Genomic DNA, 57,671 nt, shown 5'->3' on the forward strand with positions numbered 1-57,671 from the left:
CGCGGGGGAAGGCAGCGACCAGCGATGCGCGGTCATCGTGGTTGCCGACCAGCGGCAGCACCGGAATGCCGCATTCGGCGACCAGCGCGGCCGCGGTGGCGAAGCTGGCCGCATCGCCATGCTCGGTAATGTCGCCCGAGAGCACCAGCCAGTCGGGCCGGTTCGGCCCCTCGACCAGCCGCTCCAGCGCGGCGCGGAAGCGGACGAGGTTGGGCTCCTCCACTCCGCCGCCCGAGGGACCGAAACCGACGTGGATGTCGGTGATCTGGGCGATCAGCACCGCGCGGCGGGCGGGCAAAGCGGAGTGTGCGACCATGCTCTCACTTCCTCATCTGGGCCACCTTTGCAGGCGGCGGAGTGGCGACGGGGAGAGGAGGCGGACGGTAATGAGGCGCGGGGCCCTTCTGCTGCCACTGCCCTGAGGGGACGTGGTAGGCGTGGCACATCGCGCAATCGGAGGGCACGATCTTCTTGGTCTTCACGGCGCTCGCGCCGAGGTGGCACGTGCGGCAGCTCTTGAGATCGGGCATCAACAGGTCGCTCGCCGCCTTCGATGTGGTGGCGGCGTGGCAATCGGTGCATTCCTGCTTCTTGTGCGCCTCGTGATTGAAATAGCCCGAGGACAGGAAGCGGTCGGGGAAGTTCACCGGCATCAGATCGGCCTGCCCGCTCGGCCCGGTGGTGGGCAGGTGGCACTCGGTGCACACCCCGCCGGTGCTGAGCGCGTTGGAGATGCCGATATAGGCGCGCACCGGACGGCCAAAATCCGCGCGATAGGGCGAGGCGCTGCCAAGCTGCCCGGGCCGCTGGCGTCCCGGCGCGAGCGCCGGGCGCGGGCCGGTGCTGATCTTGGCCAGATCCTCGGCCAGGTGCTTCAGGTCGCCGTGGCGCAGCTTGGTAAAGCCGCCCCCGGCAATCCGCCCCGAGACGAGGCTGTGACACGCTTCGCAGGATTGCTCCATGTTCACCTCCTTGAAGGAGATGCGGTCGGCGGTCAGCACATGGCAATCCGCGCATTCGAGGGGCTTGCCATATTGCTTCAGGCTGACGGCCATGCGCGCCGCGCCGCCGCGCGCGTTCATGTGGACATCGTGCGGGAACTTGAGGCCCGAGCGTTCGACCGGCACCGTCCCTGGCGCCGCACGCACCGGCTTGGCCGCGCCGAAGCTCGCGAAATAGAGCGGGCGGAACTGCGGGTGGGCCTTGCCGAAATCATGCGCATTGGCGAGCTGCGTGTCGGTCAGGCGGGTGTCGAGGCTGTCGTGGCAGTTGGAACAGAAGGCCTCGTTCCCTGAGGCCGTGCGCACCGGGCCTTCGTGCTCCGAATGGCAGGATACGCAGCCGAGCGGCCCTTCCTTGCCGAGGCTCTCGCCGATCTTCCACTGGATCGCATCCCCCGCCGACAGCGCAGGCATCCCCTTGGCGAGGCGGCCCATCGGCGCGTGATCGCCGGTGTCCTTGTGGCACGACAGGCAGGTCTCGTCCTGCACGCTTTCGAAGGCGTTGACGTGGCAGCTTTCGCAATTGTTCTCGAGGCTGTGGTGCTTCAGCGACAGCTCGCCCGAGGTCCACGCGCTGTCCATCAGCACCACGCCGGGTGTCTTGCCGGTGGGATCGGGCTTGGCGGGGGTGCGGAGCAGGTGGCTGGCGACCGGAACCATCAGCAGCATCAGCAGGATCGCGCCCGCCAGCGCCCAGCTCATCGCGCGCTTGGAGGGCAGCACGCTCGCGAGCGCGAAGCCGCGCAGGGCATCGTGCTTGCCCTCGTCCTCGGCGACCTGGCGGATGGTGACGGCGATCTGCTCGCCCTCACGCGTGACCACCAGCCTTGCGCTGCCCAGCGCGATCTCGCCGCCGGTGCGCGGGTCGATCGTGCCCTCGGTGACCACGGCTCCATCGAGCCCGAAGCCGAGCGTGCCGAGCGCGGTGACGCTCACCATGCCATCGGGCAGGGCATCGATCAGGATGTGGTGCTGCTCGACCGCGAGGTCAGCCAGGTGGATGTCGTTCTCTGCCGCGCGGCCGACGGTGAGCGTGGGCGCGGGGCTCGGCCGCTCGCGCCGGATCTCGCGGCCGCTGGCGGTGATGTCGAGCGTGCGGATCAGGAAGGTCATCGCCGCGCGCTCACCAGTAGTAGAACACGCTGATGACATGCGCGGTCAGCGCCGCGATCAATGCCATGGTGAGGGGCACGTGGAGGAACAGCCACACTTCCAGCGCCGCACGGATGCGCAGCGCCTCGCGCAGCTGGCCGAGCTGGGCAAGGCGCTTCTCGAGCAGGGCACGCACGCGCTGTTCGGCCTCGCTGTCACCCGCCATACCCTTGCGCGCGCGGGCGGTGGCGCAGCCGGGGTAACGCCCCGTGAGCCGCGCGAGGAGGCCGCCGGCAAAGGGGCTCTGCTTCAGCGCGGCGAGCACCAGATCGGCCTCGTCGCGGGCGAGCGGCTGGGCGGCGCTTTCAAGCTGACGGTCGAGCGCGGTCAGCGCGTCGAGCATCTGCGCGCGGGTCATCTCGCGGCGGTTGTCGGACATGCGCGCGGGGAGGACGGCATAGACCACCACGCCGTAGATGCCCGTCGCGATCACCAGCAGCATCAGCACATAGGCGAGCGTGTGGACGTTCCAGCCGATCTGGAAGCCGGTGTGGAGCGTGCCCACCACCACCAGCGACAGGCCGAGATAGACGTGCGCGCTCGTCCATGCCTTGAGGCTCCATGCGCCCGGATTGATGCGGCGCTTCCGGACGCCGAGCATCGTCAGCCACAGGATCAACCCGAGGCCGATGGTCCCCAGCGTATAGCCGTACCACGTGCCGCCATTGGGGCGCGGTTGCTGGTCGATCAGGGCATAGCCCAGCGCCGATGCGCCGCTCAGCAGCAGCGCGATCCACAGCCAGCGGAAGCCCTTGTGCCGGAGGAAGCTGACGTGATCGGAATCGCGGCGCTTTTCCGCCTCGCGGAAACGGCTGCGGCTGGCGGGCGCGTTCATTCCGCGTCCTCGGCAAGCTTGGTGTAGGTCAGGAACTTCTCGGGGCTGACGCGGATCGCGGCGCCGGTGGGGCAGGCGCGCACGCAGGCCGGGCCGCCGTCGATCCTGGCGCACATGTCGCACTTCACCGCCAGCTTGGCTTCGGGCAGGGCCTGCTTCTTCGCTTCCGACTTGCGCCAGCCATAGGGCGCTTCGCCCGGGCCGGGGCCCTTGCCGAACAGCATCCACTGGAGGAGCGAAGGCTTCTTCGGCGGCTTCGCATCCATCCGGATCACGCCGTAGGGGCAGTTGCGCTGGCAATTGCCGCATCCGATGCAGGTCTCGTCGATGAAGACCTCGCCGTCCGGCCCGCGCTTGATCGCGTTGGGCGGGCAATCGGCCATGCAGTGCGGGTGTTCGCAGTGGCGGCAGGAGGTGGGCACGTGGAGGTGGGCGTAGGTCCGCCCCGCCTCGCGGTCGAGCCGCGAGAGGCCGTCATGGCTATCGGCGCAGGCCTTCTCGCAATTGTCGCAGCCGATGCACAGCTTCTCGTCGATCAGCAGCACGTCGGTCGCCTCGCCGATGCCGTTGTCGACGAGGAACTGCGCGGTCTGCGAATACATGTCGACCACGCCCGAGAAGCTGCCCTTCTGCCCCTCGATGAAGGCATTGGTGGCGCGCCGCGCGGTCATTTCGCTCAGAGCCTTGTCGCGCAGGACGGGGTTCGCCGCGAGGAAGGCGAGGAAGGCTTCGCCCGGCAGGCGGATCACCTCGGACTTGATCGCCGCCTTGACCGTGGCGACGCGCTGCGAGCCGTCGATCACCGCCATCTCGCCAAAATAGCTTCCGGCGGGCAGGTAGGAGAGGAACACCGGCCGCTCGCCGATCTGCTTCTCGACGATCATCGAGCCCGAGCGGACGATGTAGACGTCCTTGTCCTCGGCCCCCTCGGTCACGATCACCTGTCCCGCGCGGGCCTGCACCAGCTCGGCGCTGGCGACGAGCGGGGCGACATCGGACTTGGTGATGCCCGGGCCGAACATCTGGAGCAGCTGGCGCTCGATCGCGATGGCATTGACCGCGCGCGCCGCCCCGGGCGAGGTCGCGAGCAGCTTCAGCGCCGCCATGCGCGGCAGTTCGAGCGCGACGACCGGCTCGGCCGCGCGGATCGTCGCGCCTCGCCGGCGGCCCGAGATCAGGCCGACCTCGCCGAAGATCGAGCCCTGTTCGATGCCGACGGTGATCGAGGGATCGGCCGGGTTCACCTCGACCGCGACCGAGCCCTCGGCAATCGCGAACATCGAGGAGCCGGGGTCGTTGCGGCGGAAGATCACCTGGCCGGGCTCGTAGGCGTGACAGGTCGAATCGAGCATCAGCTCGCGCAGCTGGAGCACCGACAGGTCGGCCAGCACGCCGACATTGCCGCCGAACACCGCCAGCCACTCCTCGACGCTGCGCTTGCCCGGAAGCGCGGCGAACTTGGCGGCGAGCAGCGGCTCGTCGGCGGGCTTCAGGTCACGGTTCCCGGCGAGGAACTCGATCACGTCATAGCCCTGGTTCATGCAGTGCTTGATCAGCGGATAGCCCGCGAGCGCGCCGATCACGTGGATGCCGGGGGTGGTGGTCTCGAACTCGGGCGAGAGCTTGGGGAAGCTGCCCGGCTCGGGGCTGGAGAACTCGATCCCCATAGCTTCCACAAAGCCGCGCGGGGGCTGCGATCCGGTGCGCGCGATGATGCGGTCGCAGCGGATCGCTTCCTGCCCGTCACGGGTGTTGAGGAGGAGCTCACCGTCACGCACTTCCGCAGGCTCGGTCTCGCGGCGGACGATCACCCGCCCCTCGCGCTCGGCCTCTTCCAGCAGCGCGACGTTGGCCGCCTTGGCGCGGGCGAAATCGGCCGAGCGGTTGAGGATCGTCACCACGTTGCGCTGCGCCGGATCGGCGGCGAGGCCCAGAGCGTTCTCGATCCCCGCATCGCCCGATCCGATGACGGTGATGTGCTCGTCGAAATACTCGCCCGGATCATCCAGCTGGTACTGGATCAGCGGCGAATCCGCGCCCGGGCAGCGCAGGCGGTTGGGGTTGCCCTGCGTGCCGATGGCGAGCACGATATTGGCCGCCTCCACCACCTCGCCCCCGCGCAGGTGGATGCGGAACGCGCCCTTCGCGCCTTCGACCTTCACCACCTCGGCATTGAGCTTCACGTTGACCTTGTGCCCGGCGATCTGCTCGTCCCACCGGCCGAGGATCGTCTCGCGCTTGCCCGCCTCGAAATCGATGTCAGAGCGCAGCACCAGATTGGAGGGCGTCGCCATGACGTGCTTGCCCTTCTGGTACTTGAAGATCGTGTCCGAGAGGTGGTCGGTCTTCTCGATCAGCACATGGCTCATGCCAAGCGCCGCCGCTCGCGCGGCCGCGCTGAGGCCCGCTGGCCCTGAACCGACGATGGCGACCTGGAATACCCCCGTCACCTATCCAAACCCCTCTTGCGGATAGAATGTGCCCGCCGCACCTTAGCCAAAAGCAGCCCCGATGCCAGAGCGAATTGCCCGCAAATCCGGAGGATGCTAGCGCTTGGTGCATGGCAACCGAACAAACGCAAAAGCCCGCCGGATCATCGCGCGCGGGGCTGGTCCTGCTGGGCGCGGCGCTGCTGCTGGCGGCAGGCTCGATCGGCTACAACGTGATGGGCGGCGGCGGCGATGACGCGCCCGAAGCGGCGGCGGACGGCGCGCCCACCATCGAGCAACTGCGCGCCAAGGCCGAGGCTTCGACCACCGATGCCGGCCCGTGGGGCGACCTTGCCTTCGCCTATTTCGGGCAGGGGCAATACAAGGAGGCAGCCGAGGCCTATCGCCGCGCGGTCCAGATCGCGCCGGGCGAGGCGGTGTTATGGTCGGCGCTGGGGGAATCGCTGGTGCTCTCGAGCCAGCGCGACCCGCTGCCGCCCGAGGCGCTGGCAGCCTTCGAGAAGGCGGTCTCGCTCGATCCGGACGATCCGCGCGCGCGCTATTTCCTCGCCGCAAAGAAGGACCTCGACAAGGATCACGAGGGCGCGATTGCCGCATGGCTCGACCTGCTCGCCGACAGCCCGCAGGGCGCGCCGTGGGAAGCGGACCTCGTGCGCACGATCGAGCAGGTCGGCAAGATGAACAGCATCGATGTCGCTGCGCGCATCGCCAAGGCACAGAGCGCGCGCAAGCCCGCGCTGGTCGCCCCGGGATCGGGCGCGGTGGCGGGCGATCAGGCCTCCGCAAACCTGCGCGGCCCGAGCGCGGCCGATGTTGCCGCGGCGAGCGCGATGAAACCCAGCGAACAGCGCCAGATGGCCGAAGGCATGGTCGCACAGCTCGAGGAGCGGCTGAAGAAGGAACCCAAGAACCTCGACGGCTGGGCGATGCTGATCCGCAGCCGCATGACGCTGGGCGAACCGGCCAAGGCCAAGGCTGCGCTCGAAGCGGCGGTCAAGGCCAACCCCGGCAGCGCAGCGCAGCTGCGCGAACAGGCGGCGGCGCTGGGGGTCAACTAGTTGGCGTCGGCGAATATCGCCATCGATGCCTTCGCTCGGCAGTTCCAGCCGGTCGAGGGCGGCTACCTTTACTACCCCTCGAAGCACGCGGGCGGAAAGCTGGTCACGGCCGGAGAATATGCCGCGCTGCTGGAGGGCTGGCGCAGCAGGTGCGGGCTGGCCGGGCAGATCAAGATTGTCGGCATGGTCATGGCCGTGGTCTTTCTCCATACGCTGCTGAAGCTCGTCCTGAACCTGCCGGACTGGTCGGATCATGCCGTATCGGCGCTCTGCCTTGTCATGGTGATCGGCTGGATCCTGCCGGCCTCCGCCGCGCCGCGCCGCCTCGTCAAAGACCGGCCCGATGTCACGCCCCCGCGCACGACGTCCGATGTGAAGCGCGATGCCCGCAGGCTGATCGGCTGGCCGGTGATCGGGGGCACGCTGGCCTTGTCCGGACTGGGCTTCGCCAGTGCCCTGACGGCGCCCGAGCAGACCGTGACGTGGTGGCTGTGGACCCTCGGCAGCGGCGCGTTGTTCAGTGCCTACCTGTGGATCGCCGTCCGCAAATGGCAGGACGGCTGAGGGGCGGGCGAGACGCCGCGCGCGCAAGCAAAAAGGGCCGCACCCTGCGGCGCGGCCCTTCCTTCTAGTCTTGCGGCATCAGCCTCAGAACTTGCCGAGCAGGGTAACGACGCCCTGATGACGGCTGACGTTGAAGTCCGTACCGAGCAGATCCCCGAGGCCGAGGCTGCCATAGTCGGAGTAGCGATACTCGAGACGGATGCCGTAGTTCTTGCCGAGGTCGATTTCACCGCCCGCGCCGAGGCGGAAGCCATCGAAGGACTCCTCGGCCGAGACTTGACCCGTGCCGTCGTCATATTCGAGCTCGATCGAGGCGTTGGTGTAGCCGCCCTTCACGTAGAGCAGGCCGTTCTTGCCCGGACGAAAGCCGAGGCGGCCACCGACATAGAGATCGCGGCCCGCATTGACCGACGCGCTTTCGGCGCCGTCCTGGACGCTCACGCCGAGGCTCGAATCGGTGTATTCGGCCTCGATCCCGAACACGAGGCCCTTCTCGGTCTCGTAGTCATAACCGGCGGTGATGCCGAACACCGCGTCTTCATCGCGGCTGGTGAATCCGTCGACCTCGAACTCGACGCGGTCGACACCGATGATCGCGCCCGCGACGAACTTGCCGCCTGCGGTGCTTTCTTCCTGCGCGAATGCGGGGGTGGCAACGGCAAGTGCGCTCGCTGCCAGAGCGATCGAAATAACCTTCATAATCAGAGCCTTTCTAAGCCAGAATTGGCGGAAGGGCCCGCTAGGCGGTTATCAAACCCAGACATTAATCCAGGTTAGGTTATCACATAAAGTTTGGTGGCCTGTGACATGGCGGACTCACCCGCCGCGCGACTGCAGGGCAGGCCCGTTTTCCTACACGCCTGCCAGCCGCTACGCTGCGCCCGGCTCTTTCCCATTGTCCCGTCCGGCCTGCGAGGCCGTTTGCCACCAGAGGCGCGCTTTTCGCCCGCGCCCCCGTGTCTGTCCGTTTGACGGAAGCCGATCCAGATCGCTGAAATATCGAAGAAACGCGCGAAATTCCGAAGCGGACACGGTGTCCGCTTTGTCCGCCTCGCGGCGTCGCCCTAGACCACCCCGAAGGCGAGCATCGCGTCGGCGACCTTCTTGAAGCCGGCGATATTCGCGCCCTTCACGTAGTCGATATAGCCGCCCCCCTGATCGCCGTAGCGGATGCAGGACTGGTGGATGCCCGACATGATGTCCTTGAGCATCTGCTGGAGCTCCTCCTCCTTCCACGAGCGGCGTTCGGAGTTCTGGCTCATCTCGAGGCCAGAAACCGCGACCCCGCCCGCGTTCGAGGCCTTGCCCGGCGCGTAGAGGATTTTCGCGGCCTTGAAGGCGTGGACCCCGTCGAGGTCGGTCGGCATGTTCGCCCCTTCCGAAACCGCGCGGCAGCCATTGGCGATGAGGGTCTTGGCGTCCTCCCCCAGCAGTTCGTTCTGCGTGGCGCAGGGGAGCGCGACGTCGCAGGGCACGCCCCACGGGGTCTTGCCCGCATGGAAGGTCGCCTTGGGGAAGGCCGCGACATAGTCCTCGATCCGGCCGCGGCGGTGGGTCTTGTGGCTCTTCACCCAGTCGATCTTCTCTTGGGTGATGCCGTCGGGATCATGGATGAACCCGCCGCTGTCCGACAGGGTCAGCACCTTGCCGCCCAGTTGCACGATCTTCTCGGCCGCATGGGTGGCGACATTGCCGCTGCCCGAGATCACCGCGGTCTTGCCCGCCAGATCCTCGCCTTTGGTCGCCAGCATCTCGGCAAGGAAATAGACCGCGCCGTAGCCGGTCGCCTCGGTGCGGATCAGCGAGCCGCCCCATTCGAGGCCCTTGCCGGTCAGCACCCCGGTGAAGTTGTTGGTGATGCGCTTGTACTGGCCGAACATGAAGCCGATCTCGCGCGCGCCCACGCCGATGTCGCCCGCCGGCACGTCGACGTCGGCGCCGATGTGGCGGTAGAGTTCGGTCATGAAGGACTGGCAGAAGCGCATGATCTCGCGCACGCTCTTGCCCTTGGGATTGAAGTTGGAGCCGCCCTTGCCGCCGCCCATCGGCAGGCCGGTGAGGGCGTTCTTGAAGGTCTGCTCGAAGGCGAGGAACTTGAGGACGCTCTCGTTCACGCTCGGGTGGAAGCGGATGCCGCCCTTGTAGGGGCCGATCGCGTTGTTGTTCTGCACCCGCCAGCCGCGCTGGACGCGGATATTGCCGGCATCGTCCTCCCAGCACACGCGGAAGGAGACGACGCGGTCGGGCTCGGCGATGCGGCGGAGGATCTGCTGGGAGTGGTACTCCTCCTTGTCCTCCATGAATTCGAAGATGTCCTCGGCCACTTCCTGCACGGCCTGGACGAATTCGGGCTGATAGGGATTGCGCTTCTTCACGCCCTCCATGAAGCCGTTGAGGTCGACGTGATCGGAAACGGCCATGCAGTTGCCCCCTTGGAAAACGCAGCGGTGCGCTCTGTGATGACCCCGCGCAGGTCTATCCCTGCAAATCGCGAGGCTTGCAAGGCGCAACGTGCGGGGGGTGGTCAGATGGCGGAGCTGAAGGTGCGCGGGGCGGCGGCGCGGTAGGCATCGAACAGCGCGGCGATCACCCGGGCATAGGGCAGGCCGCCGGTGGGGATCGACAGGCGGTTGCCGCGCAGCTCGGCAAGACCCGCGCTGATGAAGGGCGCCAGCCGCGCGGAGGTTTCGGCGAGGAGGTCGTCCGGCAGCATCACCTCGCCCCGGCACAACAGCGACTCGATCACCGCAGCCCGGCGCTGGTCCTCGTCCGAGCGGGCGATGCCGTGGCTGGCGGAAAGCCGGCCCTCGGCCGAGAGCTGCCGGTAGCGCCCGGTGTGCTTCTCGTTCTGGGCGAGGAGCCCGGGAAAGCCGCTGATCGCGCTCGCGCCGAGGCCGATCAGCACTTCGGAGGGGTCGTCGGTGAAGCCCTGGAAGTTGCGGCGCAGTGTGCCCTGCCGCACCGCGCGGGCCATGGGGTCGTGGGGGAGGGCGAAGTGGTCGAAGCCGATCGCGTCGTAGCCGTGCCCGGTGAGGATGCGATGCGCCTCGCTCGCCATGGTGAAACGCGCCGCCGCGCCGGGGAGGGCATCGGCGGGGATCATGGTCTGGCGCGGGACGAGGTGGGGCACGTGGGCATAGCCGAACACGGCGATCCGGTCCGCGCCGAGCTTGCGGGTGTAGTCGAGGCTGTCTTCCAGGTCGGCCTCGCTCTGGTGCGGGAGGCCGTACATGAGGTCGAAATTGAGCGAGGTGACGCCACCGTTGCGGAGCCATTCGGTGCTGCGGCAGATCATCGAGAGCGATTGCTCGCGCCCGATCGCTTTCTGGCAATGGGCGGCGAAGGTCTGCACGCCCATGCTCGCCCGCGTGATGCCGGTCTCGGCGATCACCCCGCTCCATTCGGCGGTGAGGCTGCGCGGATCGAGCTCGATCGACCACTCGGGCCCGGCGAGCGGCAGGTGGGCGTGGAGCGCATCGACCAGCGCGAGGAAATCGGTGGTGTGGACCGCGTTGGGGCTGCCCCCGCCAAAGGCGATGCGGCGCACGCGGGCACCCTGCGGCATGAGGCTGCCGACGGTCGCGATCTCCTGATGGAGTGCCGCCAGATAGGCCTCGACCCGCGCGCGCTTGCCCGAGACCGCGGTGTTGCACCCGCAGTAGAAGCAGATCGCCTCGCAGAAGGGGATGTGGAGGTATAGCGAGACGTCGCCGCTAACCCCGCCGATGGCGCGTTCGAGGGTGCCATCAGGCAGCGGACCGAAGTCGGCCGCGGTCGGGTAGCTGGTGTAGCGCGGCACGGCGGTCGCGAGCAGCTCGGGAATGTATGTCCACATGGGGCGCTTAAAGCGCGCGACGTGTCACGCGTCTTTGCGCGAGATCAAATCCCTCGCTTCGGAGGCTTTGGCTCGTTCTTTTCGCGGCAGGTCCCCGCGTGGCAGCCCTTGGGGTGGCAGTCGCGCTCCTGCGCGGGGCGCTCCTTGCCGAGGGGGATCGTGATCGTGCCACCGTTGCACAGGTGCATGGTGAGCGTGCTCTCCTTGGCGGGAAGCGGGCCGATCATCACCGGCACCAAGGCGGCAAGGGCGAGGGGGAGCAGGTTCATGCCTCGTCCTCCTCATCGATGAGGATGCGGCTGGCCGCGCCCTCCATGTCCTCGTATTGCCCGTCGCGCATCGACCACAGGAAGGCGAGCAGCCCGAGCAGGCCCATGCCGAGCGCGATGGGGATGAGGAAGGCAAGGCCTGTCATGGGCGTGCGGCTCCGGCAAGGCGCAGCGAGTTGGCGACGACGACCAGAGAGCTCACCGACATGGCAATCGCGGCGACCAGCGGCGTCACCTGCCCCGTCAGCGCGAGCGGCACGGCGAGGAGGTTGTAGCCGATCGAGAAGGCGAAGTTCTGGCGCACGATCCGCATCGTCCGCTTGGCCACCCGCACTGCGAGGGCGACGGGCATCAGCCCCTCGCCGATGAACACCGCGTCGGCGGCCTGCTGGCTGGCGTCGGACGCGGTGCCGGGCGCGATCGAGGCGTGGGCGGCGGCGAGGGCGGGGCCATCGTTGAGCCCGTCGCCCACCATCAGCGGGCGGCGGCCTGCGGCCTTCAGGGCTTCGAGCGCGGCAAGCTTGTCCTGCGGGCTGGCCTCTGCCTCGGCGGCGAGGCCGAGGGCAAGGGCCATTGCTGCGACCGGGGCGGCGCGGTCGCCCGAGAGGATGCTGGGGGCGAGGCCCTGCGCCTTCAGCGCGGCAAGCGCCTCGGCGGCATCGGGGCGCAGCGGATCGCTGAAGGGGATGATCTGCCGGGTCTCCCCGATCCTGAGCGTGGTGGCGAGGGTATCGCTCGCGCCTTCGGGTCGTTCGAGCCCCACGGCGAGGCCCTGCCATGTGCCGGTGAGGCCCGACCCGCTGACCTCGGTAATGCCGGTGACCGCGGCAGGGGCAACCCCCTCGCGCAGCAGCGCAGCGGCGAGGCCGCGGCTCAGGGGGTGGCGGCTGGTCTGGGCGAGGGCGAGGGCGATGCCGCGCGCTTCCGGGTCGAGCGCGCCCACCTCCGCGCGCGGTTCGCCCAGCGTCAGCGTGCCCGTCTTGTCGAGCAGCGCCACGTCGCACTCGGCGAGACGTTCGAGCGCGCTCCCGTCCTTCACCAGCAGGCCCCGCCGCAGCAGCGCACCGCTCGCCACGACCTGCGCGGCAGGCACCGCAAGGCCCATCGCGCAGGGGCAGGTGATGATCAGCACGGCGATGGCGATGGTGAGCGAGGCGTGCCAGCCTGCGCCTGCGATCATCCACCCCGCAAAGGCCAGCGCGGCAAGGCTGTGCACCGCGGGGGCATAGAGCCGCGAGGCGCGGTCGGCGATGCGGACATAGCTCGAGCGCGATTGCCCCGCCTCGTCCATCAGCCGCGCGATCTCGGCGAGCGCGGTGTCCTCGCCCACGTGGGTGAGGCGCACCCGCAAGGCGCCGCCCATGTTGATCGCCCCGGCGTGGACGATGCTCCCCGGCCCGACGGGCGCGGGCGCGCTCTCGCCGGTGAGCATGGCATTGTCGAGCGCGCCGCGCCCCTCGACCACCTCGCCATCCGCGGCGAGCGCCTCGCCCGCGGCGACCAGCACCAGCATGCCGGGCTCCAGATCCTTCGCCGCAACCCTGCGCGTGGTGCCATCCGGCGCGATCACGCTCGCGCTCTTACCCATTCGCCCCAGCAGCGCGCCGATGCCTGCGCGCGTGCGGTCGCGCATCGCGGCATCGAGCGCGCGGCCTGCGAGCAGGAAGAACAGCAGCATCACGGCGGAATCGAAGAAGGCGTGCGCCCCGCCGGTCACGGTCTCGTAAAGCGAGAGGCAGGTCGCCAGGATCACGCCGATGCTGATCGGCACATCCATGTTCGTCCGCCGGTGCGACAGCGCCATCCACGCGCTGCGGAAGAACGGCTGGCCGGAGTACGCGATCACCGGCAGCGCGATCAGCGCCGAGAGCCAGTGGAACAGCGCGCGCGTCGCGCCTTCGGCCCCCGACCAGACGCTGACCGAGAGCAGCATCACGTTCATCATGCCGAAGCCCGCGACTCCCAGCGCGCGGGTCAGGCGGGCGCGTTCGGCATCCTCGCGGCCCAGCGGGTTCTCGGCGACCGGCTGCGCCTCGAACCCGAGGCCGAGCAGCGCGGCGGCGAGCGCCTCCTCGCCCAGCGCCGGATCGTGGCGGATCGCGACGCGCTTGGCCGAAAGGTTGGCGCGGGCCTCGGCGATGCCCGCGAGCTTTGGCAACTCGCGCTCGATCTTGCCGATGCACCCGGCGCACTTCATCCCCGGCACGGTGAAGCGCGTGGTGGCGAGCGGCGTTTCCGCGGCTTCAAGGAGAGCGGGGGCGTTCACCGGATTTCGCCCTCGCCCGCCCAGGCCTGATCCCCGGCGCGGATCGCGATGCGTAACTGCCAGCGGCCCGGCGCGACGGTCTCGTTCGAGACCCAGCGGCCGCGGCCCTCGTCGGTGAAGGTGAACGCGGCATCATCGCGCAGGCCGAGCGGGTGTTCGGCCGTGGCGGTCATGCGCGCGCCTGCGGGCACGCCCAGCGCCTCGATCACCACGTGGCCATCGGCGCGCAGATGCGGCACTGCCTGCCAACCGAGCGCCTTGGAGGCCGCCGCCTGCTTGAGCCATCCGTTGTAGTTCTGGCTGGCGACATAGGAGTTATCGACCACCGTGCCGTGGAAGCTCTCCACCGCCATCGTCGCCATGCCGAGATTGACCGCGATCACGATGCCGAACCCGGCAACGAAGATCGCCGCCATGTGCTTGCCGGTGAAGGCTTTGGTGTGGCTCGGCATTAGTCGTCCTCCGGCGTTGTTTTGGCAGGTTGGGCAAAGGTGGTTTGCGCGCTGTCGCTCTCGTCCTGCGCGGTAAGCCGGAAGGTGAAGGCGAGGCCATCGTCATCGGCTTCGGTCCCCGGAGGTAGCATCACGTAGGCGCGCAGCACCTGTGTGGCGTTGGCAGGGACGGTGACCGTCTGCCTTGGCGCCGCGTTCTCGAGGCTGACCGCGTCGGTCCACATCACCGCGCCCTTGGGAAGGCCTTCGAGGGCCACTTCCATCTCGCGCGGGCGGGCCTCCATGTTCCTGAGGCGCAGCGTGTAGGCGTTCCTGACCGAGCCGTCCTTCAGCAGCATGAAGGGCGGATTGCGATCGGGCGCGACGGTGAGATCGGTGTGGCTGCGGGTGCCGAGCGCAAAGAGCAGCGCCGCGCCGATCCCGGCCCAGACGCCGAAATAGACGAACAGGCGCGGGCGCAGCAGGGCCTTCCATGCCGGGGTCGCGGGCGCGCCGGCGGCCTCGGCATCGCATTGTTCGAGCGTCGCATAGTCGATCAGCCCGCGCGGGCGGCCGACCTCCTTCATCACCCGGTCGCAGGCGTCGATGCACAGCCCGCAGGTGATGCAGCCGATCTGCTGGCCTTCGCGGATGTCGACTCCCGTGGGGCACACCGCGACGCACATGGCGCAATCGATGCAGTCGCCATAGGCATCCGGGTTCTTCGCTGCCTTCTTGAGGCTGCCGCGCTGTTCGCCGCGCCAGTCCTTGTAGGTGACGATCAGCGATTTCTCGTCGAGCATCGCGGTCTGGATGCGCGGCCAGGGGCACATGTAGACGCACACCTGCTCGCGCATGAACCCGCCAAGCCAGAAGGTCGTGCCGGTGAGGATCGCCACGGTCGCATAGGCGACGGGGTCGGCGGTGCCGTGCCAGAAATCCCAGGTAAGCGTCGGCGCGTCGGCGAAATACATGATCCATGCGCCACCGGTCCAGAAGGCGATCGCGAGATAGACCGCCCACTTGGCGAGCCGGCGGGTGGTCTTGGCGAGCGTCCACGGGGCCTTGTCGAGCCGCATGCGGGCATTGCGGTCGCCGTCGAAGAAGCGGTCGACGTGCTGGAACAGGTCGGTCCACACCGTCTGCGGGCAGGCATAGCCGCACCACGCGCGGCCCACGGCGCTGGTGACGAGGAACAGGCCGATCCCCGCCATGATCAGGAGGCCCGCGACGAAGTAGAATTCGTGCGGCCAGATCTCGATGTCGAACATGTAGAAGCGGCGGTTGGCCAGATCGACCAGCACCGCCTGGTCGGGGGCATAGGCCCCGCGGTCCCAGCGGATCCACGGGGTGGCGTAGTAGATGACGAGCGTGATCGCCATCACCGCCCACTTGAAGCGGCGGAAGGGCCCGTCGATCCGCTTGTTGTGGACCGTCTTGCCCTTCTCGTAGAGCGCCGAGCCCATGAATCCGACCTCGTCCGACGGAGCGGGCGTGGGCGTGGTGCTCTCCGCGGTCTCGAGCGCCGCCGCCCAGTCGCGCCCAGCGTGGGCTGGCTGCGGCGCGTCTGGTGCCGGGGGGCGTGCGGGGCGCTCGAGTTCGTCGGCCTGGGCCATGTCGGGGTGCCTAGTTGCTGGCGACCTTGGTCGCGTCGGGGGTCGCTTCGGGAGCAGCGGCAGAGGGGGCCGCATCCTGTCCGCCGCCGCGCGAGTGGACGTAGGCGGCGAGCATCTTGATCGTCACCGGATCGAGCCGCCCCTGCCATGCCGGCATGACGCCGTGACGGGGGGCGAGGATCTGGCGCTTCACATCGGCCTGCGTACCGCCATAGAGCCAGATCGCATCGTTCAGCGCAGGCGCGCCCATCGCCGGGAGGCCGCCGCCGGTCGGGCCGTGGCAGGCCGCGCAATTGTCGGCGAAAAGCTGCGCGCCTTGCGGGCTGTCCTTGGCCTTGCCGCTCAGCGCCAGCACGTGGCGCGCCACGGCATCGGCCTCGGCCGGTTGCAGCACGCCTTCGAAGGCGGGCATGAAGTTGGTGCGGGTCTCGGGGCTCGCTTCCCAGCGGATGCCGTGGGCGAGGGTGGTCTGGATGTCGGTGAGGGTGCCGCCCCACAGCCAGTCGTCATCGTTGAGGTTGGGGTAGCCCGGCGATCCTGCCGCGCCCGCGCCGTGGCACTGCACGCAGTTGACCTTGAACGCCGCCGCGCCGCCCGCGATCGCGGCCTGCATCAGCTGCGGATTGCCCGCGAGCGCCTCGATATCGGTCGCCGCGATCTGCGCCCGCACACCCGCGCGGGCGGCATCGGCGGCGCGCATCTCCTGTTCGAGCTGCCCGCGGCTCGACCAGCCCAGCGTGCCGGGCGTCGCGCCCTCGAGCATCGGCCACGCGGGGTAGAGCACCACATAGACCAGAGCGAACAGGATCGTCGCGTAGAAGGTGTAGAGCCACCAGCGCGGCAGGGGGGTGTTGAGTTCCTCGATGCCGTCCCATTCGTGGCCGACGAATTCGGTGCCCGTGGGCTCGTCGATGCGCTTATTGGTCATCGTTCTCGTCCTTGAAAATCAGGTTCTTGGCGTCCGCGACATGGGGCTTGGCGCCCGGGCGGAAGTGCCACAGGCACAGCACCAGATAGAGCACGCAGATCACCGCCAGCGCGTAGCTGTCGGCGAAGTGGCGAAGCGCGGTGTAGAGGCTCATCGGCCGCCCTCCTTGCTCAGCTCTTCCTGCGCGGCGGCGCTGTTCACATCGACCAGCGTGCCGAGCATCTGGAGGTAGGCGACCAGCGCATCCATCTCGGTCACGCGGGCCGGATCCCCGTCGAAGTCGCGGATCTGCGCCTTGGGGTAGCGCGTGGCGAGGTCGCCCGCGTCGGCATTGGGATCGGCCTGCGCGGCGAGATCGGCCTCGGCCTTGGCGAGGTCGGCATCGGTGTAGGGCACGCCCACCGCCCGCAGCGCGCCGAGGTTGGCGGCAACGTCCGGCACCTTCAGCGGGGTTTCCGCCAGGAAGGAATAGTTCGGCATGATGCTCTCGGGCACCACCTCGCGCGGGGCTTTGAGGTGCTGGACATGCCAGGCGTCCGAATACTTGCCCCCTACGCGGGCGAGGTCCGGCCCGGTGCGTTTCGAGCCCCACTGGAAGGGGTGATCGTACATCGATTCCGCGGCCAGCGAGTAATGCCCGTAGCGCTCCACCTCGTCGCGGAAGGGCCGGATCATCTGGCTGTGGCAGACATAGCAGCCCTCGCGGATGTAGATGTCCCGCCCCGCCTGTTCGAGCGGGGTGTAGGGGCGCATCCCGTCGACCGCCTCGATCGTGTTGTCGATCCAGAACATCGGGGCAATCTCGACGACCCCGCCGATGGCGACCACGCCGAGCGTGCAGGCGGCGAGCAGGGTGACGTTCTTCTCGAGCTTCTTGTGGCCCTCGAAGACTTCCGAATGTGCAGCGTTCTTGCTCATGGTTCAGGTTCCCGTTTGCGCGGTCATTCGGCCGGTTCGGCGGCGAAGGTCGGGAGGAGGGGATGATCGGCGCTCGTGTCGGTCGACACATCGCCCATCGGGGCTTCGGCGCGCTCCTTGCCGGCAATGGTCATGGCGGTGTTCCAGGCCATGATGATCGCGCCGGAGAGGTACATCAGGCCCCCCACACCGCGCAGCACATACATCGGGTGGAGCGCCGCGACCGTGTCGACGAAGCTGTTCACGAGGTAGCCGTCCGCGCCGTATTCGCGCCACATCAGGCCCTGGGTGATCCCCGCCACCCACATGCTGGCGGCGTAGAAGACGATCCCCAGCGTCGCGAGCCAGAAGTGCCAGTTGATCATCCGCAAGGAGTAGAGCCGCTCGCGGTTCCACAGGCGCGGGGTGAGGTAGTAGACGCAGGCGAAGGTGATCATCCCGTTCCACCCCAGCGCGCCAGAGTGCACGTGGCCGATGGTCCAGTCGGTGTAGTGCGAGAGCGAGTTCACCGCCTTGATCGACAGCATCGGCCCTTCGAAGGTGCTCATCCCGTAGAAGGCGAGTGCGAGGACCATCATGCGGATGATCGGATCGGTGCGGACCTTGTCCCATGCGCCGTTGAGGGTCATCAGCCCGTTGATCATCCCGCCCCAGCTCGGCATCCACAGCATCACCGAGAACACCATGCCGAGCGTCTGCGCCCAGTCGGGGAGCGCGGTGTAGTGGAGGTGGTGCGGGCCGGCCCAGATGTAGAGGAAGATCAGCGACCAGAAGTGGATGATCGACAGGCGGTAGGAATAGACCGGCCGCCCGGCCTGCTTGGGCACGAAGTAGTACATCATCGCGAGGAAGCCCGCGGTGAGGAAGAAGCCCACCGCATTGTGGCCGTACCACCACTGGGTCAGCGCATCCTGCACGCCGGCGAAGACGCTGTAGCTCTTGGTGCCGAGCAGGCTGACGGGCAGCGCGAGGTTGTTGACCACGTGCAGCATCGCGATCGTCAGGATGAAGGCGAGATAGAACCAGTTGGCCACATAGATATGCGGCTCGCGGCGCTGGAGGATCGTGCCGACGAACACCGCCGCATAGGCGAGCCACACGATGGTCAGCCACAGATCGACATACCATTCGGGCTCGGCATATTCGCGGCCCTGGCTGATCCCGAGGACGTAGCCGGTCGCGGCGAGCACGATGAACAGCTGGTAGCCCCAGAACACGAAGCGCGCGACGCCCGGCAGCGCCAGCGTGGTGCGGCAGGTGCGCTGCACGACATAGAAGCTGGTGGCGAGCAGCGCGTTGCCGCCAAAGGCGAAGATCACCGCGCTGGTGTGCAGCGGGCGGACGCGGCCGAAGTTCAAGTAGGGCTCGAAGTTCAGTTGCGGGAAGGCGAGCTGCGCGGCGATGAACACGCCCACCAGCAGGCCGACCACGCCCCAGAACATCGTCGCGATCACGCCCCAGCGGATCACGTCGTCATCATAGCGGCTCGGCCCGGGAGGCATCCGGAAGATGCTCTGCGCGCGCGCCACCGGGTCATAGGTGCCCAGCGTCGCCACGATCAGGATCACCGCGACCAGCGCCACGATCCCCATGTGGATGGCAAACCCCGCATCGGGCGTAAGCGCGATGGCGGCGATGCTGGCGAGCAGGACAAGCGCCCACACTCCCAGCCGCTTAACGACTGTTTCCATGTTGATTTATCCCTTCCGTCGGAGCGATCCCTACCGCGCCTGCGCAATCCCTGTGTTTGACCGAAATCAAAATTGGTTCAGTTTTTGGCTCCATCGCCGCAGCGGCCCGCGATCCGGGCGAGCGCGCCGACATCGGCGAGCGCGACCTTCGAGCGGCCCTCGGTGGTCACCAGCCCCGCCTCGCGCAGCTCGGTGAGCTGGCGGCTGACGGTCTCGATCGTGAGGCCGAGCGAATCGCCGATGTCGCGGCGGCTCATCGGCAGCGCGAAGGCGCAAGGCCCGCGCGTGCAATCGGCGAGCCGCTCGGCCATCGAGACGAGGAAATCGGCGATCCGCGCGGCGGCCGACTTGTGCCCCATCTGCATCATCCGGGTGCGCGAGCGGTGGAGCGCCTGAAGGCTGCGGGTCAGCACCGAACGCAGCACCGCCGGATCGCCTTGGGCTGCATCGAGGAAGCGGTCGGCTGGGAAGATCGCCAGTTCGCAATCGGCGAGCGCGACGAGACGGAAATCGCCATCCGCCTTGCGCAGCACCGACACCAGATCGCCCGCGAAGTGGAAGGCGAGCACCTGCCCGCCGGGCGCGCCGCTCGCATGGGGGGAAATGAGCTTGGCCGCCCCGGTGCCGATCCACACCAGCCGGTCCTCGTCGGCATCGGGCGGCAGCTGCTGCCCCTTGGCGAGGAAGGCCGGACTGCCGAGCGCGCAGAGCCGGTCTGCCGTGGGCGCATCGCCCGTCCCCTCCGGCAAGGCCGCGCGGAATGCGGCCATTGTGGCCGCTGGCCCGTGAGCGGGCGGGAGGGGACTTAGGGTCGCCATGATGGTGCCGCTTTGGGCTGCGGATGCGCAAAGGTCTTTGATTCCGATCAATGAGCGCGGGGGCGGCCTGCGGTTATCCGGCCCCCACAGGCAGCAAACATCCTGGGCCGCGCAAGGTGGCCGCTGCTGCCGATGAGGATGGGAAAATGAAGAAAGTTCTGATGCTTGGCGCCGCCGCACTGGCGTTTGCCGCGGTGCCCGCAATGGCGCAGGATGCGCCCGAGCGGGCCGGACACGTGCAGGTCAAAGTGCTCGGCACCTATGTCGCGCCCGACGGCAAGATCACCGACATCAACGTCAATGTGCCGAACCTGCCTGCGACTACACAGACCAAGGCGAACGACAATGTGACGCCGACGATCGCGATCGAATATTTCGTGACCGACAATGTCTCGATCGAGACCATCGCGGGGATCACCCAGCACGATGTCGATGCGACCGCCGGCCTGCCCGCGGGGGCCGAGCTGGTGTCGAACGCCAAGCTGATCCCGGCAACGGTGACGGCGAAGTATCACTTCGATCTGGGCGGCATTAAGCCTTACGTCGGCGCGGGGCCGGCCTATTTCCTGTGGGTCGGCGACAAGCGCGGCGCGGCGACGGTGCCGCTGGGCGTGACCAAGACCGACCTGTCGGACGAGTTCGGCGTGGCGCTTCAGGCGGGGGTCGATGTGCCGCTCAATGACAAGGGCCTCGGCTTCAGTGTCGATGTGAAGCGCTATTTCATCGATACAACCGCGCGCTGGTATGTCGGCAACACCTTGGCGATCGAGACCGAGCACAAGCTCGATCCGTGGCTGATCAGCGCAGGGCTGAGCTACCGGTTCTGAGCCGCCCCTCCCCCTTTAGGGCGGCCCATGAGAAGCCCCGTCGGCCATCGCGGCTGGCGGGGCTTTTTCGTTCTTCTCTTAGCGCCCGGTTCGCTCGGAGTCAGCGCTTGCCAGACAAGTACCAGAGGCCGCCAGACCCCCTCTAGACCCCCTCCAGACCCCCGCCAGAACGCAAAAGCGCGGCGTTTCACGTGAAACACCGCGCTTCGGGGGAGGGGAATCAGAAGTTGTAGCGGGTCGAGATCATCATCCGCCTGAGATCGCCCGTCTGCCCGTTCTCGAGGCTGCGTTCGGCGTAGAGCAGCTCGATCCCCACATCGAGCGGATCGACCGGCGTCCAGATCAGATTGGCGAGCGCATTCCAGCTCTCGTCGGTCACGGTGCGGGTGGTGAGCGTGACCGGATTGTCGGCCTTGAAGTAGGATCCCGCGAGGGTGGATCTCCACCGCGGGGCCCAATGATGCTGGTACGCGGCAAAGCCCGACCAGGTGAAGATCGGGTCGAGCTTGCCCGTGGGCGTCACCGCCGCATCGTTGACGATGTTGAGCCCGATATAGCGCCCGAGCCCGTCACCCGCGGTCGCCATGAAGCGGAAGTCGTCGCTCTTGCCGACCTTGATCTTGCCCGAAAGGCTGATGCCGTAAGCGACGGCGCTGTCGGTGCCGGTGCCGAAATCATCGTTCGTAATCCGGAGGTTACGCCCGATCCCGGCAATCGCGAGCGCGCCCCATTTGCGGGTGAGGTTATACCTCACCACAAGGTCGGGCAGGGTATCGTCCCCCGCCATGATCCGCGCCCCGCTGCGAGTGGTGACGGTCGTCTCGGGCTGCTCGAGCGCGACCTGCCAACCGTTCTTCGAATAGCGGATCATCGGCTGGCGATCGAACACGGTGCCGGGCGTAATGCCAATGAAATCAAGGCTGTCGGGCAGGGCGGCGATGTTCTGGAAAGTCGACCAGGCCTGCCCGAACAGCCAGTTATCATAGGTGATGAAGGCCTGCCTGAGGCGCGGGACATAGGAATTGGTGGTCCGCTCGTCCCCCCCGTCGGTGACATTGAAATCCATCTCGATCTGCGAGTTGAGCGTATGCCCCGTCCCCACATCGGTCGCGGTCTTGAGGATGAACCGCGTCTGTCGGGCGGAGTAGTCAGTGTCATACCCCGACCCCGTCCCGCCGACCGGGATCAGCGCCGGGATCAGGAAGTCGCGGCCGATGGAATTGTCCGGGATCTGCCCCCCGCTGGTCGCCTGCACCAGCGCATCGAGCTTGACGTAGCCGCTATAGGACACCGTGGTCTTGCCGACGCGGAAGCCCTTGTCTTCCTGCGCTTTTGGCACCGCGATCTGCTCGGCGAGCGCGGCCTGGCGGTCCTTGAGATCGCGGGTTGCGGCGAGCAGCGCCACGCCCTGTTCGCGCACCGCGACCTGCTCGGCGCGCTGGGCGCTGTCGTCGGCAGCGCGGGTGGCCTGTTCGGCATCCATCCGCGCAATGAGGCCCTCGACCAGCTTCTCGAGGCGATCAAGCCGCTGATCGACCGTGGCTTCTTCGGCGAACGCGGGCGCGGCCGACAGCATGCTGGCCGCCAGCAGAACGATCCGGAATGCCCGGGCAGGTCCGATGTGACCCATGTCTCTCTCCCATCCTCTTCCGATCCCGCTGCAGAATGATCCTCCCGGAGGGGCGCGGACAGCTAGCGGATGGTCGTAAGACCTTTGTCTGATGGGGCGGGCGGTGTAGCCTGAGGTAGAACGGGGTCAGAACAAGGGAGAGTCGAGATGATCCACGCCGTCGAGCGGCCCAAACCGCACACGCCGACCCATTGCACCCCCGAGCAATATGCCGCGATGTACCGCGCCTCGATCGAGACGCCTGATGCCTTCTGGCTGGAGCAGGCGCAGCGGCTCGACTGGGTCAAGGCGCCCACTATTGGCGGGGACTGGGCCTATGATCCGGTGGCGATCAAGTGGTTCGAGGACGGGCAGCTGAACCTGTGCCACAATGCGGTCGACCGGCATCTCCCCGCGCACGCTGACAAGGTCGCGCTGATCTTCGAGCCCGACGATCCGGCGACGCCCTCGCGCAGCCTCACCTATGGCGAGCTCCATGCCGAGGTCGTGCGCATGGCCAACGCGCTGAAAAAGCTCGGGGTCACGCGCGGCGAGCGGGTGACGATCTACATGCCGATGATCCTCGAAGGCGTCGTGGCGATGCTCGCCTGCGCGCGGCTGGGCGCGGTGCATTCGGTGGTGTTCGGCGGCTTCTCGCCCGAGGCCTTGGCGGGCCGGATCGAGGATTGCGGCAGCCGCTTCGTCATCACCGCCGACGAGGGCCTGCGCGGGGGCAAGCACGTTCCCCTGAAGGCCAATGTCGATGCGGCCCTGAACCTTGCCGCCCACGCGACCCATGTCGCGGGCGTGCTGGTCATCCCCCACACCGGCGGGGCGATCGAGATGGTGGAAGGCCGTGACCACTGGCTTGCCGACCTCGCCAGCGACGCGGATTGCCCCTGCGAGGTGATGAACGCGGAAGACCCGCTGTTCATCCTCTACACCTCGGGTTCCACCGGCAAGCCCAAGGGCGTGCTCCACACCACCGGCGGCTACGGCGTCTGGACGGCGACGACCTTCCACTACATCTTCGACTATCAGCCGGGCGAGGTGTTCTGGTGCACCGCCGACATTGGCTGGGTCACGGGGCACAGCTATGTCGTCTACGGCCCGCTGATGAACGCCGCGACCGCGGTAGTGTTCGAAGGCGTGCCCAATTACCCCGACCACGGGCGGTTCTGGGACGTGGTCGACAAGCACGGCGTCAACATCATCTACACCGCCCCCACCGCGATCCGCGCGCTGATGCGCGAGGGCGATCATCACGTGACGAGCCGCTCGCGCGCCTCGCTGCGACTGCTCGGCAGCGTCGGTGAACCCATCAATCCCGAGGCGTGGCGCTGGTATTTCGATGTCGTGGGTGAGGGCCGCTGCCCGGTGATCGACACCTGGTGGCAGACCGAAACCGGCGGCTGCATGATCACCACGCTGCCCGGCGCACACGACATGAAGCCGGGGAGCGCCGGTCTCCCGTTCTTCGGCATCCGCCCGCAGCTGGTCGACAACGAGGGCGGGGTGCTGGAGGGTGCCAATGAGGGCAACCTGTGCATCACCCATAGCTGGCCGGGTCAGGCGCGCACCGTCTATGGCGATCACGAGCGCTTCGTGCAGACCTATTTCAGCACCTACAAGGCCAAGTACTTCACCGGCGACGGCTGCAAGCGCGATGCGGACGGCTATTACTGGATCACCGGCCGCGTCGACGATGTCATCAACGTCTCGGGCCACCGCATGGGCACCGCCGAGGTCGAAAGCGCGCTGGTGCTCCATCCCAAGGTCGCCGAGGCCGCGGTGGTCGGCTATCCGCACGACATCAAGGGGCAGGGCATCTATTGCTATGTCACCCTCAACGCCGGCGAGGAAGGCACCGATGCGCTGCTCGCGGAATTGAAGGCGCACGTCCGCAAGGAAATCGGCCCGATCGCCACGCCCGATGTGATCCACTTCACCGACGGCCTGCCCAAAACCCGCTCGGGCAAGATCATGCGCCGCATCCTCAGGAAGATCGCCGAGAACGAGTTCGGATCGCTGGGCGACACCTCGACCCTCGCCGACCCGTCGCTGGTCGACCGGCTGATCGAGGGCAGGCAGAACCGCTGAGGCGTGCATGACCGGGCGCATCGTCATTGCCGACGACCACCCGCTGTTCCGCAGCGCGCTCGCGCACGCGGTCGGCAAGGTGTGGGAGGGGGGCACGATCATCGAGGCCAGCAGCGCCGCCGAGGCGCGCGCGGCGCTGGCCGAGGGCGGGGCGGAGACGCTGCTGCTCGATCTCCACATGGCAGACTCCTCGGGCCTCGCGGTGCTGATGGATCTGCGGCAGGACTACCCCGCGCTGCCGATCGTGATCGTCTCGGCCTCGGAAGAGCCGCGCGTGGCGGCCGCGGCAGCGCAGCTGGGCGCGGCGGGGTTCATTCCCAAGTCGGCTAGCCTCGAGGCGATGCGCGAGGGGCTGGCCGCGGTGCGCGATGGCGACGCGTGGTTTCCCGAGAGCGCCGCCGGTGCGGACGACGATCTCGCCCGGATCGCCAGCCTGACGCCCGCCCAGCGGCGCATTCTGGCGGGCATCCGGCAGGGGCTCCTGAACAAGCAGATCGCCTATGAGCTGTCGATTAGCGAGGCGACGGTGAAGGCGCATATCACCGCGATCCTGAGGAAGCTCGGCGTCGGAAGCCGGACGCAGGCGGTGCTGCTCGCCGCCAAGCTCGACGTCGATCAGCCGGTCGCCGATTCCGCGAGGGTCTGAGCCGAGGCCACGCGGCCCTGTGCCAGCGCGGTCGCGATAAGGGCGCGCAGGGCGGCAGGGGCGGCGGGCTTGAGCAGGCGGTGAGCCCCCATGCGCGCCGCGGCGAGCTCAGTCTCCTCGGAAGCCTCGGCGGTAAGCAGGATCGCCGGCGGGCGTGTGCCCCAGCCCTCGCAAAGCGCGGCAAAGGCGGCATCGCCGCGCTCCTCATCGTCAAGCCGGTAGTCCATGATCGCGACATCGGGAGCTTCCGGCGCGGCTTCGCGGGCTTCGGCGAGGCTGGCCGCGCGCGTGACTTGCAAGCCCCAGCGCTCGAGCAGCGCAGCCGTCGCAGCCAGCGCGGCGGGATCGTTCTCGACCACCAGCACCCGCGCATCGCCCAGCCCGGCGGTGTTGCGTGCGGGCACTGGCCTCGCCGTTACCGTGGCCTCGCGCCGCAGCACCGGCAGGGCGATCGCAAAGCGGCTGCCGCGCCCGGGGGTGGATGTGGTCTCGACCTCGACCCCGAGCAGGCGCGCGGCGCGCCGGACGATGGCGAGGCCGAGCCCCAGCCCTTCGCGGTCGGTCGAGGCGCCGCGCTCGAACTCGCCGAAGATCCGCTCGATGTCTTCGGGTGCGATTCCTCGCCCGGTGTCGTGGATGCAGATCGCCGCGCCATCGCCGCGCCGCCGCACCCCGATCAGCACGCCGCCATCCGAGGTATAGCGCACCGCGTTGCTGAGGAGGTTGCGCAAGACGGCGGTCAGCAGCGCGCGGTCGGCCATCACCCACACGCTTGTCCGCGCGCGCTTCAGCGTGAGGCCCTTGGCCTGCGCCTGAAGCGTGAATTCGCGCGCCACATCCTCGAACAGCTGGTCGAGCGCGACGGGTTCGGGCGCGGGCGTGATCCCGCCGCTGTCGAGCTTGGAGATCTCCAGCAGCACCCGGATCAGGCGGTCGGCCGCGACGATCGAGCCGTCGAGGTCGGCCACCAGCCGCTCGAGCGCTGCCTGCCCGTTCACCTCCTCGCCCAGCGCCGAGGCGAACAGGCGCGCGGCGTTGAGGGGCTGAATGAGATCATGGCTGGCGGCGGCGAGGAAGCGGGTCTTGGACTGCGTCGCCTGGGCGAGCAGGGCATTGGCCTCGGACAGCTGCCGGGTGCGCTCGGCGACCTTGTCCTCCAGCGCCTGTTCCGCCCGGCGGTCGAGCGTGATGTCGGTATAGGAGGTGGTGTAGCCGCCGCCCGGCGTGGGCGCGCCGACGATCCTGAGCACGCGGCCATCGTGCTGGACGCGCTCGATCCGGTGCTCGGTCCCTGCGCGCATATAGGCGAGGCGGCGTTCGACCTGTTCGTCGATCTCGGCCTCGGACAGGCTCCCGCGCGCGAGGTTGAAGCGGATCAGATCGGCAATCGGCGTACCGACGCTGACGAGGTGGTCGGGCAGATCGAAGAGCTGCTGGTAGCGGCTGTTCCAAGCCACCAGCCGCATCTCGCCATCGACCAGTGCGACGCCCTGGTCGATCGATTCGATCGCGGTCTGGAGCAGATCGGCGGAGAAGGACAGGCGGCGCTGGGTCTCGTCGAACATGGCGACGACTTCGGGCAGCGGGATCGGATCGCCGCCCGCCCATGATCCCACCAGCATCCGTGCCGAAGAGGTGCCGATCACGCCCGAGATCACCCGCTCGGCCAGCTCCAGCACGCCCGCCCCGGCCGGATCGCCGTTGCGCAAGGCTAGCGGGGCAAGCGCGGCATCGGCGCGCTCGCGCCCGACGAACTGGGCGAGCAGCGCGCGCACGTCGCCAACGCGCTTGGCGGTGGCGTGGCGCGGCGGCTCTCCGGGCATAGGCGTGCCGACGAAGGCTGCGGCCTGCGCCTGATCGAGCAGCGAGGGGCGCACGAGGGCGGAGACAACCCAATAGAGCGCGGCGTTGATCCCGAGGCTCAGCACCACGCCCGAGACCAGCGGATCGGGGTGGATGCTCACGGGCGGGGGCACGCCGTTGGCAGCAGGAAGGATCAGCAGCACCAGCCACAGCACGAAGCCGGTGGCGAGCCCCGTCAGCATCCCGGCGCGGTTGCCGTGCTGGCTCACCATTCCCAACACCAGCCCCGGCGCGAACTGCGCGGCGGCGGCGAAGGCGAGCGTGCCGAGGCCCGCGAGATCTGTGATGCCCGCAAAACCGCGGTAGAAGGCATAGGCGGCGGCCAGCAACGCCGCGATCACCACGCGGCGGATCAGCAGCAACCGTCCGGCGATGCGGCTGCGGTCCCCCCGCCCGGCAAGCGCGCGGCGCAGCACCAGCGGGGCGAGAAGGTCGTTTGTGATCATGATCGACAGCGCCACGCAGGCGACCACGATCATCCCCGCCGCCGCCGAAAAGCCGCCGAGGAACACCAGCACCGCCAGCCACGGCGCGCCGCTCGCAAGCGGCAGGGCAAGCACTATGGTGTCGGGCGCGGTGCCGGTGGGGAGCGATGCCAGCCCCGCCAGAACGATCGGCACGATGACCGCCGCGGTCAGCGCGAGATAGGCCGGGAACACCCAGCGCATGCCAGGCGTGGCGCGCTCGCCCGGGGCTTCGATGAAGCTCATGTGGAACTGGCGCGGCAGGCACAGGATCGCGGCCGCGCCGATCACGGTCAGCACGATGAAGCGCGCGTCGAAGGGGTCGGGCGCGAGCAGGGCGGGCGTGGCGGCGGGAAGCCTCGCCTCGCCCGAGGCCAGCCACCATATCGCCAGCACGCCCACCGCCAGCAGCGCGGCGAGCTTCACCAGCGCCTCCACCGCCATCGTGAGCACCAGCCCGGCGTTCTCGCCCGCCCGGTCGGCGCGGCGCGAGCCGAACAGGATCGCGAACAGCCCCATCAGCGCGGCCACGACCAGCACCAGCTCGTCGGTCGCCACCTGCGCGCGCAGGCCCGGGTCGAGCAGCAGCAGAGTCGTGCCGACCGATTGCAGCTGGAGCGCCATGTAAGGCAGCGTGCCGACGCTCGCGATCACCGTCACCAGAGCGGCCAGCGCCGCGCTCTTGCCGTAGCGGGCGGACAGGAAGTCGGCGATCGAGGTCGAATGCTGCGCCTTGGCTTGGGCGAGAATCCGGCGGATCAGGCCGAAGCCGAGGGTGAAGACAAGGATCGGGCCGAGATAGATCGCGAGGTAATCGAGGCCCGCTGTGGCCGCGGTGCCGACCCCGCCGAAGAAGGTCCAGCTCGAACAATAGACGGCGAGGCTGAGGCCATAGATGCTCCCGGCGCGGGCTTGCAGCCAGCCGGTGCCCGGCTGCCGGTCACGCCACGCGGCGAGCCAGAACAGCGCGCCCAGATAGATGGTGGCGGCGGCGAGCGCCGCGCCGAGCAGCATGTGACCCGTCCTCTCCCTCGCGGCGGAAAGCTATCGCAACCGCGCGCATAAGCAAAGGGGCGGCACCCTTGCCGGATACCGCCCCTTCCTTGCGACCCTTACGGGCTGGCTTATTCGTCGATGTTGCAGCGGAAGGTTTCGGGGAGGAACATCAGCCCCACCACCACGGTCAGCACGCAGACCGCGATCGGGTACCACAACCCGTAGTAGATATCCCCCGTCGCCGCGACCATCGCGAAGGCGGTGGTCGGCAGGAAGCCGCCGAACCAGCCGTTGCCGATGTGGTAGGGCAGGCTCATCGCGGTGTAGCGGATGCGGGTGGGGAACAGCTCCACCAGCAGCGCGGCGATCGGGCCGTAGACCATCGTCACCAGCAGCACGAGCCAGGTGAGGACGGCGATCACCACCGGGGTGTCGATCGCGGCCGGATCGGCCTTGGCGGGATAGCCCGCTGCAACGAGCGCGGCCTTCACCTCTTCCTGGAAGGCGGTGATGGCCGCCTTGCGCGCCTCGCCCGTCACCTTGACCGGATCGGGCGCGGTGAAGGTCTGCGCGCCGATCTTGACCTGCGCGATGCTGCCGGCCTGCGCCTCGACCTTGGAATAGCTCACCGCCCCTTTGGCGAGGAAGGACTTGGCGATGTCGCAGCTCTTGGCGTCGAACTTGTTCTTGCCGATGGGGTCGAACTGCACCGAGCAATCGGCATCGTTGACGATCACGCTCACCGGAGCATTGGCCTGCGCATGGGCGAGGGCGGGGTTGGCCGCCTCGGTCAGCAGGTGGAAGGCCGGGAAGTAGGTCGCCGCCGCTAGCGCGCAGCCGGCGAGGATGATCTTCTTTCTCCCGATCCGGTCAGAAAGCCAGCCGAAGAACACGAAGAACGGGGTGCCGATGGCGAGCGCCGTGGCGATCAGGATGTTGGTGGTGGCCCCGTCGACCATCAGGATCTTCTCGAGGAAGAACAGCGCGTAGAACTGGCCCGTATACCACACCACCGCCTGCCCCGCGACCGCGCCGAGCAGCGCGACGAGGGCGAAGCGGCCGTTCTTCCAGTTGCCGAAGGCCTCGGAAATCGGCGCCTTGGAATTGGTGCCTTCCTCCTTCATCTTCTGGAACACGGGGCTTTCCTGAAGCTGCAGGCGGATCCACATCGACACGCCCAGCAGCACCGCGGAAATCAGGAACGGCACGCGCCAGCCCCATTCCTTGAAGGCCTCCTCGCCGATCATGGTGCGGGTGCCGATCACCACCAGCAGCGCAGCGAACAGGCCGAGGGTGGCGGTGGTCTGGATGAAGCTGGTGTAGAGCCCGCGCTTGTTGTTCGGCGCGTGTTCGGCGACATAGGTGGCCGCGCCCCCGTATTCGCCGCCGAGCGCGAGGCCCTGCACCAGCCGCAGCAGCACCAGCATGATCGGGGCCGCCACGCCGATGCTGGCATAGGAAGGCAGCACGCCCACCGTGAAGGTCGCAAAGCCCATCAGGCCCATCGTCACGAGGAAGGTATATTTGCGCCCGACAAGGTCGCCCAGCCGTCCGAACACCAGCGCGCCGAAGGGCCTGACTGCAAAGCCGGCCGCAAAGGCCGCGAGAGCGAAGATGAAGCCGGTGGTCTCGTTCACGCCCGAGAAGAACTGTGCCGAGATGATTGTGGCCAGAAGCCCGTAGAGGTAGAAATCATACCACTCGAACACCGTGCCCAGCGACGAGGCGAGGATGACGCGCTTTTCCGTCCCCGTGGCCTCGTGGTGCTTGGGCAGGGCGCCATCATATGCCGTTGCCATCGTCTCTCTCCCGCTTGTGCGCTCGATCCCCTGACCGGCCCTGCGGGCATTGTGCCCGCATGACGCCGCCCCTGTCGAGGCTTGCACAGTCGCGCGTTACGGCGCGCGGCGGAAGCTAGACCTTGGTCGCAGACCGCGATCGCGGGAGGCGCGCTATTCGCTGGCCGGCGCGAAGGTGAAGCGCAGCTGCGGGGTCTCGATCACCAGCTGGCGGCCATCGAGCGTGACCGTGTAGCGCTGCGCCTCGCCAAGGCCGCTCGCGAGCTGGTCGCCGAAGCTGGGCTGGGGGCAGAACATCTTCGTGCTCGCGACGGGTCCGAAGGTGATGGTGCCCGCGCCGTTGCCCGGCCGCGCGGCGGTCCAGGTGGTGCGCCCGCGGTTGCAATCGAGCTGCACCTGCGCCTGCCCGCCCTCAAGAAAGGCGAGCGTGTGGCGGGCTTGCAGGGCGGGGGTGAGCGTGGTGGTGCTGCCCGAGGTGTCGATCGCGGTCAGCTTCCATTCGGTCCCTTCGAGCGGATGGGTGTCGGGCAAGGTGGCACAGGCTCCAAGGGCAAGGGTGGCGGTAGCGGTGCCGAGCGCGGCGGGCAGTTTCATCGTGGCATTCCCCTGACAGGTCTTGCCCCCTATCTAGCCGGCGATCCTGAACGCAGGCAGTCCGGCGCGCGGCGGCCACAGAAAAGGCCGCCGGAGCGCGAACTCCGGCGGCCTTTCGGAAAGCCGTAATGGCAGCGAGGATCAGCTCTCGCGGGTGCCCGACAGCGGCATCGCGCCGAAGGCACCGGCGTTGACCGAGCCGGTCAGGGTGTCGCCGTCGATGGTCGCTTCGCAATCGAGCGTCATCGGCATGGGGACGACCATGTTCATCTTCCACTTGATGGTGTTGCCCTCGATCGTGCCGCCGGTGATGTCCATCGAGCCGAGGCTGCCGACCAGCGAGCCGCTGAAGGTGTCGCCATCGGGCACCACGGTGAGGGTACCGCTCTGGTCGCCCATCGGGCTCTTGACGGTGGTCTTGTAGGTTCCTGCAACAGACATATCCAACTCCCTCGGTTTGCGTGCAGGCCTAGGGCGACCCGGCACTTCAGGTTGCGCTATTTACACGAGTGTCAGCGCGCTTCAACCGCATTTGGCCGAAGCGCGCTGGCCTTCGCTTACTCCTCGGTCATCTCGCGCTGTTCGATCGGCAGGCCGAGCGGTTCGAGCTGGCTGCGGACCTTGCTCGCATCGCCGACGACAACCCAGACGAACTTGTCGGTGTCGATCGCCGCGCGGGCCGCCGCGTCGAGCGCTTCGACGGTCTGCGCGCTGTAGATGCCGGCGAGCTTCTCCTGATAGTCGTCCGGGCGCCCGAACAGGGCATTGCCCTGCATCGCGCCGAGGACGGCGGGCGAGGTTTCGAACCGACCCGGCAGCGCGCCGATGTCGTTCGCCTTGTAGCGCTCGAGCTCCTCGGTCGTGATGCCCTTGGTGGTCAGGAACTCGCGGGTCTCGCGGATCATCTCGGCGACCGAATCGCCGGTGCGGTCCGCCTGAACGCCGCCCGAGATCGAGTAGACCACCGCGTTCTCGCGCGCCTGCGAGGCACCGCGCACGCCGTAGCTCCAGCCCTTGGTCTCGCGCAGGTTCATGTTGAGCCGCGCGAGGAAGTTGCCGCCCAGCGCGTTGTTGGCGCTGTTGAAGGCGATGAAGGCCGGATCGCCTGCCTTCAGCGGGGTGATCTGCGCGCCGACGATGAAGCTCTGCGGCGAGTTGGGACGGTTGACCAGAATGATCCGGTTGCCCGCACCCGGCGTGCCAGCGGCGAACTGCTTGGTGCCTTTGGGCGTTGCCGGGGCCTTCCAGTCACCGAAGGCAGCGTCGAGCGCGGTTACCACTTCGGCCAGCGGCTTGTCCGAGATCACGAAGACCTCGCCATTGTCGGGGCGGATCCAGCGGTCCTTGTAGGTCACCAGATCATCGCGGCTGATGCCGCTGATGCTGGCGACGGTGCTCACCCCGCCATAGGGCGAGTCCTTGCCAAACAGCTCGGGCGTGAGGGTGCGCTGGGCGATGCCCTGCGGCGACTTCATCGCCTGGCGGATGCCGGTCACGGTCTGGGTGCGCACGCGCTCCAGATCGTCGGGGTTGAAGGCGGGCTCACGCATGATCTGGCGCATCAGGTCGAGGCTGGGCGCAAGGTTGGCGGTGAGCGCCGAGAGGGTGAAGGTCGCGCGGTCATCGCCGCCGCCGACCGAGACGCTCGCGCCGAGCCGCTCGCTGGTCTCCGCCACAGCCTGCGCGGTGAGGTTCTTCGTGCCCTCGTCAAACAGCGACAGCGCGAGCAAGCCGAGGCCTTCCTTGCCCGCCGGATCGGCGGCGCTGCCGGCGTTGAAGCTCATCGCCACATAGGTCGCCGGCACCGCGGTGCGGCGGGCGTAGGTGACCTTCATGCCGTTCTTGAGCGTCGCGCGCTCGATCGCCGGGAAATCGAGCTGGGCGATGGTGTCGATCGGCGGGGCGGGGCGCTCCTTGGTGACGGTGATCGTCTCGGCCGAACGGTCGCGCTCCGAGGCGTTCGCGCCATCGGCCTTTACCGAGGCGGCTTCCTCATAGGTCGCATCGCGCGCGCCGGGTTCAAGCACCACGGTCATCGCCGGGCGGGTCATCCAGCGGGCCATCGCCGCCTTGACGTCGGCCGGGGTGATCCGGGCGAGGGTTTCGAACTCGCGGGCGTAGAAATCAGGGTCGCCTGCCAGCACACGGCCTTCGGCCAGCGTCTGCGCCTTGCCACTGAAGCCACCGACCTGCTCTAGCCCGCGGATCGTGCGGCCGAGGTTGCTGGTGACCGCGCGGCGCACCTCGTCCTCGGTCGGGCCTTCGGTGATCAGGCGGTTCACCACCGCATCCATCTTGGCTTCGAGCGCGGCGATATCGACGCCGTCCTTGGCGGTCGCCTCGACGCTGAGGATGCCGATGCGCTGGAAGGTCGAATTGCTGGCCGACACGCTCACCGCCAGCTGCTCGCCGCGCACCAGTTCGTTGTCGAGCCGGCTCGACGCGAGGCCGCCGAGGATCGAGGCGCCCACGTCAAGCGCGATGCGGTCCTTGCCGGTCAGGCCCTCGACCGCCCAGTAGCGGGTGACTCTGGTCGCGGCGACCTGGTCCTTGAAGGTCTCGCGCACCGGGGCCTTGAGGGTCGGGACGTCTGCCTGCGCCGGATCGTTGACGGGGCCGCGCGGGATCGCGCCGAAATACTTCTCGACCAGCGGCTTGGCTTCGGCCGCCGAGATGTCGCCCGCGATGACGAGCGTCGCGTTGTTGGGGCCGTATTTGTCGCGGAACCACGCCTTCACGTCTTCCATCGAGGCGGAATCGAGGTCCGCCATCGAGCCGATCGCTTCGTGCTGGTAGGGGTGGCCATCGGGGAAGAGGGTCTTGAGCACCTCGTAGAACACAAGACCGCCCGGCTCGTTGTCGCCTTCGCGCTTCTCGTTCTGCACCACGCCGCGCTGGTTATCGAGCTTGCCCTGCGTCACCGCGCCGAGCAGGTAGCCCATGCGGTCGCTCTCCAGCCACAGCGCGCGCTCGAAGGCGGGCTTGGGGACGGTCTGGAAGTAGTTGGTGCGGTCGAACCAGGTCGTGCCGTTGTAATCGGTCGCCCCCATTTCCGCGAGGTACTGGAAGTAGTCGTTGGGGGCGTTTTCCGAACCGTTGAACATCAGGTGTTCGAACAGGTGGGCAAAGCCGGTCTTGCCCTTGGGCTCGTCCTTGGAGCCGACATTATACCACACGGTGACGTTGACCACGGGGGCCTTGCGGTCCTCGTGCACCAGCACGGTGAGGCCGTTTTCGAGCTCGAACTTCTGGTAGGGGATCTTAACCTGGCTGACGAGCGTCGGAAGGTCGGCGGTCGCCTGCGGGGCAGCGGGGGCCGTAGCCGGAGTGGGGGCCTTGGGCTTGGCCATCGCGGGCGAGAAGGGCGCGGCCAGCGCGAGCGCGAGCGCCGAAAGGCTGGCGGCAGCAAAACGAGTGGTCATGTGAGGAAGGCTCCGGGTGGTCAGGATCGGGATCGCCGTCAGCGCGCGTTGGTCACGGTCCGGCGGCTGCTGGCATTCGCCAGCAGATCATCGCGCCAGAAATGCACCGGCTTCAGCTTGTGATCGACGAACAGCTTCATCTGGTCGGTGTAATGCGGACTGGCCGGCCGCGTGCTGGCCGAACCGAAGGGCTGGATCGAGCGCGAGACGACCTTCTGTCCGGGCGCCCACTCGATCCACATGATGAAGCTGTCGCCATGCTTGATGCTGAGACGCCCATCTTCGGCCACGTCCCAGGTGGTCGCGGCGCGCAGCGTGTCCGAGCCGCCGTCCATCGGCAGATCGACCGTGCCCTGCCGCAGCCGCACCAGATCGGCGAGTGGCGGGTCGAGGCGGCCGAAATGCTGCATCAGATGGTCGCTCGCCGCCTGCAGCTTCTCGGCGGCATCGGGGAAGGGCTTGTTGTTGTAGTCCGCCGCCATGAAGTCGCGCAGCACCAGCATGGCGATCGCGTCGGCAGAACCCTTGTTGTCAGATGTGAAGTCCCACGACAGCAGCAGATCGCGCGCCTTGGCGAGCTGGCCCTCGGCCTTCATCGCCTCCAGCGCTTCGAACAGCCGCCCGACATAGCCCGCGCGCTCGTAACCGGTGTCGTACTTGATGCGCTCCAGCGTGGCGCGGTCGAGAACGCTGGCCTCCGACAAAAGCTTGTAGGCCCGGCGCGAGCGGTTGGTCTGCTTCAGCTCGATCCCCAAGGTGGGCGAGAAGCTGGCGGGATCGAGATCGCTCCCTGCGCCCGCCGCGGTGAAGGGCGTGTTGTTGGAGTTGTAGACCCACCCGCTCGCCGGATTGACGATCTTGGGGATCGCGCTGAACGGCACCGCACCCTGCCAGATCAGGTCAGAACGGTTGCCGGGCAGGACCGAGCGCCAGTCGGCCTTCACGCCTTCGGGCCGGTTGGGGATCGCGGCGTTATAGAGATAGGCGATGGTGCCGCTCTCGTCGGCATAGACGAAGTTGGTCGAGGGGATCGCGAGGCGCGATAGCTGGCTCTCCCACTCGGTGAAGGTCTTGGCCTTGTTGATGCGGTAATAGGCATCGAGCTGCTGCAGCTGCCCGATCCCGCCATAGCGGATGGCGAAGGCGCCCTTGGCATTGCGGATCACCGGGCCATGCACGGAGCGCAGCACCTCCTTTCGGATCGGGAGCACGACGGGGCCCATCTTGACCGGCAGCGTCACCCACTCGCTTTCGAGATCGCGCCACTGCCCGTCGAGCTTGTAGCGCTTGCCGGTCTCGTCGAGTTCGAGCTGATAGACGTCGATCATGTCGGGGGTGTTGACCGTGTTGGTCCACCCGAGGTGCTCGTTATGGCCGAGGAAGGGAAAGGGCGATCCGGGGAAGTTCGCGCCGGCAAAGTGCCAGCCCTCGCCGCTTTCGACCACGAGTTCGTACCACGCCACGCCGCCGCGCAGCGGCTGGTGCGAGTTGGAAATGAGGGTGGCGGTCCCGCCGCCCTTCCGGGGCGCGACCGCAAAGGCGTTGGAGCCCAGGTGCTCGGCATCCTCGCCCAGCGGCAGCACCAGCGTGCGGGCCTGCTTGGACGCGGCCGCAGGCGCACCGAGCGGTTCCGCCTCGGGCAGGGCGGGGCGGGGGAAGCCGGGGATGTCGGGGCCATGCTCGCGGCGCAGGTCCTCGCCCGCCACCAGCGGCCCGATCACACCGTCGAGGCCGAAGAAGAACGGCTGGCGCAGCGCGAAGCCGGCGGCGACGTCCATGCCATTGACGGGGAAGAGATTGGCGAGCTTGACCTCGCCCGGATGCTCGCTCGCATACTGGTTGAGGCCCGCGGCATAGGCTTCGAACAGCGCGCGGGTATCGGCGGGGAGCTTGGGATATTCGCGTTCCGCCGTGCCGCGTGCGTCGATCAGGTGGTAGACATAGTCGACCTTCGCGCCTTCCTCGCCCGCGATCGCGCCGTAGCGGCCGCGGCTCATGGCGATCACATCCTGCAGCGTGAAGAAATCGTCCTCGGCATGGGCGATCGCGACGCCAAAGGCGGTGTCGGCATCGGTCTTGCCGGAGATGTGGGGCACGCCCCATTCGTCGCGGATGATCTCGGCAGAGTAGGTGCGGCCACCGGCGGGCGGCGCGGCGGCGGTCGCCATGAATGGCTCCCACGTGGCGAGGCCGGCAACGGCAAGCACAACGACAGCCAGCAGCGCAAACGCACCGCGCTTCACCCATTTCATGACCGATTTCTCTCCCAAATCGCGCGGGCCTTCCATCGCTTGGCAGCATGGGCAGGTCAAGGCTTGCAGACTTTGCAAGCGCCCCCTTGCCTTGGGGTTTTGCCGAACCCACCTACTCGGGTAATACACCTGCCGGGGATTTTTGCGGCAGGGCCTTGTGTTGCCATTGTGCAACACTATCTCGCTGCGGTAACCTTGGAGGGTTGGACCACATGAATCTCGAAAAGTTCACCGACCGCGCGAAGGGCTTCCTGCAAGCCGCGCAGACGGTCGCGATCCGCATGAACCACCAGCGCATCACCCCGCTGCACATTGCCAAGGCGCTCCTCGAAGACAGCGAGGGTATGGCTGCCGGGCTGATCCAGCGCGCCGGCGGTCAGGCGCCGCTTGCCGCAACCGCGGTCGACGCGGGCCTCTCGAAAATCCCCGCGGTGACCGGCAGCGGCGCGCAGGCGACCCCCGGGCTCGACAATGATGCCGTGCGCCTGCTCGACCAGGCCGAGCAGCTCGCCGACAAGGCGGGCGATTCCTATGTCACCGTAGAGCGGCTTCTGACCGCGCTTGCCCTGTCGCAGGGTGCTGCTGGCGAGGCCGTGAAGGCCGCAGGGGTCACCCCGCAGGCCCTCAATGCGGCCATCGAGCAGCTGCGCGGCGGCAGAAAGGCGGATTCCGCCGGGGCCGAGAGCACCTATGACGCGATGGAAAAGTTCGCCCGCGACCTCACCAAGGCCGCGCGCGAAGGCAAGCTCGACCCCGTTATCGGCCGCGACGAGGAGATCCGCCGCACGATCCAGATCCTCGCCCGCCGCACCAAGAACAACCCCGCGCTGATCGGTGAACCCGGCACCGGCAAGACCGCGATTGCCGAAGGATTGGCCCTGCGCATTGCCAACGGCGACGTGCCCGACAGCCTCAAGGGCCGCACGCTCATGTCGCTCGACATGGGTGCGCTGATCGCGGGCGCGAAGTATCGCGGCGAGTTCGAGGAGCGGCTCAAGTCGGTGCTCGACGAGGTCAAGCATGCCGAGGGCCAGATCATCCTCTTCATCGACGAGATGCATACCCTGATCGGGGCAGGCGCGTCCGAAGGCTCGATGGACGCCTCGAACCTGCTGAAGCCCGCTCTGTCGCGCGGCGAGCTCCATTGCATCGGTGCGACCACGCTCGATGAGTACCAGAAATATGTCGAGAAGGACCCCGCGCTCCAGCGGCGGTTCCAGCCGGTCTTCATCGCCGAGCCGACGGTCGAGGACACGATCTCGATCCTGCGCGGCATCAAGGACAAGTACGAACTCCACCACGGCGTGCGCATCACCGACGGCGCGATTGTCGCCGCGGCGAAGCTGTCCGACCGCTACATCCAGAACCGCTTCCTCCCCGACAAGGCGATCGACCTGATGGACGAGGCCGCGAGCCGCATCCGCATAGAGGTGGAGAGCAAGCCGGAGGAGATCGAAGCGCTCGACCGGCGGATCATCCAGCTCAAGATCGAGGAACAGGCGCTCCAGAAGGAGACCGACCAGAATTCGAAGGACCGCCTCGTCGCCTTGCGCGAGGAACTGGCGAACCTCGAACAGCAGTCGGCCGAACTCACTACGCGGTGGCAGAACGAGCGCGACAAGATCGAGGCCGAGGGCAAGATCAAGGAAGCGCTCGATGCCGCACGGCTCGAGCTGGAGCAGGCCCAGCGCGAGGGCGATCTCGCCAAGGCCGGCGAGCTCTCCTACGGGCGCATCCCCGAGCTCGAGAAGCAGCTCGCCGAAGCGCAAGGTCAGGCCGCCAACGCCATGCTGCGCGAGGAGGTGACCGAGGAGGACATCGCCGGTGTCGTCAGCCGCTGGACGGGCGTGCCGGTCGACAAGATGATGGAAGGCGAGCGCGAGAAACTGCTCCAGATGGAGAGCATCCTCGGCAAGCGCGTTATCGGCCAGAGCCAGGCGATCGAGGCCGTATCCAAGGCCGTCCGCCGCGCGCGCGCTGGATTGCAGGATCCGGGCCGTCCGCTCGGCTCTTTCCTGTTCCTCGGCCCGACGGGTGTCGGCAAGACCGAGCTGACCAAGGCGCTCGCCGGGTTCCTGTTCGACGACGACAGCGCGATGGTGCGCATCGACATGAGCGAGTTCATGGAGAAGCACGCCGTCGCCCGCCTGATCGGCGCGCCTCCGGGCTATGTCGGCTATGAAGAGGGCGGGGTGCTGACCGAAGCCGTGCGTCGCCGTCCCTATCAGGTGGTGCTGTTCGACGAGGTCGAGAAGGCGCACTCGGACGTGTTCAACGTGCTCCTTCAGGTGCTCGATGATGGCCGTCTGACCGACGGGCAGGGCCGCGTGGTCGACTTCGCCAACACCCTGATCATCCTGACCAGCAACCTCGGCAGCCAGTATCTCGCCAACCTGCCCGACGGGGCGGATGTTGCCAGCGTCGAGAAGGACGTGATGGACGTGGTGCGCGGGCATTTCCGGCCCGAGTTCCTCAACCGTCTGGACGAGGTGATCCTGTTCCACCGGCTCGGGCAGGAGCACATGGCGCCGATCGTCGATATCCAGGTGAAGCGCGTCCAGAAGCTGCTGGCCGACCGCAAGATCACCCTCGATCTGACCGACGCGGCGCTACGCTGGCTCGGGCGGGTTGGCTATGATCCGGTCTATGGCGCGCGGCCCCTGAAGCGGGCGGTGCAGCGTTACCTGCAGGATCCGCTTGCCGAAATGCTGCTCGAGGGCAAGCTGCCCGATGGAAGCACGCTGGCCATCGATGAAGGCGACGGGCGCCTGAGCATGACGATTCGGTGATGACACGGGTGTCATACCCGCTTGCGGGGTCGCGCAAGATTGTAACACTGTAACGTTCACTTTGGATAGCGGGGCGGTTTGTTGCGTGCAAACCGCCCTATTTTTTAACATTCAGAAAGCCGCATTCTAACTTTGTTGCGCAAGGATCGACCTTGCGCGTCTGAATGTGGGATTAACGCAACACGCCCCGGAAAATTTCGGCTTTGCGACGGGCTGCTTTGACATGGAAGTTTCGCCATTGCACAAAACAGTCACTGCGGGGACTTAGCACGGCAATGTTTCATGCCTGCGCCTGCCACAGGGGGCAATCTTGTGGTGGGCGCTCGGTTTTGTCGTTGTGTCTCCGGTTAGGGCAACTGGAGTGACCATGAAGAAATTTCACAGCAATTCGATCAAGGCGCTGGCCTTCACCGCGTCGGCGCTCGCTGTCGTGATCGCCACTCCGGCGTTCGCGCAGGATGCTGACAAGAAGGCCGAAGAGCAGGCGAAGGACGAGCAGGGCGAACCCGTCGACGTGACGACCGATGCCGATGGTCGTCCGGCCCAGCAGGGCAACATCGTCGTCACCGGTTCGCGCATCGTGCGCGACACCTACAGCTCGATCTCGCCGCTCCAGGTGCTCACCACCGAGAACCAGCAGGCGGTCGGCGCCTTCGACCCCTCGCAGATCCTGCAGCGCTCGGAAGCGGCCGCCGGTCAGCAGATCGACGCGACCTTCAACGGCTTCGTGCTCGACAACGGCCCGGGTTCGCAGACCATCAACCTGCGCGGCCTCGGTGCGAACCGCAACCTTGTGCTCGTCAACGGACGCCGTCTGGCGCCGGCGGGCGTGGAAGGTGCGCCGTCCAACCCCTCGATCAACCTGATCCCGGCCTCGCTGGTCGACCGTTACGACATCCTCACCGATGGTGCCTCGTCGGTTTACGGTTCGGATGCGGTCGCGGGCGTTGTGAACGTCATCCTGCGCAAGGACTTCGACGGTCTCGAAATCCAGGCCAACGGCAACATCAACCCGCAGGGTGCCGGTGAAGACTACACCATCTCGGGTGCGTGGGGCTTCAACACCGACCGCGCGGTCTTCGGCATCGGCGTCGAATACCAGAAGCGCGATCTGGTGCGTTACAAGGACCGCGACTTCCTCACCGGTTGCGACGCTCACCGCGAAATCGACCAGAACGGCAATCTGCGCACGCTCGGCATCCGTGACAGCGCGCTCGTCCGCCGCAACTCGGGCGGTGCGATCAGAGTCAGCGACAGCGAGTGCAAGATCGGCGCGCTTTCGGGCCGTATCTTCATCGACCAGACCCGCGTCGGTTCGGTGTACTACAAGCCGGGCGCCGGTAACGTGATCGGCGACTTCTCGGAAAACACCGGCCTCGGTAACCGCGAAGTCGATTTCAATGGCGACGGCATCCGCGACGTTGACTTCCAGGATTACAACAACAACTCGAACAACAACCCCGAGACGCTCGACACGACCTTCATCTCGGGTCAGGAGCTGATCAACGGCTTCGCTTACGGCGAATACACCTTCCCGGGTGAAGCCAACATCACGCCCTTCTTCGAAGCGCAGTTCACCCGCGCCGAGATCAAGGCTCCGAACGCGTTCCAGGCCCAGATCTTCCCGTTCGTGCCTGACCTCAACCCGTTCAACCCCTGCAACATCGGCTCGAGCGGCGGCGTCCGCATCAACCCGAACGGGGTGGACTGCCGTGCGGCGGACAACGCCTTCCAGCGTCGTCTTAACCCGGCCGTCTTCAACGGTGCGACCCGTCCGCTTTCGACCGGCTTCTCGCTGCCGGTGCAGCCGATCATCGCGATCCGCGGCGACCGCAACAACTACGTTGTGACGCAGGAACAGTATCGCGGCGTGCTCGGTGTGCGCGGCGACCTGCCCTTCATCGGTTCGAGCTGGACCTTCGAAGTCGCGGGCAGCTACTCGAAGTCGATCGGTAAATCGAACCGCAACGGTATCCGTGAAGACCGTCTGGCTCTGGCGCTGGGTCTCGACCCGACGGCCGATTACGATGGCGACGGCGTGTTCGACAACAACGGCGACGGCATTGCGGACGACTACGATCCCAACCTGAACGTGTTCGGTGCTTTCGGCGATCCGCAGTGGATCGGCGTCTGCAACACCGCGCGTCTCGCCAACCCGGGTGCCGCGGCTCCCGACCTCGCGCAGGGCTGCGTTCCGGTGAACATGTTCGCCCCGAGCCTGCTTTCGACCTTCGTGGGCGACCTCGCCTCGCAGGCCGAGCGCGACTACCTCTTCGACAACCGCAGCTTCGACACCACCTATGAGCAGGCCCTGCTTTCGGGCTACGTTACGGGTGACCTGTTCGAACTGCCCGCCGGTCCGGTTGGCGTGGTGCTCGGTGCCGAATGGCGCGAGGACACCATCGACTCGCAGCCGAACTTCCAGGCGGCCAACGGCCTGTTCTTCGGCTTCTTCGCAGACAGCGGCGCCAAGGGTTCGAAGTGGATCCGCGAACTCTACGGCGAACTCGACGTGCCGCTCATGGCCGGCCAGCCGCTCGTGGAAGAGCTGACCGTCAACCTCTCGGGCCGTCTGACCGACGAAGAGTTCTACGGCACCAACGGTACCTTCTCGCTCAAGGGCGGCTGGCGTCCGGTCAGCCCGCTGCTGCTCAAGTTCAGCTACGGCACTTCGTTCCGTGCGCCGAACCTGCGCGAGAACTTCCTGCTGGCGCAGTCGGGCTTCAACACCCTGTTCGATCCCTGCGCGGTTCCGAACGTGGCGTTCGACGCGGCGCTCGGCTACATCGCCTCGCAGGACACCCGCGAAGCGAACGTGCTCGCCAACTGCCGTCGTGAAGGCCGCGATCCGACCCGTGTCGGTATCGACTCGCAGGGTCTGAACACCCAGCAGACCGGTAGCGTGGAAATCACCTCGGGCGGCTCGCTCGACATCGAGCCGGAAACCTCGCGGTCGATCACCACGGGCTTCGCGTTCGAGGAAGATTGGGCGAGCGGCTTCCGCTTCGCGTTCAACTTCAACTACTATGACATCAAGTTGAAGCAGTCGATCATCGAGCCGAGTGCGCAGTTCATCATCAATGACTGCTACACCCGTGAAGACGCTACCCGCAGCCCGTTCTGCGACCGTATCAGCGTGTCGTCGATCGATCGTCGTCTGGTCTCGGACGTGTTCTCGGGCTTCCTCAACCTCGACCAGGAATCGGTCCGCGGTATCGATCTCAACACGACCTTCGGTTACCCGGTGTCCATCGGCCAGGACGAGATCGACCTCTCGCTCAACCTGACCGCCAACCACCTGATCGAGCGTTCGAGCACCTTCACCAACGACAATGGTGACATCGACACCGAAGACTTCGCGGGCGAGTTCGGCTTCCCCAGCTGGATCGGCCGTGCGACCTTCGCCGCGCGGTGGAAGGACTTCACCCTGACCTGGCAGACCCGCTACATCGGCGCGGTCGAGCAGGATCCGGTGGGTATCGACCCGCTGTCGGACGCCTTCGGCTTCGGTCCGAACAACACCCCGACCCCCGGCTTCGTGGGCGACACCTGCCTTGGTGGCGGTTCGCGCACCGGCACCACGCCGAACAACGTGGTTCCGGGTGACGGGATCGTGTGCCGCGACGTCGGTTTCACCGGCGAATACTTCGAGCACGCGGTGTCGCTGCGTTGGGACAATGGCGACTTCCGCGTGATCGCGGGCGTGTCGAACCTGTTCGACCGCAACCCGCCGCTGGTGGACGGCAGCGAAGTGCTGTCGATCGCCAACGCCGCGATCGGTAACGGCTACAACCTCGATGGCCGTGAATTCTTCGCTCAGCTGCTGTACCGCTTCTGATCGACGAATGATCTGACGTAACAGAGAAATGCGGTCTCCCGGCGCTTGCCGAGAGGCCGCATTTTTCGTTTAATGACGAAGAAGGTTCCGGCACCGCCCCTTGGTGCCGATGTTTGGTGTCGCCCTTTCAGCTCAACCCTGTGTCCCCGGGAATGCACGGATCATGAAACTCCTCAAAGCCTCGCTCGCCGCCGCGCTCGTCGGCGTTTCCGCCATCGGCCTCGTCACCGCCGGGCCTGCCCCCACACAGGCGCAGGGCAACATCCCGATCGAAGTCTGGGCACTGCGCGATGTCGTCAATGCCGTGCAGATCTCGCCCGATGGCAAGCACCTGCTGGTCCACAAGGTCGAAAGCCGCGAGGGTGAATACATCCTCGAGGTCTATGACACGGCCGATCTCTCGAAGCCGCTGCGCCGGCTCAACGCCGATCCGATGGAGATCGTCAGCGCGCAGTGGGTCAGCAGCGACGTGATCTTCGGCACTGCCTGGCAGGTCAACCGCAAGACCGTGAAGGGCCCGGAAGAAGACGTGCGCGACTATCGCGCCTATGCATATAGCCTGTCCGCGAACAAGTTCACCGCGGTCGACGGCAACTTCGGGATCGTCAACACGCTTCCCAACGATCCCGATCACGTGCTGATTAGCACCGGCAGCGCGATCGCCGATCCGAGCGGCGTGGACCCGCTGCTGTCGTTCCGCCCGCGGTCCTACTACAAGTTCAACCTCAAGACCGGCACGCGCGAGCTGGTGCTGCGCGGCACGGCGAGAATCCGTTCGGTCGATACGTGGGATGACGAGGGCAACCCGCGCTTCACCCAGACGGTCGACGTCGAATCCGGCAAGCTGATTTCCTATTACCGCAAGCCGGGCGATGGCGACTGGACCAAGCTCAACGAGCTTGATCTCAACGATCCCAAGAACCTCTACCGCATTCTCGGCGGGTTCGTCGGCATTGCCGGCTTCGATCCCAAGGATCCGAACACGGGTTACCTGATCGACAACCTCAACGGCGACGACAAGACGGCGCTCTACGAGTTCGACTTCAACACCGGCAAGGTCGGCAAGAAGCTGTTCCAGGCGCAGGATGCGGATGTGATCGGCATCCAGCGCTCCTCGATCCCCGGCACCGGCAAGCTGGTCGCGGCGGTCTATCCGGGCGAGAAGTACGAGCGGTACTGGTTCGACGAGGAAGAGAAGGCGCTCTATCAGGCGCTCGAACAGCAGATCCCTTACGCCTGGCAGGTGTCGATCGCGAGCCGTTCGCTCGATGGCAAGTCGATGGTCGTCACCAACCGCGGGCCGCATGATCCGGGCTCGTTCTGGCTGGTGAAGGACGGCAAGCTGGCGAAGCTCGGCAGCCGCAACCCGCTGCTCAATCCCGAACAGCTCGCCGATGTGAAGTTCATCCGCTACCCGGCGCGCGACGGGCTGATGATCCCGGGCTGGATCACGATCCCCAAGGGCAAGCCGCCGTTCCCGCTGATCGTGCAGCACAACGGCGGCCCGCAGGTCAACGGCATGGTCGGCTATGACGAGTGGGGCCAGATGCTCGCCAACGCGGGCTACATGGTCTTCCACCCCGACCAGCGCATTTCCACGGGCTGGGGCCAGAAGCACTTCGACGCGGGCTATGGCGAGCACGGCGGCAAGATGCAGGACGACAAGGACGACGGGGTGCAATACCTCATCGATCAGGGTCTGGTCGATCCGGACCGCGTGGCGTTCTTCGGCTGGTCATACGGCGGTTATGCCGCGCTCGTTTCGCTCAGCCGCGAGCCGCAGCTTTACCAGTGCGCGATCGCCGGTGCGGCCGTGGCCAACCCCGAGAAGCAGTATCTCGGCCGCCGCAACACCGAGTTGAAGGCGCTCGACGAGTGGGAACGCCGCCGCGGCACCATCGGGATCAATCCGATGAACGAGATTTCCAAGGTGAACATCCCGCTGCTGATGATCCACGGCAATGTCGACCGCCGCGTGCAGTATTACCACTTCAAGGAATACCAGAAGGCGTTCCAGGCGGCGGGCAAGACCGGCGAGTTCGTCACGCTCGAAGGGGCGGACCACTTCTACAACACGCTGATGTTCAACCACCAGCAGCAGCTCTACACCAAGATGCTGGATTACCTCGCCAACGACTGCGGCCCGGGCGGGCTGTAAGGCGCGCGAGCCTCAAACGCACGAAGGGCCCGGTCAGCGATGACCGGGCCCTTTGCTTCTTACAGCGGGTCGGCGAGCGCTGCCCTGTCAGAGCACGCGCCGGCCCTTGACCCCGATCGCGCCGTTGATGCGGATGAAGTAGTAGCCGAGCGAGGCCTTCTTGAAGACGACCTTATCCCCTGCCGCAAACGGCGCCAGCTTGCGCGGCGGATTGTTGATCTCCCACACGGCACCCTCGGCTGTGGTGAACCGCCATGTCGCAGGGCCCGTCTGGCGGCCGCTGGCAATCGTGGTCTCGAAGAGGTCGGATGCTTCCTCCTTGTCCTTCGGATCGGGCTTGAGCAGGTCTGTTTCGGGCAGGGTCAGACCGAACAGCTGGCGGCGCGTCCGGCGCACTTCCTCGCGGTCGACCAGCTTCACGTCGCCCGCTTCGACTGCCCCGATGAGAGTGCCGACATTCGAATCGTAGCATGCCGCCCGGGCCGCCACATCGGTGATCGCGCGGCACCCGCGCAAATCGTCGAGCAGTCGCGCAGAGCCGGGCCAGCCGATCTGCTGCGCGATCGCGGCGGCGCCGAAAGCTGCCGCCAGTCCGGCCGCCGCGAGGGTTCTGGGTCGGACAGATTTGCCGGCTCGGCGGCTATGCTGGGCGGGGCTCATGCCTATCTCCTTGAACAAAGTGCCATATTGCAAGCCGTTATCACAGGTCGGCAACATATGCTAAAAGTTGCAGATATATCACAAATCTGCGGATCCTTGCAGATATAACACACTGATATACGGGCAGAGCCTAAAGTCACTGTATCTGTTCTGCAACATAACTAAGGTAAGTGTCACTGGTCGGCAACCTGCCGATTGCAGCCGGGAATGCGATTGTCTTAAGCGCCGCGTCTCATGCCACGGGCATTTCGTCCGTGGGTTGAAAGGGGACCCGCAAATGCAACGCTTCCAGAAAGCTTCGCTGCTCGCCGGGACGATCATGGCAGGCGCCATGTTCGCGACGCCGGCTTTCGCTCAGTCCGAAGACGTGACGAGCACCGCTGAAGAAACCACCGAATCCACCGCCATCATCGTCACCGGTTCGCGCATTCAGCGCACCGACCTCAACTCGACGAGCCCGGTCACCGTGGTCTCGCCCGAGGAATTCCGTCTGACCGGTGCGGTCAACGTCGAGCAGGTGCTGAACACCCTGCCGCAGGTCCTTCCGGGCGTCACCGGCTTCTCGAACAACCCCGGCAACGGCGCGGTTACCCTCAACCTGCGCAACCTCGGCGCCACCCGCACCCTGGTGCTGGTCAACGGCCGCCGCTGGATGTTCTACGATACCAACCAGATCGTCGACCTCAACACCATCCCGCAGTTCCTGCTGGGCGGCGTGGAAGTCGTGACCGGCGGTGCCTCGGCCGTTTACGGCTCGGACGCGGTTGCCGGCGTCGTCAACTTCAAGCTGCGTGACATCGAAGGCCTCGAGTTCGGCGGCAGCTACTCGCTGACCGACCGCGGCGATGCGGCCCGCTACCAGTTCAACGCCGCCATCGGTGCCTCGTTCGACGACGGCCGCGGTGCGGTGACCATGTTCGCCAACTACACCCGCCGCAAGCCCGTGTTCCAGGATGCGCGCGTGTTCTCCGAGCGTGCGGCTGGCGACGGCTGTATCGTTCCGGGCAGCACCGGCCGTGGTAACATCGGCACCCCGTTCCCGAGCGGCATCGCCGTTGGCACCTGCATCGCGCGCGGCGGTGAACTCGGCTTCGTGCCGCAGGGCTCCGCGACCACGCCGACCGGTACCTTCAACGCCGGCCCGACGGGCGCCCAGTCGACCTACATCTTCAATCCCAGCGGCGGCGGCTCGCGCCTGTTCCAGGATCCGGCCGACCTCTACAACTTCGCGCCGGACAACTACCTGCAGCTTCCGCAAGAGCGTTACCTGATCGGCGCCTATGGCCACTACGAGTTCACCGACGGCATCGAAGCCTATTCGGAACTCTCGTTCGTCCGTAACGACGTTGCCACCGAACTGGCTCCGACCCCGGCGGGCGTTTCGGCGCCGCTGTTCGTCAACAGCCCGTTCTTCAACGACCAGACCCGCGCTCTGCTCAACCAGAACCCGGCTGACGCGACCCGCGGCTCGCTGTATCGCACCACCCAGGTGAACTTCCGCTTCCAGGACATCGGTTCGCGCAACTCGGACTTCAACCGTGAAGCCTTCCGCGTGCTCGGCGGTATTCGCGGCGGGATCACCGACAACATCAACTTCGATGCGTACTACTCGTACTCGCGCACGACCAACACCAACATCCAGCAGGGCAACATCTCGCGCAGCCGTTTCATCAACGCGCTGACTGTCGAGTTCGTGCCGGGCAGCACCACCCAGCTGCGCTGCGCGGATGCGGCGGCGCGTTCGGCGGGCTGCGTTCCGCTCAACATCTTCGGGAACGGCCTCGCCGACCCGGCGGCGCTGCGCTACCTCGCCATCCAGGCGACCAACATCACCACCTCGGACATGAAGAACGCGGTTGCCAGCGTCAGCGGCACCCTGTTCAACCTCGGCCTGGGTGCGGATGACGTCGGCTTCGCGCTGGGCGGGGAATACCGTGCGGTGAGCTCGGAGTTTATCCCCGACACCTTCCTTGCCTCGGGCGACGTGCTCGGCTTCAACGCCGGTCTGCCGACCAAGGGTGGCTACAACGTCAAGGAAGTTTTCGGCGAAGTCCGCGTTCCGGTGCTCGAAGACAACATCGTGCACGCGCTCGAAGTCAACGGTGCCTTCCGTTACTCGGACTACTCGCTGGCCCGCGTCGGCGGCAACTGGACCTACAACTTCGGCGGCGAATTCGCGCCGATCCGCGGCATCCGCTTCCGCGGCCAGTACTCGCGTGCGGTGCGTGCACCGAACGTGCAGGACCTGTTCGGCGGTGCTTCGACCGGCTTCCCGGCCGCTACCGATCCGTGCTCGGATCGTGGTCCGGTGGCCGAGCGTACGGCCGCTCTGCGCCAGTTCTGCATCGACTCGGGTGTGCCGTCGACGGCAGTCTTCACCCGTGCCGTGCAGCCCAACGCGCAGATCCAGGCCGACTTCGGCGGCAACCCCAACGTTGGTGAAGAAACCTCCGACACCTACACCGTGGGTGTGGTGATCCAGCCGGGCTTCATCCCCCGCCTGAACATCACCGCAGACTACTTCAACATCCGCGTTGAAGACACCATCAACACCCGTCTGGGCGGTCTGGCCAGCGCTCTGTCGCTGTGCTTCAACACCGTGCAGAACCTGCAGGATCCGGCGTGCTCGGCCTTTGTCGGCAAGCGTAACACCGGCACCGGCGCGCTCGGTCTCAACTCGGGCGGTCTTAACCCGTCGCTGGTTCAGGACAACGTCGGCCTGCTCGAAACCTCGGGCATCGACTTCCAGGTCGACTACACCCTGCCGCTCTTCAACGGCGAACTGGGCCTGTTCTACCTGGGCACCTGGCTCGACAAGTATCGCAACACCCCGGTGGCCCTGCTGCCGCTGCGCGAGAACATCGTCGAGGGCACCTACGGCCTGCCGGAATACCGCCACAACGTGCGTGTCACCTACACGCAGGGTCCGGCGCTGTTCTCGGTGCGCTGGCGCTATGAAGGTCCGACCGAGGACTTCCGCGTCCAGAACACCTTCAGCGGCAACGACCGTATCCCGAACAACGCGCTTCCGCTGCGTTCGATCGGTGCATGGAACTACTTCGACCTCTCGCTCGGCTTCGATGTCGACGAGCGTCTGACGATCAACGCCGGCGTGAACAACCTGTTCGACAAGCAGCCCCCGGTTCTGGGTGCGCAGGCCGAACAGGGCAATACCCTGCCGAGCTTCTTCGACGTGCTCGGTCGCGACTTCTTCATCGGGGCGAACTTCCGCTTCTGATCCCGATCAGGAAACAGAAAACGGGGCGGCGGGTTTTCGGACCTGCCGCCCTTTTTCTTTGCCGGTCGGGAAAGTCAGGCCACCGAGCCGACGTCGAACGCGACGGTCATGCGCCGCCCGCGCGTGATCGGGCGGGTGCCGTGGTAGAGCGTGCTCGGAAAAAGGACGAGCGTGCCAGCCTCGGGCCGCACGGAGTGGAGCGCGCCGAGACCTGGCGCGAGCCCCGCCGGGGGACTGCCCAGTTCGAGCCACCCCGGACCGCCGGGGGCTTCGACCTCCTCGGGCACCAGCCAGTAACTTGCCGAGGACAGCAGCCCGCGCGGGTGGATGTGCGCGGCGTGGTGCCCTTCGCCATCGAGCAGGATCGACCAGCTGCCGCAGATCGTCCAGGGATCGTCCCGCCGAGCCAGCAGCGGGTGGCCGGCATCGCGGGCGGGCAGACCGGCGCGATACTCTGCCATCGCTTCGTGGAGCGCCGCTTCCAGCCGCGCCAGCTCCGGCTCGGCCCGCGCGAAGAGTGCGCCTCTGGTCTGGCTGCCGTGCTTGACCGACTGCCCGATCGGCATGGCGGAATGGCGGTGAATGTCGAGCAGCAGGGCGGTGATCGTCTCGCGCTCGGTGGTGGTCAGGGGCAGGGCGATCTGCCGCACCAGCCCGTCCTGACCATGCAGCCACCCATGCCGCGCGTCGCCCGTCATGCGCCAGCCGAGATCGCTGAGCGCCCAGGCGGCGACATCGCCGGGGCGATCGACACGCACCTTTGCCAGCTCCGCCTCGGCACGTGCCGGCTCCCCGAGCCGCAGCCAGTTCCGCCCGCGCGCCGTTGCCCAGTCCGGCGAGGAAAGCGCGGCGAATTGCTCCAGCACGGCCTGCGCCTCGTGCGCGGCGCCCGCCTCGCCAAGCGCAACGGCTTGCGCCAGCGCAAGGTTCGCATCCTCCGGCCACACAGTCCGCGCCCGCGCGAGCGTGGCGGCGCTTTCGCCGTGCCGGTCGACCCCTTCGAGCGTCTCGCTCCATGCCAGCCACACGGGAGGGCCGGCGCCCTGCATCGCCGCCACGGTTTCGAAATGGTCGGCAAAACGCTCGCGCTCACCCGCCGCCCAGCGCAGCTCGGCATGGAGCTTCAGGCCGTCAGTCCAGCCGGGCACGTGGGTGACGAGCGTGGTCGTGCACTCCAGCGCCTCGCCCATCCGGCCCTCTAGCGCAAGCGCCTGCGCATAGTCGAACAGCAGAGCGGGGTCGCCGGGGTTGAGGGTGAGGGCAGTCTCGGCCAGCGCCACCGCCTGCGGATCGCAGCGTTCGAGCGCGAGCCTTGCACGGCTTCGGGCGGTGCGCGGCCCCGACGGATCGAGCGCCACCGCGCGCGCCATGCTGGCCGCCGCGTCGCCATAGCGGCCCGCCTGCCGCTCGCTGTCGGCCCGCACCCGCCAGTAGCCCGGATTGCCCTGCGCCGCGCATTCGAGCGGAGCCAGCAGCGCCGCCGCGCGTGCCGGCTGCCCGAGCCGCCCGAGCGCGATCGCGGCGTTGACCCCGGCCTCGACCAGTCCCGCATCAAGCGCCAGTGCCGTCTCGAACAGTGCAAGCGCCTGCTCGATCCGGCCGGCCTTGAAGTGGAAATTCCCCGCGCTGTTGGCGAGCCGCGCGTCCTGCGGATAGTCCGCAAGGCCCCTCTCGTAGAGCGCCGCCGCCTCGCCATCGCGCCCTTGCGCCGCGAGCGCGCTCGCCTGCTGGGCGATCAACTGCGCGCTCATTGCCACCGCCCCGCCGGGCTCATCGGCTGCGCAGCCACCCGGTCACCGCCATCCGCCCGATCGGCGCGAAGGGCGGGACATAGCTGACGAGGTGTGGTTGCGGCACGCGGAACAGGTTGAGCGCGTTGAAGCGCGGGCGGAAGCCTTCGACGACGTCGCCCTCCTCGTCGAGAAACAGGAGGTAGCCGCCCCAGTCCGGATGCCAGTCGTCGCGCGCGAGGTTGAGGACGTAGGCGACCTCCCAGCCTTCCGCGACATGGCTGTCATTGTGGCGGCCGAGATAGTGGCCGGGAGCAAACAAGGTCGCCTGTCCGTCGGCCTTGAGCAGTTCCAGCCCCGTTACCGCGCGCACCATATCGAGGAACTCGGGGGTGTTGAGGTGTTCGAGCAGCACCTCGTGCGCGCCGCCCGGGTCCCAGCCTTCGCGCATCGCCTCGAGCATCGGATAGTGGGCAAAGCGGAAACCGTATTCGCCGCGTGCGGAATGCTGTTCGGCATTGCGCGAGGCCTGCTGGAGCCCCTGCTGGCCCTGCGGCGTGCGGGTTTTCGCGCCGCTGAAGCTCTCAGGTCTGGCCGCACCCGCGCCCACCGCCATGCCCCAGTCGGTGCCGCGGGCGAGCACCATCTGGAGCTCGGCGGCGCTCTCCGGCGTCAGCACGTCGCGCAGCTGCACGCGGCCCGTTGCCGCGAAGCGCGCGGCGTGGGCGGCGACATCGAGCGCCGGGTTGAGTTCGAACAGCGTCTTCACCGGGTCACTTCACCCGCCGCCCCTTGACGCCCTTCTGGCCGTCGATGCGGAGGAAATAGCTGCTGAGCGCGCCGCTCTTGATTTCGAGGGACTGGCCGACTTTGGGCTTCATCAGCCGCGCGGGCATTTCGTCGAGCTGCCAGTCGGCCCCTTCGGCGGTGGTGATGACCAGCTTGCCGCTGACATAGCGCACGCTGGCGACGGTGGTCTGGAGCGTGGTGAACTCTTCCTCTTCCTCGGCATCGGGCTTGTCGCCCTTGCGGCCGAAGATGCCGAGATCGGGGAGGGAAAAGCCGAAAAGCTTGCGCCGCGTGTCGCGCACTTCGGCGCGGTCGACCACGCGCACCTCGCCCTCGGAGCTGGCCGAGACCATCGCGGCGACCGCGGTGTCGTAGCAGGCGAGGCGTTCGGCATCGTTGATCTTGCCCTGACAGGCGCGCAGCGCGGCGACATAGGCGCTCTCGCCCTTCGCGTCCTCGGCGGAGAGCGGGGCGGCGGTGGCGGCAAGCGCGGTCAGCACCAGCGGTGCGGCAAGGGCGGCACGGATACGGGTCATCTTGGTCATCTCCCCTCACGCAGGGCCGCAGCCCTGTCTTCCGCTCCGTCAATTACGCGGGCGAGGGCCGCGTTGCAAACCCCTGCACACGTGTCAGGCGTCGTATCTCATCCGCTCGGCCCAGGGCGTGAGGATCGGCATGACCGGCGCCAGCGCATCGGCATAGCGATGCCAGCGCCCGCGCGCGCGGGTGTAGAGCTTCTCGCCGATCTGCGCGTAGCTTGCGGTGCGCACGCGGCTGCGGGTGCGGGCGGTCTCCTCGTGGGCGAGCAAGCGGTCGTTCCAGCCGAGCCCGAGCCATGCAACGAGCGGCTGCAACTCGGCCTCGGCGTCCTCGACCAGCCTTTCGTAGCGCACCGCGTGGGCGGCGACCGGGAACAGCTCGCCCGCCTTGTGCCACGCGCGGAACACCGCGTCATAGGTGCGCGCGGCCTCCTCCAGATCGGTGAAGCTGCGCATCGCGTGATTGAGCGTGAAGTTCGCCATGAAGCAGCTCAGCACCACATCCGCCGGATGCCGCTCGGCCAGGATGAAGCGCGCCTGCGGGAACATCCGGTGGATCAGCGGCACGCGCGCCATGTTGAGCGGGTGCTTGTCGACCAGCCAGCGCTGACCGTCCCACCCATGGCGCTGCGCACTGGCGAAATAGGCCTCGCGCAGCTGTCCGGCCTGCTGCGGGGTGAGCGCGGCGAGATCGTGCCCGCCCAGCATCCCCGCGACCTCGGCGATCATCGGGCGCTCTTCGAGGACGCACAGATCGGGCAGGCCCATCAGCATCGTGTCGAGCAGCGTGGTGCCCGAGCGCGGGAAGCCCACGAGGAACACCGGATCGCGGCGCGCCGGATCGGGGCCAAGCGGGGCAGACCAGCGCGCGGCCCATTCGGGGGTCCAGCGGGCGAGGTCGGCTTCCAGCCCTTCGCGATAGGTCGGGCCCTTGCGCGGCGGAGCCTCGGCGATGGCGGCGGAGTTCATGGCCGAGAACGCCGCGAAGGCGCGGGTCGCATCGCCGAGCCTTTCGGCGATATTGCCGATCAGCGCCTCGCGCCGCATCGGATGGATCGTCGGCGGGATCGCCTCGGCATGGCGCCCGGCATCCTCGAAGCGGCCCTCGCGCTGTGCGAGCCATGCGTGGAGGAAGGCGACTTCGGGCGGGGATGTCGCAGGATCGAGCCCCGCGAGCAGCGCGGCCAGTGCCTCGGTGCGGTTTGTCGCCTCGTAAAGTCGCCCGAGTTCGAGGTGGGACTCGCCGAATTCGGGCCACTTCGCCACCGCCGCCTCGAGCACCGCGATCGCTTCGTCGAGCAGCTCGTTATGCGCCAGCGCCATGCCGAGCTCGGTCTGCACCAGCCGGTTGTCGGGTGCGATTTCGGCGACGTCGCGCGCCACCTTCAGGCGCGGGCCGCCGAGGTCGGCGCGGCGCAGCACGTCGGCAAGGTTGAGATACATTCCCGGCTCATCCGGGCGGTAGGTGATGGCGTGTTCGAAGGCGGTGATCGCGTCGTCGATCCGGCCCTCGGCGGCGTGGATGTTGCCGAGGTTGTTCCAGCTGGCCGCATCGCCCGGCTCGGCGGTGAGGACGCGGGCATAGGCGGCGATCGCTGCATTGTGCTCGCCGCGTTGCTGGCGGATCCATGCCTCGATGCGGGCAAGCTCGGGCAGCTGCGCGCCTGCCGCCAGCCGCAGCGCCTCGTCCTCGCGTCCCACGGCGAGCAGCGCCTTGGCATAGTCCCCGCGCACCTCGAGATCGTCCGGACGCAGGCGGGCGAGCGGTTCCAGATGAGCGAGCGCGCGCGGCCCGTCGCCCAGTTCGAGCGCGGCAAGGCCGGCAATGGCGAGGAACGGAGCGCCTGCCTCGCTCGGCGCGGCGTGCGCCTCGGCCAGTGCCAGCGCAGCGGCAGCATCGCCCTCGCGGCGCAGGCGGATCGCCTCGGCGAGGGCAGGGGGAAGGGCGGCGGCCTGTTGCATGGGTCAATCCTGTCGGGGGCGGGCAATGTCGAAGGCGATGGTCAGCCGCTCGCCCGCAGCGAAGGGGCGCGTACCATGCCACATGGTCGAAGGGAACAGCACGAGGCGGCCGGGTTTCGGCTCGACCAGCCGGCGCGGCGCGAGCCCCGGCACCAGATCGCGCGTCTCGCCGAGGCTGAGCCAGCCGGCGTGATCCTCGCCTTCGCCGCCGCTGCCGAGCGTTTCGGGGAGGGCGAGATAGAGCGCCGAACTGAACCAGCCCTGCGGGTGGACGTGATCGGTGTGGAAGCCGGTATCGGTCAGTCGCACCGACCACGAGCCGGCGATGCGCAGGGGGGCGCGGTTGGCGATGAGGGTAGGGTGCCCTGGCTGGGGCGGGGGGAGCTGCGCCACGTGGCGCTCGACGATGGCGAGCAGCCGGGCCTTGAGATCGCGGATTGCCGGTTCGGTGCGCAGCAGCAGGTTGCCGTCGGTCTGGGTGCCGCCGCGCACCGACTGGTCGAGCGGGGCAGCCTTGGCGAGGTGGAGCGAGCGCAGGTGATCGGCCAGCGCGGCGAGCTCGCCGGGGGAAAGGCCGATGTCGTAGACGCCCACCAGCCGCGCGTCCCCCTCGAGCCAGTCGGCGCGCGGATCGCCGAGCATCCGCCATGCGAGCGACAAATAGGGCCACAGGGCGAGCGCTCCGGGCTCGCCGATGCGCGGTTCGAGCAGGGCGGCGGCAGCCTCGGGCCGCGCGGCGCGGATCAGGTGGCGCGCGTGCATCCATGCGGCATTGGCATCGCCGGGCGGGCCGGCGGCGGCGAAGTGGCGGTCGGCCTCGTCCGGCGCGCCCGCTTCGGAGGCGACGTGCCCGGCCATCGCGCTCAGCCACTGGCGCGGGCCGAGGGCGGTGCGGGCGGCATCGACGGCGGCCTGCGCGCGGGGGAGGTCGCGGGCCTGCAGCGCGACCGAAATGGCGAGATGGTGCAGCGCTTCGGCCTGCGGGTTGCGGGCGAGGGCGGCGGAGATGCTCGCAAGCGGGTCTGCACCCATCTGGCCGCTTAGCGCGGCAAGGCTGCGGTGTCCCTCGATCCAGAGCGGATTGGCGGCGAGCAGGCGTTCGAGCTGGGCGATCGGCTCGCCCGGGCGGCCTTCGTGGAACAGAGCGGCAGCATGGCCGAGGATCACGCCGCCATCCTGCGGAGCGAGCGCGGCGGCGGCGGCGAAGAGGTGGGCGGAAGGCTGGCCCGCCTCCAGCGCGGTGCGCGCGTGGGAATGGGCGATCAGCGGATCGCGCGGCGCTGAGCGGGCGGCGGCGGTAAAGGCTTCGAGGGCGGTGAGACTCTCGCCCGCGGCTCTCGCGGCAAGGCCGAGCAGTTGCTGTGCCTGTGCGCTGGCGGGGTGCGCTGCGGCAAGGCGGCGCGCGGGGGGAAGGAGGAGTTCGGGATAGTCGGCACCCAGCAGCGCGATCCCTTCGCGCAGCGCCGCGGCGGGATCGGCCATCGGCAGGCGTGCCGCCCGGGCGAGGGCTTCCTCGTGGTTCACGCTCTGTGTGTGTCCCGCACAAAAGGAAATGGCGGACCTTTCGGCCCGCCATCCCTTGTCTAGCTTTGGCGACGCTTAGAAATCAAGCGTCACGCCCGCGAACAGGTAGCGACCCAGCGAGTCATACACCTGCGCATAGACGTTGCCGTTGCACGCGCCGGCCGGGCAGGCCTGCGAGCCGGTGGTCGGCGGCGACTTGTCGAACACGTTGTTGGCGCCGATGACAAAGTTGAAGTTGTCACCTGCGTCGAACGTGAAGGTCAGGTCGAAGTAGTTGACCGCATCGAAGCCGGCAGCACCCGGACGGGCCACACCGCCCGGCGCCGGACCGGTAGCACCGGTGTTGCGCAGGTTGGTGTTGGTGCTGAGTGCGTCCAGCGTGACGCTGTCGAAGTAGCGCCAGCGCACCGAAGCGCCGATGCCGTTGCGGAAGTTGAACCCGAGACGGGCCTGGTGGCGCCATTCGGGGTTCGGGGTGCCGCAGACGTTGCCGTACAGACCGACGCAGTCGAAGGTCTGGTCGGTGCCCGGAATGACCACGCCCGTGTCGGTCACCAGTTCATCGAGGTAGGTCCCGATGAAGTTGAAGGTGAGCGTGCCGAGGTCGCCGATTTCGGTGTTGTAGTTGACCTGGGCGTCGACACCCGAGGTCGAGAAGCCACCGATGTTCTGGGTCACGTTGGTCGTGAAGCCCTGAGCCGAACGCCAGAGCGAACCGGTCGGGTCACGATTGATGAGGCCGCAGAAGAACGGGTCAGCCGTAGCGGTACAGGCCGAAAGGATCGTGTCCGAACCGATGCCGCCGATCGCCTTGCTGATGTCGATGTTGAAGTAGTCGACGCTGGCGGTGAAGCCGGGCAGGAAGCCCGGGGTCAGCACCACACCGGCGGTGTAGGTATCGGCCACTTCCGGCACCAGGTTGACGTTGCCGCCGACGAAGCCGTTGTACTGGTCGGCCGGGTTCGGCGCGACGAACTGGCCGACGGTCAGGCCCTGGGCCAGACAGCCGGTGTTCGCAGCGGTGATCACGAAGCCCGCGCAGGGATCGGACGAACCGTCAAGCGCGACGAGGTTCGGCGCGAACAGATCCTGCACCGTCGGTGCACGCACCGCACGGTTGAAACCGCCGCGGATGCGGAAGTCACGGATCGGCGCGAATTCACCTTCGATCTTGAACGTGTCGGTCGAAGTGCCGGTGTTGTAGTCCGAATAGCGGTAGCCGCCGGTCAGCGTGAAGTCATAGACCCAGCTGTCCTGCGCGATCGGCACGCGAACTTCGGTGAAGAATTCCTTCACGTTGAAGCTGCCCTTGACCGGCAGGGTGGCAGCGCCCTGACCAGCGAGGTCGCCGGTGCTGAAGGCGGTGTCCGAATTGAACTCGAGGCTTTCCTTGCGGTATTCCACACCGAGCACGATGTCGACGCCCTGGTCGGCCCAGGGGATCTTCAGGCCGTACTCACCCAGCGAGCCGGTCAGGAACGCGTTGGCGACCTGTTCCTGCACGATCCCGCGCGAGAAGCCCGGGGTCGAGAGATAGGCGGTCGCAGCCGCGCTCGGGGCGACGGTGCCCGGCGAGAAGATGTCCCACGGCACGCAGTTCGGATCTGAACCGTCGAGCGTCGAACGGCAGACCGGGGTTCCGCCCGGACCGGTCACGACGTCGAGAGCGCGGTTGAGGCGCGAGACCGAGAAGTCGTTGAGGTAGGTCTGGGCGTAGTTGTTGCGGCCGTACTGGTACGACATGTCATACGACCATGCCGACGACAGCTCGCCCTTCGAACCGATGACGGCGCGATAGCTGACGTGCTGGAGATCGTCCTGACGCGGGCCGCCTTCCACGTTACGACGCAGGATCTGCGCGAAGCCGCGGTTGTAGGTGGTGCCGGTCAGCGGGTCGATGAAGTTGAACGGCGTGGTCGGCAGCAGCGGTTCGCCGAGGCCACGCGCCTGACGGGCGGCGTTTTCGGCGGCGACGTTGCCGGTCACGATGAAGGCGTTGCCCGGCAGCGGGCTGACGAGCAGGTTGGCGCTGTTGCACAG

Annotated in this window: 40 protein-coding genes (2 of these 40 cut by a window edge); 9 read left to right on the plus strand and 31 right to left on the minus strand. The window is 67.4% G+C overall.

Annotated elements, in window-relative coordinates; all coding sequences use genetic code 11:
- The 4 genes in view from BZF57_RS01545 to BZF57_RS01560 are tightly spaced (at most 10 nt apart) and all read right to left on the minus strand, a layout consistent with a single transcriptional unit that may run on beyond the window.
- On the minus strand, nt 1–316 hold the beginning of the coding sequence (locus BZF57_RS01545; RefSeq protein WP_240505817.1) for a metallophosphoesterase. The gene continues 578 nt to the left of window position 1, outside the view; only the first 316 of its 894 coding nucleotides appear in the window; it begins with the start codon at nt 314–316; its stop codon lies beyond the left edge, outside the window.
- A gap of 4 nt (nt 317–320) precedes the next feature.
- Nucleotides 321–2,114 carry a cytochrome c3 family protein gene (locus BZF57_RS01550; RefSeq protein ID WP_086733887.1) on the minus strand — a complete coding sequence of 598 codons (1,794 nt, stop codon included), beginning with the start codon at nt 2,112–2,114 and terminating at the stop codon, nt 321–323.
- A gap of 10 nt (nt 2,115–2,124) precedes the next feature.
- On the minus strand, nt 2,125–2,988 hold the full coding sequence (locus BZF57_RS01555) for a hypothetical protein (protein ID WP_086733889.1): 864 nt from the start codon (nt 2,986–2,988) through the stop codon (nt 2,125–2,127).
- Complete coding sequence (locus BZF57_RS01560) at nt 2,985–5,438, minus strand: cyclic nucleotide-binding domain-containing protein (RefSeq protein ID WP_086733891.1); 2,454 nt, start codon at nt 5,436–5,438, stop codon at nt 2,985–2,987. Before BZF57_RS01560 ends, BZF57_RS01555 begins: the two co-directional genes overlap by 4 nt.
- A gap of 110 nt (nt 5,439–5,548) precedes the next feature.
- Here BZF57_RS01560 and BZF57_RS01565 point away from each other — a divergent pair, with 110 nt between their 5' ends.
- Together BZF57_RS01565 and BZF57_RS01570 are read left to right on the plus strand one after the other, a co-directional pair.
- A complete protein-coding gene (locus BZF57_RS01565; RefSeq protein WP_086733893.1) occupies nt 5,549–6,496 on the plus strand; it encodes a tetratricopeptide repeat protein in 948 nt (315 codons plus the stop codon).
- Nucleotides 6,497–7,060 (plus strand): hypothetical protein, encoded by a 564-nt coding sequence (locus BZF57_RS01570; RefSeq protein WP_086733895.1) that lies wholly within the window; start codon nt 6,497–6,499, stop codon nt 7,058–7,060.
- An 84-nt stretch (nt 7,061–7,144) separates the two neighbouring features.
- Here BZF57_RS01570 and BZF57_RS01575 read toward each other — a convergent pair whose 3' ends face one another.
- The 13 genes from BZF57_RS01575 to BZF57_RS01635 all read right to left on the minus strand — a co-directional run bounded on the left by BZF57_RS01575 (nt 7,145) and on the right by BZF57_RS01635 (nt 19,784).
- On the minus strand, nt 7,145–7,759 hold the full coding sequence (locus BZF57_RS01575) for an outer membrane protein (RefSeq protein WP_086733897.1): 615 nt from the start codon (nt 7,757–7,759) through the stop codon (nt 7,145–7,147).
- A 365-nt stretch (nt 7,760–8,124) separates the two neighbouring features.
- Nucleotides 8,125–9,480, minus strand: coding sequence for an NADP-specific glutamate dehydrogenase (gene gdhA, locus BZF57_RS01580; RefSeq protein ID WP_086733899.1), 1,356 nt, complete (start codon nt 9,478–9,480; stop codon nt 8,125–8,127).
- Nucleotides 9,481–9,584: 104 nt separating this feature from the next.
- Nucleotides 9,585–10,895, minus strand: coding sequence for a radical SAM protein (locus BZF57_RS01585; RefSeq protein ID WP_086733901.1), 1,311 nt, complete (start codon nt 10,893–10,895; stop codon nt 9,585–9,587).
- Nucleotides 10,896–10,939: 44 nt separating this feature from the next.
- Complete coding sequence (locus BZF57_RS01590; protein WP_086733903.1) at nt 10,940–11,164, minus strand: hypothetical protein; 225 nt, start codon at nt 11,162–11,164, stop codon at nt 10,940–10,942.
- Entirely contained in the window at nt 11,161–11,310 is a 150-nt protein-coding gene (gene ccoS, locus BZF57_RS01595; RefSeq protein WP_086733905.1) for a cbb3-type cytochrome oxidase assembly protein CcoS, read from the minus strand. The genes BZF57_RS01590 and ccoS overlap by 4 nt, the downstream gene beginning before the upstream one ends.
- Entirely contained in the window at nt 11,307–13,430 is a 2,124-nt protein-coding gene (locus tag BZF57_RS01600; protein ID WP_086733907.1) for a heavy metal translocating P-type ATPase, read from the minus strand. The genes ccoS and BZF57_RS01600 overlap by 4 nt, the downstream gene beginning before the upstream one ends.
- Complete coding sequence (locus BZF57_RS01605; protein WP_086733909.1) at nt 13,427–13,882, minus strand: FixH family protein; 456 nt, start codon at nt 13,880–13,882, stop codon at nt 13,427–13,429. Before BZF57_RS01605 ends, BZF57_RS01600 begins: the two co-directional genes overlap by 4 nt.
- On the minus strand, nt 13,882–15,327 hold the full coding sequence (ccoG, locus tag BZF57_RS01610; protein ID WP_086734587.1) for a cytochrome c oxidase accessory protein CcoG: 1,446 nt from the start codon (nt 15,325–15,327) through the stop codon (nt 13,882–13,884). Before ccoG ends, BZF57_RS01605 begins: the two co-directional genes overlap by 1 nt.
- A 160-nt stretch (nt 15,328–15,487) precedes the next feature.
- Nucleotides 15,488–16,405: a cytochrome-c oxidase, cbb3-type subunit III gene (gene ccoP, locus BZF57_RS01615; protein WP_086733911.1), complete on the minus strand. Its 918-nt coding sequence runs from the start codon at nt 16,403–16,405 to the stop codon at nt 15,488–15,490.
- Nucleotides 16,395–16,559: a cbb3-type cytochrome c oxidase subunit 3 gene (locus BZF57_RS01620; RefSeq protein ID WP_086733913.1), complete on the minus strand. Its 165-nt coding sequence runs from the start codon at nt 16,557–16,559 to the stop codon at nt 16,395–16,397. The genes ccoP and BZF57_RS01620 overlap by 11 nt, the downstream gene beginning before the upstream one ends.
- Nucleotides 16,556–17,323: a cytochrome-c oxidase, cbb3-type subunit II gene (ccoO, locus tag BZF57_RS01625; protein ID WP_086733915.1), complete on the minus strand. Its 768-nt coding sequence runs from the start codon at nt 17,321–17,323 to the stop codon at nt 16,556–16,558. Before ccoO ends, BZF57_RS01620 begins: the two co-directional genes overlap by 4 nt.
- Before the next feature lie 23 nt (nt 17,324–17,346).
- Nucleotides 17,347–19,014, minus strand: a complete 1,668-nt coding sequence (gene ccoN / locus BZF57_RS01630; protein ID WP_086733917.1) for a cytochrome-c oxidase, cbb3-type subunit I — start codon at nt 19,012–19,014, stop codon at nt 17,347–17,349.
- A gap of 77 nt (nt 19,015–19,091) precedes the next feature.
- Nucleotides 19,092–19,784, minus strand: coding sequence for a Crp/Fnr family transcriptional regulator (locus BZF57_RS01635; protein WP_086733919.1), 693 nt, complete (start codon nt 19,782–19,784; stop codon nt 19,092–19,094).
- A gap of 194 nt (nt 19,785–19,978) precedes the next feature.
- Between BZF57_RS01635 and BZF57_RS01640 the strand changes: the two genes are divergently transcribed.
- The gene (locus tag BZF57_RS01640; protein ID WP_240505818.1) at nt 19,979–20,659 is read left to right on the plus strand and encodes an OmpW/AlkL family protein; all 681 of its coding nucleotides are present in this window, start codon (nt 19,979–19,981) and stop codon (nt 20,657–20,659) included.
- 220 nt (nt 20,660–20,879) lie between these two features.
- Here BZF57_RS01640 and BZF57_RS01645 read toward each other — a convergent pair whose 3' ends face one another.
- A complete protein-coding gene (locus BZF57_RS01645) occupies nt 20,880–22,289 on the minus strand; it encodes a DcaP family trimeric outer membrane transporter (RefSeq protein WP_086733924.1) in 1,410 nt (469 codons plus the stop codon).
- A 147-nt stretch (nt 22,290–22,436) separates the two neighbouring features.
- Here BZF57_RS01645 and acs point away from each other — a divergent pair, with 147 nt between their 5' ends.
- Together acs and BZF57_RS01655 are read left to right on the plus strand one after the other, a co-directional pair.
- Nucleotides 22,437–24,368, plus strand: coding sequence for an acetate--CoA ligase (gene acs, locus BZF57_RS01650; RefSeq protein ID WP_086733926.1), 1,932 nt, complete (start codon nt 22,437–22,439; stop codon nt 24,366–24,368).
- A gap of 7 nt (nt 24,369–24,375) precedes the next feature.
- Nucleotides 24,376–25,014, plus strand: coding sequence for a response regulator transcription factor (locus BZF57_RS01655; protein WP_086733928.1), 639 nt, complete (start codon nt 24,376–24,378; stop codon nt 25,012–25,014).
- On the opposite strand, the gene BZF57_RS01660 is transcribed toward BZF57_RS01655, so the two are convergent.
- The 6 genes from BZF57_RS01660 to BZF57_RS01685 all read right to left on the minus strand — a co-directional run bounded on the left by BZF57_RS01660 (nt 24,984) and on the right by BZF57_RS01685 (nt 36,404).
- A complete protein-coding gene (locus tag BZF57_RS01660; protein WP_086733930.1) occupies nt 24,984–28,355 on the minus strand; it encodes a hybrid sensor histidine kinase/response regulator in 3,372 nt (1,123 codons plus the stop codon). The two genes, BZF57_RS01655 and BZF57_RS01660, sit on opposite strands and share 31 nt — an antisense overlap.
- Nucleotides 28,356–28,465: 110 nt before the next feature.
- Nucleotides 28,466–30,136: an MFS transporter gene (locus BZF57_RS01665; protein WP_086733932.1), complete on the minus strand. Its 1,671-nt coding sequence runs from the start codon at nt 30,134–30,136 to the stop codon at nt 28,466–28,468.
- Between the two features lie 153 nt (nt 30,137–30,289).
- On the minus strand, nt 30,290–30,730 hold the full coding sequence (locus BZF57_RS01670; RefSeq protein ID WP_086733934.1) for an META domain-containing protein: 441 nt from the start codon (nt 30,728–30,730) through the stop codon (nt 30,290–30,292).
- Between the two features lie 141 nt (nt 30,731–30,871).
- Complete coding sequence (locus tag BZF57_RS01675; protein WP_086733936.1) at nt 30,872–31,171, minus strand: lipocalin/fatty acid-binding family protein; 300 nt, start codon at nt 31,169–31,171, stop codon at nt 30,872–30,874.
- Between the two features lie 116 nt (nt 31,172–31,287).
- The gene (locus BZF57_RS01680; RefSeq protein WP_086733938.1) at nt 31,288–34,152 is read right to left on the minus strand and encodes a M16 family metallopeptidase; all 2,865 of its coding nucleotides are present in this window, start codon (nt 34,150–34,152) and stop codon (nt 31,288–31,290) included.
- Between the two features lie 38 nt (nt 34,153–34,190).
- Nucleotides 34,191–36,404, minus strand: coding sequence for an acylase (locus tag BZF57_RS01685; RefSeq protein WP_086734589.1), 2,214 nt, complete (start codon nt 36,402–36,404; stop codon nt 34,191–34,193).
- A 212-nt stretch (nt 36,405–36,616) separates the two neighbouring features.
- Here BZF57_RS01685 and clpB point away from each other — a divergent pair, with 212 nt between their 5' ends.
- The 3 genes from clpB to BZF57_RS01700 all read left to right on the plus strand — a co-directional run bounded on the left by clpB (nt 36,617) and on the right by BZF57_RS01700 (nt 45,189).
- Complete coding sequence (clpB, locus tag BZF57_RS01690) at nt 36,617–39,193, plus strand: ATP-dependent chaperone ClpB (RefSeq protein WP_086734591.1); 2,577 nt, start codon at nt 36,617–36,619, stop codon at nt 39,191–39,193.
- A gap of 367 nt (nt 39,194–39,560) precedes the next feature.
- Nucleotides 39,561–43,031: a TonB-dependent receptor domain-containing protein gene (locus BZF57_RS01695; protein WP_086733941.1), complete on the plus strand. Its 3,471-nt coding sequence runs from the start codon at nt 39,561–39,563 to the stop codon at nt 43,029–43,031.
- 163 nt (nt 43,032–43,194) lie between these two features.
- Entirely contained in the window at nt 43,195–45,189 is a 1,995-nt protein-coding gene (locus BZF57_RS01700) for an alpha/beta hydrolase family protein (RefSeq protein ID WP_086733943.1), read from the plus strand.
- Between the two features lie 87 nt (nt 45,190–45,276).
- Here the strand turns inward: BZF57_RS01700 and BZF57_RS01705 are convergent, their stop codons facing one another.
- On the minus strand, nt 45,277–45,849 hold the full coding sequence (locus BZF57_RS01705; protein WP_086733945.1) for a hypothetical protein: 573 nt from the start codon (nt 45,847–45,849) through the stop codon (nt 45,277–45,279).
- A gap of 277 nt (nt 45,850–46,126) precedes the next feature.
- Here BZF57_RS01705 and BZF57_RS01710 point away from each other — a divergent pair, with 277 nt between their 5' ends.
- A complete protein-coding gene (locus BZF57_RS01710; protein WP_086733947.1) occupies nt 46,127–49,087 on the plus strand; it encodes a TonB-dependent receptor domain-containing protein in 2,961 nt (986 codons plus the stop codon).
- Between the two features lie 74 nt (nt 49,088–49,161).
- Here the strand turns inward: BZF57_RS01710 and BZF57_RS01715 are convergent, their stop codons facing one another.
- The 6 genes from BZF57_RS01715 to BZF57_RS01740 all read right to left on the minus strand — a co-directional run.
- The gene (locus BZF57_RS01715; RefSeq protein ID WP_086733949.1) at nt 49,162–50,838 is read right to left on the minus strand and encodes a tetratricopeptide repeat protein; all 1,677 of its coding nucleotides are present in this window, start codon (nt 50,836–50,838) and stop codon (nt 49,162–49,164) included.
- 19 nt (nt 50,839–50,857) lie between these two features.
- Entirely contained in the window at nt 50,858–51,586 is a 729-nt protein-coding gene (locus tag BZF57_RS01720) for a 2OG-Fe(II) oxygenase (protein ID WP_086733951.1), read from the minus strand.
- A gap of 4 nt (nt 51,587–51,590) precedes the next feature.
- Nucleotides 51,591–52,142 (minus strand): hypothetical protein, encoded by a 552-nt coding sequence (locus BZF57_RS01725; protein WP_143738300.1) that lies wholly within the window; start codon nt 52,140–52,142, stop codon nt 51,591–51,593.
- A 93-nt stretch (nt 52,143–52,235) separates the two neighbouring features.
- Complete coding sequence (locus BZF57_RS01730; RefSeq protein ID WP_086733957.1) at nt 52,236–54,107, minus strand: tetratricopeptide repeat-containing sulfotransferase family protein; 1,872 nt, start codon at nt 54,105–54,107, stop codon at nt 52,236–52,238.
- A 3-nt stretch (nt 54,108–54,110) separates the two neighbouring features.
- Nucleotides 54,111–55,631 carry a putative 2OG-Fe(II) oxygenase gene (locus tag BZF57_RS01735; protein ID WP_086733961.1) on the minus strand — a complete coding sequence of 507 codons (1,521 nt, stop codon included), beginning with the start codon at nt 55,629–55,631 and terminating at the stop codon, nt 54,111–54,113.
- A 75-nt stretch (nt 55,632–55,706) separates the two neighbouring features.
- A protein-coding gene (locus BZF57_RS01740; RefSeq protein WP_086733963.1) for a TonB-dependent receptor domain-containing protein crosses the window boundary here: on the minus strand, nt 55,707–57,671 show its 3' portion. It continues 1,179 nt past the right edge of the window; 1,965 of the gene's 3,144 nt are visible here — the last part of the coding sequence; its start codon lies off the right edge, out of view — the gene reads right to left on this strand; it ends in the stop codon at nt 55,707–55,709.

This window comes from Erythrobacter colymbi, assembly GCF_002155685.1.
Classification (GTDB): Bacteria; Pseudomonadota; Alphaproteobacteria; order Sphingomonadales; family Sphingomonadaceae; genus Erythrobacter; species Erythrobacter colymbi.

What these genes read in the sequence shown, in the direction of transcription:
- BZF57_RS01660 (WP_086733930.1), bottom strand. Translation starts at nt 28,355, where the DNA reads ATGCTGCTCGGCGCGGCGCTCGCCGCCGCCACCATCTATCTGGGCGCG.
- BZF57_RS01710 (WP_086733947.1), top strand. Translation starts at nt 46,127, where the DNA reads ATGCAACGCTTCCAGAAAGCTTCGCTGCTCGCCGGGACGATCATGGCA.
- BZF57_RS01700 (WP_086733943.1), top strand. Translation starts at nt 43,195, where the DNA reads ATGAAACTCCTCAAAGCCTCGCTCGCCGCCGCGCTCGTCGGCGTTTCC.
- BZF57_RS01715 (WP_086733949.1), bottom strand. Translation starts at nt 50,838, where the DNA reads ATGAGCGCGCAGTTGATCGCCCAGCAGGCGAGCGCGCTCGCGGCGCAA.
- ccoO (WP_086733915.1), bottom strand. Translation starts at nt 17,323, where the DNA reads ATGAGCAAGAACGCTGCACATTCGGAAGTCTTCGAGGGCCACAAGAAG.
- BZF57_RS01585 (WP_086733901.1), bottom strand. Translation starts at nt 10,895, where the DNA reads ATGTGGACATACATTCCCGAGCTGCTCGCGACCGCCGTGCCGCGCTAC.
- BZF57_RS01725 (WP_143738300.1), bottom strand. Translation starts at nt 52,142, where the DNA reads ATGACCCGTATCCGTGCCGCCCTTGCCGCACCGCTGGTGCTGACCGCG.
- BZF57_RS01705 (WP_086733945.1), bottom strand. Translation starts at nt 45,849, where the DNA reads ATGAGCCCCGCCCAGCATAGCCGCCGAGCCGGCAAATCTGTCCGACCC.
- ccoS (WP_086733905.1), bottom strand. Translation starts at nt 11,310, where the DNA reads ATGACAGGCCTTGCCTTCCTCATCCCCATCGCGCTCGGCATGGGCCTG.
- gdhA (WP_086733899.1), bottom strand. Translation starts at nt 9,480, where the DNA reads ATGGCCGTTTCCGATCACGTCGACCTCAACGGCTTCATGGAGGGCGTG.
- ccoN (WP_086733917.1), bottom strand. Translation starts at nt 19,014, where the DNA reads ATGGAAACAGTCGTTAAGCGGCTGGGAGTGTGGGCGCTTGTCCTGCTC.
- BZF57_RS01550 (WP_086733887.1), bottom strand. Translation starts at nt 2,114, where the DNA reads ATGACCTTCCTGATCCGCACGCTCGACATCACCGCCAGCGGCCGCGAG.
- BZF57_RS01590 (WP_086733903.1), bottom strand. Translation starts at nt 11,164, where the DNA reads ATGAACCTGCTCCCCCTCGCCCTTGCCGCCTTGGTGCCGGTGATGATC.
- BZF57_RS01685 (WP_086734589.1), bottom strand. Translation starts at nt 36,404, where the DNA reads ATGAAATGGGTGAAGCGCGGTGCGTTTGCGCTGCTGGCTGTCGTTGTG.
- acs (WP_086733926.1), top strand. Translation starts at nt 22,437, where the DNA reads ATGATCCACGCCGTCGAGCGGCCCAAACCGCACACGCCGACCCATTGC.
- ccoP (WP_086733911.1), bottom strand. Translation starts at nt 16,405, where the DNA reads ATGACCAATAAGCGCATCGACGAGCCCACGGGCACCGAATTCGTCGGC.
- BZF57_RS01555 (WP_086733889.1), bottom strand. Translation starts at nt 2,988, where the DNA reads ATGAACGCGCCCGCCAGCCGCAGCCGTTTCCGCGAGGCGGAAAAGCGC.
- BZF57_RS01640 (WP_240505818.1), top strand. Translation starts at nt 19,979, where the DNA reads ATGAAGAAAGTTCTGATGCTTGGCGCCGCCGCACTGGCGTTTGCCGCG.
- BZF57_RS01575 (WP_086733897.1), bottom strand. Translation starts at nt 7,759, where the DNA reads ATGAAGGTTATTTCGATCGCTCTGGCAGCGAGCGCACTTGCCGTTGCC.
- BZF57_RS01565 (WP_086733893.1), top strand. Translation starts at nt 5,549, where the DNA reads ATGGCAACCGAACAAACGCAAAAGCCCGCCGGATCATCGCGCGCGGGG.
- BZF57_RS01635 (WP_086733919.1), bottom strand. Translation starts at nt 19,784, where the DNA reads ATGGCCGCATTCCGCGCGGCCTTGCCGGAGGGGACGGGCGATGCGCCC.
- clpB (WP_086734591.1), top strand. Translation starts at nt 36,617, where the DNA reads ATGAATCTCGAAAAGTTCACCGACCGCGCGAAGGGCTTCCTGCAAGCC.
- BZF57_RS01645 (WP_086733924.1), bottom strand. Translation starts at nt 22,289, where the DNA reads ATGGGTCACATCGGACCTGCCCGGGCATTCCGGATCGTTCTGCTGGCG.
- ccoG (WP_086734587.1), bottom strand. Translation starts at nt 15,327, where the DNA reads ATGGGCTCGGCGCTCTACGAGAAGGGCAAGACGGTCCACAACAAGCGG.
- BZF57_RS01675 (WP_086733936.1), bottom strand. Translation starts at nt 31,171, where the DNA reads ATGTCTGTTGCAGGAACCTACAAGACCACCGTCAAGAGCCCGATGGGC.
- BZF57_RS01605 (WP_086733909.1), bottom strand. Translation starts at nt 13,882, where the DNA reads ATGCCGAGCCACACCAAAGCCTTCACCGGCAAGCACATGGCGGCGATC.
- BZF57_RS01665 (WP_086733932.1), bottom strand. Translation starts at nt 30,136, where the DNA reads ATGGCAACGGCATATGATGGCGCCCTGCCCAAGCACCACGAGGCCACG.
- BZF57_RS01680 (WP_086733938.1), bottom strand. Translation starts at nt 34,152, where the DNA reads ATGACCACTCGTTTTGCTGCCGCCAGCCTTTCGGCGCTCGCGCTCGCG.
- BZF57_RS01730 (WP_086733957.1), bottom strand. Translation starts at nt 54,107, where the DNA reads ATGCAACAGGCCGCCGCCCTTCCCCCTGCCCTCGCCGAGGCGATCCGC.
- BZF57_RS01620 (WP_086733913.1), bottom strand. Translation starts at nt 16,559, where the DNA reads ATGAGCCTCTACACCGCGCTTCGCCACTTCGCCGACAGCTACGCGCTG.
- BZF57_RS01670 (WP_086733934.1), bottom strand. Translation starts at nt 30,730, where the DNA reads ATGAAACTGCCCGCCGCGCTCGGCACCGCTACCGCCACCCTTGCCCTT.
- BZF57_RS01695 (WP_086733941.1), top strand. Translation starts at nt 39,561, where the DNA reads ATGAAGAAATTTCACAGCAATTCGATCAAGGCGCTGGCCTTCACCGCG.
- BZF57_RS01655 (WP_086733928.1), top strand. Translation starts at nt 24,376, where the DNA reads ATGACCGGGCGCATCGTCATTGCCGACGACCACCCGCTGTTCCGCAGC.